General features: G+C 60.3%; 42 protein-coding genes and 2 pseudogenes (1 of these 44 running past the window's edge). 23 read left to right on the top strand and 21 right to left on the bottom strand.

Going from position 1 to position 57671, the window contains the following annotated elements; translation table 11 throughout:
• Nucleotides 1-537, bottom strand: the 5' portion of a protein-coding gene (locus tag ICA15_RS09750; RefSeq protein WP_150618302.1) for a hypothetical protein. 213 nt of this gene lie to the left of the window's left edge; 537 of the gene's 750 nt are visible here — the first part of the coding sequence; its start codon is at nt 535-537; its stop codon lies beyond the left edge, outside the window.
• 336 nt (nt 538-873) lie between these two features.
• Between ICA15_RS09750 and ICA15_RS09755 the strand changes: the two genes are divergently transcribed.
• From ICA15_RS09755 to ICA15_RS09765, 3 genes are all read left to right on the top strand, one after another.
• On the top strand, nt 874-2022 hold the full coding sequence (locus tag ICA15_RS09755; RefSeq protein ID WP_150605399.1) for an aldose epimerase family protein: 1149 nt from the start codon (nt 874-876) through the stop codon (nt 2020-2022).
• Between the two features lie 191 nt (nt 2023-2213).
• Nucleotides 2214-3035, top strand: coding sequence for an aldo/keto reductase (locus ICA15_RS09760; RefSeq protein ID WP_210553120.1), 822 nt, complete (start codon nt 2214-2216; stop codon nt 3033-3035).
• A 24-nt stretch (nt 3036-3059) separates the two neighbouring features.
• The gene (locus tag ICA15_RS09765; protein WP_210553121.1) at nt 3060-3530 is read left to right on the top strand and encodes a DUF1810 domain-containing protein; all 471 of its coding nucleotides are present in this window, start codon (nt 3060-3062) and stop codon (nt 3528-3530) included.
• On the opposite strand, the gene ICA15_RS09770 is transcribed toward ICA15_RS09765, so the two are convergent.
• Nucleotides 3495-5855 (bottom strand): DNA polymerase II, encoded by a 2361-nt coding sequence (locus ICA15_RS09770; protein ID WP_210553122.1) that lies wholly within the window; start codon nt 5853-5855, stop codon nt 3495-3497. The two genes, ICA15_RS09765 and ICA15_RS09770, sit on opposite strands and share 36 nt — an antisense overlap.
• 182 nt (nt 5856-6037) lie before the next feature.
• Between ICA15_RS09770 and ICA15_RS09775 the strand changes: the two genes are divergently transcribed.
• Nucleotides 6038-8791 carry an RHS repeat-associated core domain-containing protein gene (locus ICA15_RS09775; RefSeq protein WP_210553123.1) on the top strand — a complete coding sequence of 918 codons (2754 nt, stop codon included), beginning with the start codon at nt 6038-6040 and terminating at the stop codon, nt 8789-8791.
• A 45-nt stretch (nt 8792-8836) separates the two neighbouring features.
• On the opposite strand, the gene ICA15_RS09780 is transcribed toward ICA15_RS09775, so the two are convergent.
• On the bottom strand, nt 8837-10594 hold the full coding sequence (locus tag ICA15_RS09780) for a dermonecrotic toxin domain-containing protein (RefSeq protein WP_210553124.1): 1758 nt from the start codon (nt 10592-10594) through the stop codon (nt 8837-8839).
• A 223-nt stretch (nt 10595-10817) separates the two neighbouring features.
• On the opposite strand from ICA15_RS09780, the gene ICA15_RS09785 reads away from it, so the two are divergent.
• Nucleotides 10818-11258, top strand: coding sequence for a CBS domain-containing protein (locus ICA15_RS09785; RefSeq protein ID WP_210553125.1), 441 nt, complete (start codon nt 10818-10820; stop codon nt 11256-11258).
• A gap of 230 nt (nt 11259-11488) precedes the next feature.
• Here the strand turns inward: ICA15_RS09785 and ICA15_RS09790 are convergent, their stop codons facing one another.
• Nucleotides 11489-12112: a glutathione S-transferase gene (locus ICA15_RS09790; RefSeq protein ID WP_210553126.1), complete on the bottom strand. Its 624-nt coding sequence runs from the start codon at nt 12110-12112 to the stop codon at nt 11489-11491.
• Nucleotides 12113-12349: 237 nt separating this feature from the next.
• Between ICA15_RS09790 and ICA15_RS09795 the strand changes: the two genes are divergently transcribed.
• The 4 genes from ICA15_RS09795 (at nt 12350) to ICA15_RS09810 (ending at nt 15184) form a co-directional block, all read left to right on the top strand.
• A complete protein-coding gene (locus ICA15_RS09795; protein WP_150605405.1) occupies nt 12350-12871 on the top strand; it encodes a DUF3455 domain-containing protein in 522 nt (173 codons plus the stop codon).
• Between the two features lie 235 nt (nt 12872-13106).
• On the top strand, nt 13107-13634 hold the full coding sequence (locus ICA15_RS09800) for a sigma-70 family RNA polymerase sigma factor (protein WP_191626518.1): 528 nt from the start codon (nt 13107-13109) through the stop codon (nt 13632-13634).
• Complete coding sequence (locus ICA15_RS09805) at nt 13631-14323, top strand: anti-sigma factor domain-containing protein (protein WP_210553127.1); 693 nt, start codon at nt 13631-13633, stop codon at nt 14321-14323. The genes ICA15_RS09800 and ICA15_RS09805 overlap by 4 nt, the downstream gene beginning before the upstream one ends.
• A gap of 225 nt (nt 14324-14548) precedes the next feature.
• Nucleotides 14549-15184 carry a phage infection protein gene (locus tag ICA15_RS09810; protein WP_210553128.1) on the top strand — a complete coding sequence of 212 codons (636 nt, stop codon included), beginning with the start codon at nt 14549-14551 and terminating at the stop codon, nt 15182-15184.
• A gap of 85 nt (nt 15185-15269) precedes the next feature.
• Here ICA15_RS09810 and ICA15_RS09815 read toward each other — a convergent pair whose 3' ends face one another.
• Nucleotides 15270-16361, bottom strand: a complete 1092-nt coding sequence (locus tag ICA15_RS09815) for a DUF1615 domain-containing protein (RefSeq protein ID WP_150618292.1) — start codon at nt 16359-16361, stop codon at nt 15270-15272.
• 357 nt (nt 16362-16718) lie between these two features.
• Between ICA15_RS09815 and ICA15_RS09820 the strand changes: the two genes are divergently transcribed.
• Together ICA15_RS09820 and ICA15_RS09825 are read left to right on the top strand one after the other, a co-directional pair.
• The gene (locus ICA15_RS09820) at nt 16719-18923 is read left to right on the top strand and encodes a TonB-dependent receptor (RefSeq protein WP_210553129.1); all 2205 of its coding nucleotides are present in this window, start codon (nt 16719-16721) and stop codon (nt 18921-18923) included.
• 116 nt (nt 18924-19039) lie between these two features.
• Nucleotides 19040-20575, top strand: a complete 1536-nt coding sequence (locus ICA15_RS09825; protein ID WP_210553130.1) for an FAD-dependent oxidoreductase — start codon at nt 19040-19042, stop codon at nt 20573-20575.
• Between the two features lie 128 nt (nt 20576-20703).
• On the opposite strand, the gene hemB is transcribed toward ICA15_RS09825, so the two are convergent.
• Nucleotides 20704-21678, bottom strand: coding sequence for a porphobilinogen synthase (hemB, locus tag ICA15_RS09830; RefSeq protein WP_047300672.1), 975 nt, complete (start codon nt 21676-21678; stop codon nt 20704-20706).
• 243 nt (nt 21679-21921) lie between these two features.
• Nucleotides 21922-22620, bottom strand: a complete 699-nt coding sequence (locus ICA15_RS09835) for a glutathione binding-like protein (protein WP_210553131.1) — start codon at nt 22618-22620, stop codon at nt 21922-21924.
• A 341-nt stretch (nt 22621-22961) separates the two neighbouring features.
• Here ICA15_RS09835 and ICA15_RS09840 point away from each other — a divergent pair, with 341 nt between their 5' ends.
• Complete coding sequence (locus ICA15_RS09840; protein WP_150605307.1) at nt 22962-23636, top strand: histidine phosphatase family protein; 675 nt, start codon at nt 22962-22964, stop codon at nt 23634-23636.
• 277 nt (nt 23637-23913) lie between these two features.
• Here ICA15_RS09840 and mnmH read toward each other — a convergent pair whose 3' ends face one another.
• From mnmH to ICA15_RS09855, 3 genes are all read right to left on the bottom strand, one after another.
• Complete coding sequence (mnmH, locus tag ICA15_RS09845) at nt 23914-25017, bottom strand: tRNA 2-selenouridine(34) synthase MnmH (protein WP_210553132.1); 1104 nt, start codon at nt 25015-25017, stop codon at nt 23914-23916.
• Nucleotides 25017-26051: a selenide, water dikinase SelD gene (gene selD / locus ICA15_RS09850; protein WP_150605309.1), complete on the bottom strand. Its 1035-nt coding sequence runs from the start codon at nt 26049-26051 to the stop codon at nt 25017-25019. The genes mnmH and selD overlap by 1 nt, the downstream gene beginning before the upstream one ends.
• A gap of 325 nt (nt 26052-26376) precedes the next feature.
• Entirely contained in the window at nt 26377-36912 is a 10536-nt protein-coding gene (locus ICA15_RS09855) for an autotransporter-associated beta strand repeat-containing protein (RefSeq protein WP_210553133.1), read from the bottom strand.
• 438 nt (nt 36913-37350) lie between these two features.
• On the opposite strand from ICA15_RS09855, the gene ICA15_RS09860 reads away from it, so the two are divergent.
• The 3 genes from ICA15_RS09860 to ICA15_RS09870 all read left to right on the top strand — a co-directional run bounded on the left by ICA15_RS09860 (nt 37351) and on the right by ICA15_RS09870 (nt 38982).
• The gene (locus ICA15_RS09860) at nt 37351-38310 is read left to right on the top strand and encodes a nucleoside-specific channel-forming protein Tsx (protein WP_150605314.1); all 960 of its coding nucleotides are present in this window, start codon (nt 37351-37353) and stop codon (nt 38308-38310) included.
• A 132-nt stretch (nt 38311-38442) separates the two neighbouring features.
• The gene (locus ICA15_RS09865; RefSeq protein WP_034154602.1) at nt 38443-38670 is read left to right on the top strand and encodes a DUF6555 family protein; all 228 of its coding nucleotides are present in this window, start codon (nt 38443-38445) and stop codon (nt 38668-38670) included.
• A gap of 39 nt (nt 38671-38709) precedes the next feature.
• The gene (locus ICA15_RS09870) at nt 38710-38982 is read left to right on the top strand and encodes a hypothetical protein (RefSeq protein WP_210553134.1); all 273 of its coding nucleotides are present in this window, start codon (nt 38710-38712) and stop codon (nt 38980-38982) included.
• A gap of 23 nt (nt 38983-39005) precedes the next feature.
• Here ICA15_RS09870 and ICA15_RS09875 read toward each other — a convergent pair whose 3' ends face one another.
• From ICA15_RS09875 to ICA15_RS09885, 3 genes are all read right to left on the bottom strand, one after another.
• Entirely contained in the window at nt 39006-39173 is a 168-nt protein-coding gene (locus ICA15_RS09875; RefSeq protein WP_080896040.1) for a metallothionein, read from the bottom strand.
• 958 nt (nt 39174-40131) lie between these two features.
• A complete protein-coding gene (locus tag ICA15_RS09880; RefSeq protein WP_150618284.1) occupies nt 40132-40587 on the bottom strand; it encodes a DMT family transporter in 456 nt (151 codons plus the stop codon).
• Between the two features lie 3 nt (nt 40588-40590).
• Nucleotides 40591-41076 carry a DMT family transporter gene (locus ICA15_RS09885; RefSeq protein WP_150592418.1) on the bottom strand — a complete coding sequence of 162 codons (486 nt, stop codon included), beginning with the start codon at nt 41074-41076 and terminating at the stop codon, nt 40591-40593.
• Nucleotides 41077-41188: 112 nt separating this feature from the next.
• Here ICA15_RS09885 and ICA15_RS09890 point away from each other — a divergent pair, with 112 nt between their 5' ends.
• On the top strand, nt 41189-42124 hold the full coding sequence (locus ICA15_RS09890; protein ID WP_150605318.1) for a LysR family transcriptional regulator: 936 nt from the start codon (nt 41189-41191) through the stop codon (nt 42122-42124).
• Between the two features lie 114 nt (nt 42125-42238).
• Here ICA15_RS09890 and ICA15_RS28575 read toward each other — a convergent pair whose 3' ends face one another.
• The 3 genes and pseudogenes from ICA15_RS28575 to ICA15_RS09900 all read right to left on the bottom strand — a co-directional run bounded on the left by ICA15_RS28575 (nt 42239) and on the right by ICA15_RS09900 (nt 45431).
• Nucleotides 42239-43060, bottom strand: coding sequence for a methyl-accepting chemotaxis protein (locus ICA15_RS28575; RefSeq protein ID WP_411959652.1), 822 nt, complete (start codon nt 43058-43060; stop codon nt 42239-42241).
• Nucleotides 43061-43144: 84 nt separating this feature from the next.
• Nucleotides 43145-43921: pseudogene (locus ICA15_RS28580) on the bottom strand (cache domain-containing protein); the annotation flags it as partial.
• Between the two features lie 193 nt (nt 43922-44114).
• Nucleotides 44115-45431, bottom strand: a complete 1317-nt coding sequence (locus tag ICA15_RS09900) for a Na+/H+ antiporter family protein (RefSeq protein WP_150605320.1) — start codon at nt 45429-45431, stop codon at nt 44115-44117.
• A gap of 1567 nt (nt 45432-46998) precedes the next feature.
• On the opposite strand from ICA15_RS09900, the pseudogene ICA15_RS28585 reads away from it, so the two are divergent.
• Nucleotides 46999-47145, top strand: a pseudogene (locus tag ICA15_RS28585) (HAMP domain-containing protein); the annotation flags it as partial.
• 102 nt (nt 47146-47247) lie between these two features.
• Nucleotides 47248-48003: a methyl-accepting chemotaxis protein gene (locus ICA15_RS28590; RefSeq protein WP_390896377.1), complete on the top strand. Its 756-nt coding sequence runs from the start codon at nt 47248-47250 to the stop codon at nt 48001-48003.
• 172 nt (nt 48004-48175) lie between these two features.
• On the opposite strand, the gene ICA15_RS09910 is transcribed toward ICA15_RS28590, so the two are convergent.
• From ICA15_RS09910 to ICA15_RS09925, 4 genes are read right to left on the bottom strand one after another with little or no spacing between them, the layout of a single operon-like run.
• The gene (locus ICA15_RS09910; protein WP_210553137.1) at nt 48176-49489 is read right to left on the bottom strand and encodes a sensor histidine kinase; all 1314 of its coding nucleotides are present in this window, start codon (nt 49487-49489) and stop codon (nt 48176-48178) included.
• A complete protein-coding gene (locus ICA15_RS09915; RefSeq protein WP_042560088.1) occupies nt 49486-50154 on the bottom strand; it encodes a response regulator transcription factor in 669 nt (222 codons plus the stop codon). The genes ICA15_RS09910 and ICA15_RS09915 overlap by 4 nt, the downstream gene beginning before the upstream one ends.
• 3 nt (nt 50155-50157) lie before the next feature.
• Nucleotides 50158-50469, bottom strand: a complete 312-nt coding sequence (locus tag ICA15_RS09920) for a PepSY domain-containing protein (RefSeq protein ID WP_150605323.1) — start codon at nt 50467-50469, stop codon at nt 50158-50160.
• A complete protein-coding gene (locus ICA15_RS09925; protein ID WP_150605324.1) occupies nt 50469-50777 on the bottom strand; it encodes a PepSY domain-containing protein in 309 nt (102 codons plus the stop codon). Before ICA15_RS09925 ends, ICA15_RS09920 begins: the two co-directional genes overlap by 1 nt.
• Nucleotides 50778-51013: 236 nt before the next feature.
• On the opposite strand from ICA15_RS09925, the gene ICA15_RS09930 reads away from it, so the two are divergent.
• From ICA15_RS09930 to codA, 5 genes are all read left to right on the top strand, one after another.
• The gene (locus ICA15_RS09930; protein WP_210553138.1) at nt 51014-52093 is read left to right on the top strand and encodes a patatin-like phospholipase family protein; all 1080 of its coding nucleotides are present in this window, start codon (nt 51014-51016) and stop codon (nt 52091-52093) included.
• A gap of 85 nt (nt 52094-52178) precedes the next feature.
• On the top strand, nt 52179-52535 hold the full coding sequence (queD, locus tag ICA15_RS09935) for a 6-carboxytetrahydropterin synthase QueD (protein WP_007915588.1): 357 nt from the start codon (nt 52179-52181) through the stop codon (nt 52533-52535).
• 199 nt (nt 52536-52734) lie between these two features.
• Nucleotides 52735-53547, top strand: a complete 813-nt coding sequence (locus tag ICA15_RS09940; protein ID WP_210553139.1) for an alpha/beta fold hydrolase — start codon at nt 52735-52737, stop codon at nt 53545-53547.
• Nucleotides 53548-53783: 236 nt separating this feature from the next.
• Entirely contained in the window at nt 53784-55055 is a 1272-nt protein-coding gene (codB, locus tag ICA15_RS09945) for a cytosine permease (RefSeq protein WP_210553140.1), read from the top strand.
• 14 nt (nt 55056-55069) lie between these two features.
• Nucleotides 55070-56317, top strand: coding sequence for a cytosine deaminase (gene codA / locus ICA15_RS09950; RefSeq protein ID WP_210553141.1), 1248 nt, complete (start codon nt 55070-55072; stop codon nt 56315-56317).
• A gap of 156 nt (nt 56318-56473) precedes the next feature.
• Here the strand turns inward: codA and ICA15_RS09955 are convergent, their stop codons facing one another.
• Complete coding sequence (locus tag ICA15_RS09955; protein ID WP_210553142.1) at nt 56474-57454, bottom strand: diaminopimelate epimerase; 981 nt, start codon at nt 57452-57454, stop codon at nt 56474-56476.
• Nucleotides 57455-57671: the final 217 nt, after the last annotated feature.

A 57671-nucleotide genomic window follows, 5' to 3' on the forward strand; every position in this document is an offset into this window, starting at 1 on the left:
CCACGTGGCTTTTTCGATGTTGCGCGCCGCGTTATGCACGAACGTCGGGTTGATCGCGTCCGTCATGTAGAACTCGGTTCGATTGCCATGGGCCGTCACCAGCATGCTGCCGATGGCATAAATGAACGCGCCGACGCGGTCACCACGAAACTCGGGGCTCATCGCATAGCTGAGCGCCGCGAGGTCCTTTCTGCCGCCGAGCACCGGCAATGGTTGTTGCTGCTCGATGGCCAGTCGCACCTGTTTGACGGCGGCGTGAATGTTGAGGAAACCCGACTTGCGCAATTCGTCCGGGTTACGCAGGTACAGCTTGCCCATCAACCGATAAAGACTGCCGAGGTTGTCGCGCATCGCCAAAGTGGCCATACGGTCGACGCTGGTCTGCAGAAATTCCTGCGGCTGCCCTTCCCGGATCTGGTTGATGAAACCGTTACCGTCCTGATGGCTGCAACCGCTGAACAATAGCGACGACAAACACACCAACAACAGGCACGGGCGACGGACAAATCGGGTGATCAGCTTAAACACTCTCGGCATGAATTCTCGAACAGGCACATTCCTGTGCGGCGGGAGTCACCGCATCCTGGCCATGGATAGAGCCGCCGATTGCGGAAAAGTGCAGTGCTGGCGGTATTTCCCGACCTTCGGCGCGAACCATCAACCTATTTAGTCCGACTTTATTTTTGCAATAAACGTTTAATCCGCTATAAATTCTCACTCGAACACTAAATAGCATGACTATTACTCAACCTCTGTAGGAGCTGCCGAAGGCTGCGATCTTTTGACCTTAAAAAACAAAGCCAAAAGATCGCAGCCTTCGGCAGCTCCTACAGGGGGGGTTACTGAAAACAACAACAAAAAGGAAGGTCAACCATGCTTCAATCCCGTCACCTGCTCTCCGGCCTCGGACTGTCCCTGATGATCGCCACTCTCTCTGCCAACGCCGCCGGCCTGAGCGCCGAACACAAGGCCTTCGGCAAAACCAACGACGGCACGCCCGTCGAGCAATACATCCTGCGCAACAGCCATGGCATGCAAGCCACGGTCATCACGTACGGCGCAACCCTGCAATCGCTGCAAGTGGCGGACAAGCACGGCAAGTTCGACGACGTCGTGCTCGGCTTCGACGATGTGCAGGGCTATCAGAAAGGCACCGCGTACTTCGGCGCGACCATTGGCCGCTTCGGCAATCGTCTGGCAGAGGGCGCTTTCGAACTCGACGGCAAACGCTATCAAGTGCCGCAGAATGACAAGTCCAACGCCTTGCACGGCGGCACTCAGGGCTTTGATAAAAAGGTCTGGAAAGCCCAGGAAACCAAGGACAAGGATTCAGTCGGCGTGACCCTGACCTATCTGTCGGTGGACGGTGAAATGGGGTTCCCCGGCAACCTCACCACCGAGGTGACTTATCGCCTCACCGACAACAACGAATTGCGCATCGACTACAAGGCCAGCACCGATAAGCCGACGGTGCTGAACCTGACCAACCACAGCTACTTCAACCTCGCCGGTGCCGGTAATGGCGACATCCTCAAGCAGGTCGCGACCTTGCATGCCAGCCATTACACGCCGGTCACCGGCAAACTGATCCCGACCGGAGAGCTGGCGCCAGTGGCCGGCACACCGATGGATTTCAGCAAACCGACCGCCATCGGCACGCACATCAAGGCTGATCATCCGCAGTTGAAATTCGCCGAGCCGAAACAGGGTGGTTTCGATTTCAACTGGGCGCTGGATGCCAAGGGTGATGCGAGCAAACTGGCCGTCGAAGTCAGCGACCCGCAGTCCGGCCGGCATCTACAGCTGTTCACCAGCGAACCGGGCGTGCAGTTCTACACCAGCAACTTCCTCGACGGCACGGTCAAGGGCAAGGCTGGCAAGGTCTACCCGCACTGGGGCGCGTTTACCCTCGAGACCCAGCACTATCCTGACTCACCGAATCAGCCGAACTTCCCCAGCACACGACTGGATCCGGGGCAGGCTTATGCGCATAGCGTGGTGTTGAAGTTTTCTGCGAAGTAACAGCTGAAGATCAACAGATCGCAGCCTGCGGCAGCTCCTACAGTTTTTTGGGTACACCGTTTGAACGGCGGTGAATCCCCCCCCTGTAGGAGCTGCCGCAGGCTGCGATCTTTTGCTTTTTGAAGCTCATGGAACCCCTGCGCTATCCTGCTGCCCACTAAGGTATCGACCCTTTCAGATAGGAGGTTTGAATGCGTACCCTTGAATTGGCTGGCGTGCAGGTTCCGGTGATTGGCCAGGGCACCTGGCGCATGGGGGAAGACCGTTCCGCCCACAAACGCGAAGTCGCCGCCCTGCGCAGCGGCATCGAACTGGGCATGACCCTGATCGACAGCGCCGAAATGTATGCCGAGGGCGGCGCCGAAAGTATTGTCGGCGAAGCCATCGCCGGTCTGCGTGATCAGGTGTTTCTGGTCAGCAAGGTCTACCCGCACAACGCCAGCCGCAAAGGCATCCCGCAAGCTTGCGAACGCAGTCTGCGTCGGCTGGATACCGATTACATCGACCTCTATCTGCTGCATTGGCGCGGCCAGTATCCGCTGGATGAAACCGTCGAGGCTTTCGAGCGCCTACGCGAAGAGGGCAAGATCGGTCGCTGGGGTGTGTCGAATTTCGACGTCGATGATGTCGAAGAACTGGCGTCTCCCGCCTGCGCGACCAATCAGGTGCTCTACAACCTTGAAGAGCGTGGCGTCGAATTCGATCTGCTGCCGTGGTGCCAGCAACAACGCATGCCGCTGATGGCCTACTGTCCGATTGGTCAGGGCGGCGCGATGCTGGCCAACCCGGTGCTGAAACAGATTGCCGCTCGTCACGGCGTCACCCCGGCGCAGGTTTCGCTGGCGTGGATTCTGCGTCAGGATGGTGTCATTGCGATTCCCAAGGCTGTGCGGCCGGAACACGTGCAACTCAATGCACAAGCCGCGCAGCTGCAACTGGAGGCCGGGGATCTGGCGGCGCTGGACCAGGCGTTTCAAGCGCCACAACGCAAGCAGCGGCTGGCCATGGTCTGAGCTGACGACTGGCCGAGGTTCCGTATGAGAAGCACTGATCATAACGACCCGTTTGACCTGCAACGATTCGTCCAGGCTCAGGACCCGGTATTGGACCGGGTCCAGCGCGAACTCGAAGAGGGTCGTAAACGCAGCCACTGGATGTGGTTTGTCTTCCCACAGTTCGCAGGGCTTGGCGGCAGTGAAATGTCCCGACGCTTCGCCATCGGTTCAGCCGCAGAAACCCAGGCCTACCTGGAACATCCATTGCTCGGCGCGCGGCTGCGCACTTGTACGCAGCTTGTGCTGAATACCAATCAGCGTTCGATTGCAGAGATTTTTGGTCATCCCGATGACTTGAAGTTTCACTCCTCGATGACGCTGTTCAGCCAGTTCGCCGCTGGTGACAGCCTGTTCAATCAGGCCCTCGAGCGCTACTTCCACGGCATCCTCGACGAATGGACGCTGCAACTGCTGGACTCAAAAGAGGCCCAGTTGCCCCCCGATCAGGGTTGAGAAATCATCGTCGACGAATGGCAGGATGGCGTCCGCCACCGGTTGCAGCTGCCGGGTGATGTAGTGGTCGTAATCGATGGTAGAGCGACGCACTTCCAGCGGTTCCGGGCCGGCCAAAGTGATGACGTAGCTGATCCAGCCGCCATTCTGGTATTGCCGTGGACGGCCGTGCAGCGTGTTGTATTCGTCAGCGAGCCGCGCGGCGCGCACATGGGGCGGCACGTTGCGTTCGTAATCGTCGAGGGTGCGACGCAGGCGCTTGCGATAGACCAGCCGATCATCGAATTCCCCGGCCAGGGTTTTACGCACGTAATCGCGCACGTAATCCTGATACGGCTTGCGCTGGAAGATTCGTTCATACAATTCCTGCTGGAATTGCCGGGCCAGCAGCGACCAGTCGGTGCGCACGGTTTCCAGGCCTTTATAGACCATCTCATCTGTGCCGTCAGCGCGAGTTACCAGACCGGCATAGCGCTTCTTGCTGCCCTCCTCTGCGCCGCGAATGGTCGGCATCAGGAAGCGTTTGTAGTGAATTTCGTACTGCAATTCGAGGGCACTTTCCAGCCCGTATTCTTCGCGCACATGCTCGCGCCACCAGTCGTTGACGTGCTTGACCAACGTGTGGCCGATCGCCGCCGCCTCCTCCTGACCGTGGGCGCGACGCAGCCAGACAAAGGTAGAGTCGGTGTCGCCGTAGATCACCGCATGGCCCTGTTCTTCGATCAGCTTGCGCGTGCGCAGCATGATTTCGTGTCCGCGCAGGGTGATCGACGACGCCAGCCGCGTATCGAAGAAGCGGCAACCGCTGGAGCCGAGCACGCCGTAGAAGGCATTCATGATGATCTTCAAGGCTTGCGACAGCGGCGCGTTGTGCTCGCGTTTGGCGGTCTCGCGGCCCTCGGCGACTCGCGACACAATCGACGGCAGGCAATGCCGCGTGCGCGAGAACCGTGCGCCCCTAAAACCCGGCACCGAGTCCGCATCGTCCGGGTGCTGCAAGCCTTCGATCAGCCCCACCGGATCAATCAGGAACGTGCGGATGATCGACGGATAAAGACTCTTGTAGTCGAGGACCAGCACCGATTCATAGAGCCCCGGTTGCGAGTCCATGACAAACCCGCCGGGGCTGGCCTGCGGCGGATTGGTCCCGAGGTTCGGCGCGACGAAACCCTGACGGTGCATCAGCGGCATATACAGGTGGGTGAACGCCGCCACCGAGCCGCCGCTGCGATCCGCCGGCAGGCCGGTGACGCTGGCGCGCTCAAGCAAAAATGTCAGCAGTTCAGTCTTGGCGAAGATCCGCGTGACCAGTTCGCAGTCCTTCAGGTTGTACTTGGCCAGCGCCGGTTTGTCCTCGGCGAACATGCGGTTGATCTCGTCCATGCGCTGATACGGATTGTCGATGGCCTTGCCTTCACCGAGCAGGGTCTGGGCGACGTTTTCCAGGCTGAACGAGGGAAAGCTCCACGTCGCCGAGCGCAGGGATTCGATGCCATCGATGATCAACCGCCCCGCCGCCGAGGCGAAGTAATGATTGCGGCTGCCGTGTTCACGCCACTGCATCTCTTCACCGCCACGACCGATTTTCAGCGGCACACCGAGGCGCCGCGCGTGTTCGTGGAGGATGCGCAGATCGAATTGCACAACGTTCCAGCCGATGATCGCGTCAGGGTCGTGCAGCGCGAACCAGTCGTTGAGCTTCTTCAGGATGACCGTGCGTGAATCGCAATATTCAAGGTCGAAGTCGACGATGCTGTCATCGCCATTCGCCGTGCCGAGCATATAGACCTGACGCTCGCCGCAGCCTTCCAGAGCGATGGAATACAACTCGCCGGTTTCGGTGGTTTCGATGTCCAGCGAGACCAGCCGCAGCTTCGGTCGATACTTGGGGTCGGGTTTCAGTTGCGCGTTGAGCAATGTGCCGTTGGCATCGGCTGTACCGCTGAACAATACCGGGGCGGTGATGAAACGCTCCATCAGGTAGCGCTCGGGCGGGCGCACATCTGCCTCGAAGACGTCGACGCCGGCGCGGGTGAGCGCGGTTTCCAGGCGCATCAATTGGCCGTGTTGCTGGCAATACAGGCCCAGCACCGGGCGATGTTCGAAATCCAGCAGGGCCAATGGTCGCAGTTCGACGTTTTTTTCGTCGTGCAGCAGGCGTTCGGCCGCTTCACGCTGCTCGGCAGGAATAAACGCCACAGACGGCTGATGCGGCAAACGCACACGGCGCGGCCCGGCGTCGGTCGCCAGCCAGAACTCGACTTCGGTGCCGGCGGGGGTATCGCGCCAATGCCGGGTCAAGACGAAGCCCTGCTGTAAATCCACCACTGCGACCTCAGGAATTGAAACAGAGGGGCATTCTACGCGGCATTCGACCATTGGGTGGCGCGCAAAACATGGTCGGCAAAGGTGCGACACCTGTCAGAGTTGACAGGTTACACACCTTGCCAGAGTTGCTAGATTTGCCTTTGCCTCCATGCGATGCATTGCGTCGAAGGAAATGAGAAATGGATCTCTCCGTTCATCGCCGAACCCCGTCAGTCAGCGTGAACGACGGCCGGGGTCTTCCTGTTCGTCAGATCGCCTATTGGCGAAACGTGCCAGGGGCCGCCGTACAGTCGTTGATCAACCGGACACGTCACGACGACGCAGGCAGAGCGATAGAGCATTGGGATCCACGACTGTTCGCAACAGCGCCAAAAGCCAATTTGATGACCATTCATGACATGGCAGGCCAAGCGCTGCTGCTGGACAGCGTCGATTCTGGCTGGCGGCTGAGTTTGCATGGTTTGGCTGGGGAAGTTGTCCGGCGTTGGGATGCCCGCGGGAATCGGTGGAGCAACCGCTTCGACAATCGTTTGCGCTTGCTGGGCATCAAAGTGAACGACGGACCTGACATGGAGACCATGCGCTATGGCGCCGCCGATGCAGATGCCGGGAAGAACCTGCGTGGCCAATTGCTACGCAAGGTCGATGCCTCAGGTTCTCTGGACTACAGCTCGTTCAGCCTCAACGCTCTGCCTCTGGAGGAAACCCGCACGCTGCTCAATGCCGGTGTCTACACCACGCGTTGGCGCTACGGGGCCAGCGGCGCAGCACTGAGCCAGACGGATGCAAGTGGCCATCAGCAATTCTCACGCTATGACATCGGCGGGCAACTCCAGCAGGTGACTCTCAAGATCAGCGGCGACGATGCTGTAAAAGACATCCTCAAACACGCCCGATACAACGCCGAAGGCGAGAAAATCGAACAAGCCTTGGGCAACGGCGTGGTGTGCAATTGGGAATACGATGGCGCCAACGGTCGCTTGAATGGCATCAAGGCAGGTCTGCCCGGCGAGGCGTTGCGGCAAAATCTCGAATACAAATACGACAAGGTCGGCAATGTTGTCAGTCTTCTGGATCGCACTGTTGACCCAGTGTTCTTTGCCAACCAGCTTATCGACGGCCAGCGCGACTTTGGCTATGACTCGCTCTATCGCCTGATCCGCGCCACCGGATATGACGCCCTACCCCCGACCGGGATACCCGGCCGTCCATTACCGAGCGATCCCAAAAACCGCCTCAATTACACCCAGACCTACGAATACGACGCCGGTGGTAACCTGGTCAAACTGGTTCACGCACGAGCAATCGGTGGATACACCCAGCGCATGTTCATTGACCCGAACAGCAATCGTGGCGTGCGCTGGAAAGAAGGTGACTCACCGCCCGACTTCTCGACGCAGTTCGACGCTCATGGCAACCTGCAAGCCTTGCAACCCGGCCAGGGTTTGCACTGGAATGTTCTGGATGAACTGGCATCGGTCACGTTGATCGAACGCGAATCCGCGCTGCCCGACAAGGAAACCTATCGCTACAGCGGCGGCGCCCGAGTCTTCAAACACCACGAGACTCAAGGCTCAACCAAGACGCATTTTCGTCAGGTGCGCTACCTGCCGGGCATCGAGATCCGCACTCGCGAAACGGGTGAAGAGTTGCACGTCATTACGTTGCCGACGATGATCGGCAATGTCCGCTGCCTGCATTGGCTCAGTGGCCGCCCGGGCGAAATCGTCAACGATCAACTGCGTTATTGCCTTGAAGACAGTCAGAGTTCCAGCCTGATCGAGCTCGACCAGAACGCACGCCTGATCAGTCATGAACATTATTACCCGTTCGGCGGCACCGCCTCACTGGTAGCGCACTCGGAACTGGAAGTCAGCTACAAGACCATTCGTTACTCGGGCAAGGAACTGGATGACACAGGGCTCTATTATTACGGACGACGCTATTACGCACCGTGGTCGCAACGCTGGATCAGCGCCGATCCGGCGGGGGCAGTGGATGGCTGGAATTTGTATGTGATGGTGGGGAATAACCCGATGAGTTTTGTCGACATCGAGGGACTTGTGCGCGACAAACCCGGTGACAAAACTTACGAGACGGTGGCTGGGCGAACGACCACGATCCTCCGCACGCCTGATACGAGCGACCAGTACCAGTTTCACGCTGAGGCAAGAGACAAGATTCTTGTCGCTCATGCTGGAGCTGCACTTCACTCATCCGAGCCCGAAGGGGAAGTGGTTGCACTAACGACGGATTTTTTCAATATCCCCCGAGAGAGGGGAACATCACGGTCTGGCAAAACCTTCAATATCCCGCTTACCACTGCCGACCATGGTTTGAATGTCAGTAGACCCTACGACGCCCATCTTCATTCAGACAACCTGGTAGCCGGAGGCGTGCTCAAGGTTACGGACCCTGTTAAGTTTCTCGAGGAATTGGAGAAGCAATACATCCGACGATTGAATGATCCAGATTACCCCGTAATGCTGTGGGACGGAGACCGCCCCGTCCCCACAAGCCTGGCAGGTATGGAAAGGGAAGTACCACCTATTCACCCGATTATCCGACGAAAGATCGAACACCATATCGAGGCATCGGGTGGTTATTTGCCGCAGTCGGCCGGGTTGCCGGGTGCCCACGGTGAAGTCCAGGCAGGCAATTTCAAGCTTTATCTACAACATGAGTTAACAGGTTCAACCGATCCGCAACTCATCGAGTTGATGACTAATAAATTGCAGTACATGCACCGTGCGCAAGCCTTCCCCGCTTGTTACAACTGCCGCGGTATTCTGGTCGCAACTTACGACGACATCACAACGGCCTTTAACGTCCCGACACGCAGTACAAAAACGAACTCTTCGATTTGGCGAAAAGTCGAAGATGAAAAAGAAACACTGCCGGTAGATGCGTTCCTGAAAAGAGCTAGAACTTGAATGCCCGGACCGTATGCCTGTTCGCAAGATCAGGCCTACGGTCCTTTACCGAACACTCAGTGACATTTTCGTCAATGCCGCGAAAGTCAGCGATCTCAACAAATCCTGGCGCTCCTCCGCCAACTCGACAAGTTCGTGCTCGTATCCATGTTGCGCAACAGCACCCGCCAGATGCCGGTTCAACAACTCCTCTGACTTGGCGTTGTATATCCTCGCGTTTCGCTCGAATGCTGCTGCATGCTTGCCCTTCAGATACTTGCGCCAAAACCGCTGTTCGATCATTCGGTTGACCAACCCGTCCCCCGCCTCAAGCGACAACACCACTCCGAGGAAATGTTCGAACGCCTCAGTACGCAGACCTTGAGCCCACTCGACAATCCCTTCGAACGTCTCATCCAACAGTTGGTAGGCGGTATACGCAAGCATCAATTCACCCAGACCAGGTACAAACGGCGCGGCGACAAATGCCCCCACTTCCAGCACAGTCAGCGCGACTTTGAGGAAGCTGTCCCAGCGTGCCCAACGAGACTTGGCGTCCTCATCGCCGGTGGGTACTGCACGCGTTCGAGCGTCGGCGAACAACGTGTTCAACTGCTGCTGAAACTGATGAAACCAGAACTCACCTTTGATTCGCGCATAGCCGATCTGCAGATCAGGTTTCAGAACAGGCGCTGGGCGCCAGGCCGGCAGTTGCTGAAAAGGAACCGGTGCATGCCATTGCAGTTTTGATAGCCGATTGTTGAGCTGAAAAAAGAACTGACCTCGGTGCTGATGCGGCACGAACCGGCTGAAGAATCGCTGGTACTCAGGTGAGCGCAGCTGTCGTGTCAGCTCGACGACGAACTGGGTCGAAGACGCATACTGCTTGAGCGGATGCTCGGGATCATGGGGGACATAGGCAATGACCGGAACAGTCGTTGAACTGTGCTCAAGATCGGCGCAGACCAGCACAATCCCTGGCAACTCGACGCCCATCATCGTCAATGCATGGCAGTGGACTGCCCGCCCGTTCCAGATCAACCGTCGATCTCCCGCAGCCCACCTCTCTACCAGGCGATGAGCGTCGTGATCGATATCGCCTTTGAGCAACGCCAGCCCATTGCACAGGCGCAGGGTGTTCTTCTCGTTAGCCTCGACCTTCATGTTCAGTACGGTTGTGGCAACGGGATTGTCCAGGTCGAAAAACGCTTCGAGATAGGTCTGATAGGCAGCACCCACGTCCAGCTCCCGGCACAACGCGGTAAAAGCCGCGACGGACATTCTGGCCTTGATCGGTACGACGTCGAATGCTCCGGAGGACGAAGGTCGGGTAATAAAGTCGCTCGCCTGGTCGTAATATTCTGCTCGAGTCTCTTTCAATTCGAAATTGTGCAGACAGCACTCGAGCAGGGTCAGGGTGCGCACTTCGAAGCCCCCCGTCATCCCGGTCGAACGGTAAAGCCTTAGACACGTCGAGCTGACGTCTACGGTGACGTCATGGCGGTCTTTCAGCGCGGCGGTCAGTAACCCATGGGCAAATGCTTCGACTTCGGTCAGCCGCGCGAAAACCTTGTCCACCGCCTGCCGGGCAGTCCAACTCGCTGCAACGGCGTTTTTCATCTCATCGCGTTGCGCTGACGAGGCAGAGTGAAACCAAGGCTGGTCTGGCACTGCGGCCTGTTTTAACGCGCCTCTGTACTGTGCGGTAGCATTCAATAGCCAGTCTGGAACGTTCCCGGCAATGAAACTGAACGTGGGATTATCAGCCAGAGCATCGGGCAGTGAGGGCAATATATTTTTGTTGCTCAGATTCAAGCTGGGCATCGAGAGTTTTCATCCATGAAATTCAGATGCCCGAGTCTAGCGAAGCCTCAGAACCGCCATCGCGCACTTCTGTATCAAGACGTGCATAGGCAAAGAAGCGGCCATGTGTGGAAAAAAACAGCCAAATGACGTTTTTTGCGTGCTATCTGCCGCTTTGCCACCTTGCCCTGCGCGCCAGCGTCTACGATGCTTGCATTACAACGACAACACCTGAGTAACCGCCATGAAGACCGTCGCCCAACTGCTCAAGCTCAAAGATCAGAAAAACCAGGAAGTGCACCAGATCAAGCCTGATCACATGGTGCTCGAAGCGCTGATGAAGATGGCCGAGAAAAACGTCGGCGCCTTGCTGGTGGTGGAAGACGACACCGTGGTCGGCATCATCAGCGAACGCGATTACGCGCGCAAACTGGTGCTGCATGGCCGTTCGTCCGTGGGCACGCCGGTTCGCGACATCATGGTGGCGAACGTGATTACCGTCGACACCCACCAGACTGTCGACACCTGCCTGAGCATCATGTCGGACAAGCGCCTGCGCCACCTGCCGGTGGTGGAGAACGGCAAGCTGATTGGCTTGCTGTCGATTGGTGACTTGGTGAAAGAGGCGATTGCTGAGCAGGCCGAGCTGATCAAGCAACTGGAGCAGTACATCCGCGGGGAGTGATCACCCCGAAAACGCCACAATCCCCTGTAGAGATGAATCCTGCGGTGATGGGTCATGAGGATCATGTGGCGAGGGGATTTATCCCCGTTGGGTGGCGAAGCCGCCCCAAAACCTGCAATCGCGGCTAGTCAGACACACCGCGCGGGATGGTCTCAGGACTGCTACGCAGCCCAACGGGGATAAATCCCCTCGCCACAGGGATCACATTCACAAGTGGATTTACGGTGTGTTCACACTGGCCAGTGCCGGGCAAACACCGGCGCCAGCACCGGATGTCGATCAATGCGCTGCAACCACGCATAAAACCCCGGCCGTGTCTGACGCAGATGCTCGCGGCTGCCCGCCCAGCGCGTCACCACCGCGGCCAGCACGTCCAGCGCACCCGGTGTTTCGTCGTCCAGGTACAGCTCGGCGGAAAACTGGTCGGCAAACACTTCCCAACTCCTGTGCAATCGCTCGCGAGCGCCGGCGATCAGGTTCTGCCGCGACGCTTCGTCGGGCATCACCAGCCAGCGCTCGGGGTAGTCGACGACGCCGATGGCCGCGTAGCAATTGCTGACGATGTAGACCAGACCGCGAATCGCCTGATCGCGCTCGTCCGCCTTGGCCGGCAGCAAACCCGATTTGGGAAATGTCAGGCCCAGATGAATCAGAATCGCCGCGCTCTCGGTGAGCACGCTGCCATCGGGCAATTGCAGGGTCGGGATCTGCTTCAGGGGATTGAGCTTCGCCAGGTCCTCGGCGGCTTCGGTGCTGGCTTCGATATCAATGAAGCGATAAGCGATCTGGCACAACTCCAGCGCCGCTTCGATGGCGGCTGCGCCTGAGTTGCGATGTCCGTAGAGCTGATACATATCCCCTCCTCAATCCCCGACAGGCATCTGATGTAGCACTATTTATAGCTGTTGTATCCGATTTGGCCTGCTTTTCCCATTCACTCGCCCCCTGCGAATTCAAGCGTCGAAAGACAGCGCTGGCGGTGATTGAAAAATATTTGCCATGCGCTGCATCCAAACCCCTCCGCCACGGGTAGTCCCTGTAACAGCCCTCCTCGGCTGTCAGCGGTTTACCCTTTTCGGAGAAAGACACTGATGAACACCACACAGCTGATCTGCTTCACCGGTTTGCTCGCCGTCACCACGACGACCTTCGCCCAGAGCAACTATCCGGACGCCATCAAAGTTCCGGAAGGCCACAAGATCGCGATGGAAACCACCGGGGTGGGCGAGATCACTTACGAATGCCGCGACAAACCCAATGCTGCCGGCCAGACCGAGTGGACCTTCGTCGGCCCGAAAGCGGTGCTCAATGATCGCAGCGGCAAGCAGGTCGGCACCTATTTCGGCCCGCCCGCCACCTGGCAGGCCAAGGACGGTTCGAAAGTCACCGGTACGCAATTGGCCGTAGCGCCGTCGACCCCGGGCAACCTGCCCTATCAACTGGTCAAGGCCAACCCTGCTGAAGGTGAAGGCGCAATGAGCGGTGTCAGCTACATCCAGCGCGTTGCGCTAAAGGGCGGCGTGGCACCGGGCACAGCCTGCACGACCGCGAACAAGGGCAAACAGGAAGTGGTGAAATATCAGGCGGATTACATTTTCTGGGCTGCGAACTGATTTTCCTGACTACATAAATTCCCTGTGGGAACGAACTGTGGTGAGGGGATTTATCCCCGACGGGGAGCGAAGCTTCCCCAAAACCGGAAAATGCGCAGTGTCAGATTCATCGCATCCAACGGTTTTACGACTGTCATGCAGCCGATCGGGGATAAATCCCCTCGCCACAGGGCTGTCTCCTACAAAGGATTTATGCACTCTGGATGTTTGAGGAATGTCAGCTAGATTGCACAGCATGACCTTGCCCGAACCCGAATTCGATTATGAAGCCCGCCTCGCTGCCTGTGCCCGCGGCGAGCGTTCGGCCCTGCGCGATTTGTACGTGCAGGAAGGCCCACGCCTGCTCGGTGTGGCCAAACGGCTGGTGCGCGACACGGCGCTGGCGGAGGACATTGTCCATGATGCATTTATCAAGATCTGGAACGGTGCGGCGGGATTTGACGCTTCACGGGGTTCGGCGCGCGGCTGGATGTACAGCGTGACGCGGCATCTGGCGTTGAATCAACTGCGTGATCATCGGCGGGAAATGCCGTTCGACGAAGACCACGAAGTGCTCGACGAGACCTTCAACGCCCAGGACCACTCGGCGCGCATCCATCGCTGCCTGGAACAACTCGACCCACAGCGCCGGCGCTGCATTCTCCACGCTTACGTCGACGGCTATACCCACGCGCAGATTTCCACGCGCCTCGACACGCCGCTCGGCACGGTCAAGGCCTGGATCAAACGCAGCCTCAACGCCTTGCGGGAGTGCATGGGATGACCACTGAATCGGCGCAGGAACGCGATGAACTGGCGGGCGAATACGTGCTCGGCACACTCTCTGCCGAACAGCGGATCGAGGTGCAGAAACGTCTGCCGCATGAGCCTGATCTGCGTGCGGCGGTGGATGCCTGGGAGCGGCGGTTGCTGGAGCTGACGGATTTCGCCTCGCCGCAACAACCGTCAGCGCTGCTGTGGCCGCGGATCAATCGCAGCATTGATCGACTCCCGCAACAAACACCCGCGACCTCATGGTGGAACCTGCTGCCGCTGTGGCGCGGCCTGAGCGCTGCCGGCTTGGCCGCCACATTGGTGTTGGGCTCAATGCTGCTGACCCAGACCACTGCGAAACCGAGTTATCTGGTGGTGCTGGTCGCGCCACAGGACAAGGCTCCGGGCTGGGTGATCCAGGCGAGCAATTCGCGGGAGATTCAGCTGATTCCACTGGGTGTGATGGAAGTGCCGGCGGATAAGGCGTTGGAGTTCTGGACCAAGGCTGACGGCTGGCAGGGCCCGGTATCGCTGGGGTTGGTCAAACCGGGGCAGGCGCTGTCGGTGCCGCTGGATAAATTGCCGCCGCTGGAAGCGAATCAGCTATTCGAGTTGACGCTGGAGGGTACTAACGGCTCGCCAATCGGCAAGCCGACCGGGCCGATTCAGGCGATTGGCCGGGCAGTCAAAGTCCTCTGAAACTGCCTTTGCAGGAGCTGCGGCAGGCTGCGATCTTTTGATCTTCCCCTTAAAAACAAGATCAAAAGATCGCAGCCTCGTTTCACTCGAATGCTCCTACAGGGGGCCAGTTCCCCAATCATCATTGCCGTCGATGTTCACAATCACGGCAATGAAGTTCTCATAAAAAATCTGCGGCGTAACATCTGCTCCATACCAACCAATAACACCCCGGAGCACACCATCATGAAACGCCAAACTCTTCTCAGCATCGCTTTCTCGGTTTTCGCAGTTAACGCTTTTGCCGCTACCCCGGTTCACACGATGATCGCGGCCGATGGCTCGGATCGTCTGTACCAGAACGCCGTTGCCGCTGATGGCTCGGATCGCCTGCAAGGCAACACCGTCGCCGCTGATGGCTCGGATCGCTTGCAAGGCAACACCATCGCAGCTGATGGCTCGGATCGTCTGCAAGGCAACACCGTCGCCGCTGATGGCTCGGATCGTCTGCAAGGCAACACCATCGCCGCTGATGGCTCGGATCGCCTGCAAGGCAACACCGTCGCCGCTGATGGTTCGGATCGTCTGCAAGGCAACACCATCGCCGCTGATGGCTCGGATCGTCTGCAAGGCAACACCATCGCCGCTGATGGTTCGGATCGCCTGCAAGGCAACACCGTTGCCGCTGATGGCTCGGATCGCCTGCAAGGCAACACCGTTGCCGCTGATGGCTCGGATCGCTTGCAAGGCAACACCATCGCAGCTGATGGTTCGGATCGTCTGCAAGGCAACACCATCGCCGCTGATGGTTCGGATCGCCTGCAAGGCAACACCATCGCCGAAGGTGGTGCGGATCGTCTGAACGAACTTCGCAACGCTTGAATGAATGGCGTTAATCGCAACAACCCAGAGAAACCCGGCTCCCGCAGCCGGGTTTTTTATGTCTGGTTCTTTTATGTCTGGGAAGTTATCCGGCCTTGGCCATGCAGCGTTTGTAGCGCTCATCCACGCGCTTGGCGAACCACGCGGTGGTCAGTTTGCGGGTGATTTTCGGGCTCTGCAGGACGATCCCCGGCAATACTGCACGCGGCAGAGACTTGCCCTCGGCTTTCTCGGCCAATGCAAAAACCTCTCGGTACAGCTTGGTCTCTTCGAACTCCAGGGTTTTGCCCTTCTCCAATTGATCGCGAATGGTCGGATTGCGCATGCCCAATGACTTGCCGAGAGTCCGCACCGCCAGTTCAGTGCCGCCGGGCATGATCGAGTCATAGCGGATCAGGTCACCATCCAGCGCCAGCGGGATACCCGATGCGCGGCTGACGGCATTCTGGAACGCCGCATTGCGACTGGCGTACCAACCAGCATTGAAGTCAGCGAAGCGATAGAGCGGCTCGCGGTAGCTCACCGGGTAGCCGAGCAAATGCGCGATGCCGAAATACATGCCGCCGCGGCGGCTGAACACTTCGCGGCGGATCGTGCCGTCCACCGGGTACGGATAGTCCTTGGCGTGCTGCTCGGCGAATTCGATGCTGACCTGCATCGGCCCGCCGGTGTGCACCGGGTTGAAGCCACCGAACAGCGTGCGGCCCATCGGCACCATGCCGATGAACTCATCAAAAATGGCACTCAATTCCTTTTCACTGCGCGCCGCCTTCAAGCGTTCGCTGTAGGTTTTGCCATTGGAGGAGCGTACCTGCAAAGCACCGCTGACCAGCAGGCTGGGGATGTGGACTTTGCCGGCACGACGGTCGATTTCGTCGCGGGCGATCTTGCCCAGGCCCGGCACTGTCGGATCGGCTTGAAAGGTTGATTCCTGCTCGGCAACGGCCAGCACCGAACACAGGTTTTGCGTGGTCGGGCTGATGTCCTGTGTAGCGAATGCCACGTAAATATCAGTCGCCCAGCCTTGGCGGTCGGCGATTTTCGCCGGCATCAGGCGCACGATCTCAGCCTTCACTTCGGCCGCAGGACGCGGGGCAGGCTCGCCATTGCGCTGGCTGGCGCAACCGGCCAGCACCAACATTGCCGCGAGGGTGATCAGTAATCGAGGGGTGTGCATGTTGCTCCATCCAGTCCGTTGAGGCGGGTTCACCATACGTTCAATGGTATGGCGCAGGCTAGGACTGCGATGATCCGGGCCTGTTCCCTGACTGAACACATTCCCCTGTAGGAGCTGCCGAAGGCTCGGGCCGCGTTCGGACGATCTTTTGATTTGGGTTTTTAGAAGCAAGATCAAAAGATCGCAGCCTTCGGCAGCTCCTACAGGGGGCGGTGCGGGGTGATGCAGCGATGATGACAAACTGATTGCAAAACGTTACTGAGAAAACCTATCATTCGCGCCTGGAGTCGCATTTGCGCAAGGAGTTCACGCGCCGCCTCACTTTTCTGACTGGCCGTGCGCCTCCAGGTATGAAACATGTCCGCTCCTGCCCGACTCCGCGCTCCTTTTCGTCCGACGCTTCTTGCCCTGCTCTGCTCCCTGACCGTTACCGCCCACGCTGCTGAAGAAGACGGCAAAGAGCTGGTGCTGGACAACGTCAATATCAACGCTCAAGCGCCAGCGCCAAACGCCCTGCCCCCGGTCTATTCCGGTGGTCAGGTCGCGCGCGGAGGCCAGCTCGGCGTGTTGGGCAATCAGGACATGATGGACGTGCCGTTCAGCGCCGCGTCCTACACCGAACAACTGATTCAGGATCAGCAGGCCGAAAACGTCGCCGACGTGCTGCTCAACGATTCGTCAGTGCGTCAGGCTTCGGGGTTTTCCAACCAGTCGCAGGTGTTCATGATCCGTGGCCTGCCGCTGAACGGCGACGACATTTCCTATAACGGCCTGTATGGCGTGTTGCCGCGGCAGATCATTTCCACCGACGCCCTGGAGCGCGTGGAAGTGTTCAAGGGCCCGAACGCCTTTATCAACGGCGTGACCCCGACCGGCTCCGGAATCGGCGGCGGCGTCAACCTGCAGCCAAAACGCGCCGGCGATGTGCCGCTGCGCCGCTACACCACGGACATCAACAGCGAAGGTCGCATCGGTCATCACTTCGACATTGGCCAACGCTTCGGTGAAGACAACCGCTTCGGCGCGCGCATCAACCTGTCCCAGCGTGAGGGTGACACTGGCATCGATCACGAAAACCAGCGCTCGAAACTGTTCGCCATCGGCCTCGACTATCGCGGCGATGCGCTGCGGGTTTCCGGCGATTTCGCCTATCAGAAGGAGCGCGTCAACGGTGGCCGCAGTTCGGTCAACCTCGGCACCGCCACGCACATCCCGGACGCACCATCGGCCGACACCAACTACGCGCCGAAATGGGGCTACACCGATATTGAAGACACCTTCGGCATGCTCCGCGCCGAGTACGATCTCAACGACAACTGGACCGCCTACGCTGCCGGCGGCGCCAAGCACACCCGTGAAGTCGGGCGCTACAACTCGACGACGCTGGTGGGCAACACTGGCGCATCGTTCACCACCGGCTCTTTCGTTCCTCACGATGAAGACAACACCAGCGTCATGGCTGGCCTTAACGGCAAATTCAACACCGGCCCGGTCAGCCACAAGCTCAACTTCGGCCTGACCGGCATCTGGGCCGAACAGCGCAGCGCCTACGATTTTGACCTGACCCAATACGCCAACAACATCTACCACCCGGTGCAGACGCCAGCGCCGGTCGGCAACTTCTCCGGCGGCGACCTGAACGATCCGGGTATCGTCGGCAAAACCTTCAACCGCAGCCTGGCAATTTCCGACACCCTCGGTTTCTTCGATGATCGCCTGCTGGTGACTGCCGGCCTGCGTCGTCAGCAACTCGTAGTGCAAGGTTACGGATACGCCAGTTACGGCAGCGGCCCGCGTTCGTCGAGCTACGACGAATCGATCACCACGCCGGTCTATGGCATCGTGTTCAAACCGTGGGACCACGTGTCGTTCTACGCCAACCACATCGAAGGTCTGGCTCAAGGCCCGACTTCGCCGACCAGCGCCGGCGGATTCCGCGTGACCAACGGCAACGAAGTCTATGCCCCGGCGCGCTCCAAGCAGACCGAGGCCGGAGTGAAGATCGACATGGGCACCTACGGCGCGAGCCTGGGGGTTTATCGCATCGAGCAGCCGAGCGACGGTTACTGTGAAATCGACAGCGCCACCACGTGCACCTACGTGCGTGAAGGCGAGCAGGTCAACAAAGGCGTGGAAATGAACGTGTTCGGTGAGCCGATCCAAGGCCTGCGCCTGATCAGCGGCCTGACCCTGATGGACACCGAACTGAAAAACACCCTCAACGGCGCCAATGACGGCAACCGTGCTATCGGTGTGCCGACCTTCCAGTTCAACGCTGGCGCCGATTGGGACGTACCCGGCCTGCAAGGCGTAGCGCTGAACGCGCGGATGTTGCGCACCGGCGGCCAATACGCCGACGCGGCCAATAACCTCAGCCTGCCGACCTGGAACCGCTTTGACGCCGGCGCACGTTATGCCTTCAAGGTGTCGGAGAAAGACGTGACGGTGCGCCTGGGTGTGGAGAACCTGGCCAACAAGAAGTATTGGGAATCGGCGCAGGGTGGTTATCTGACTCAGGGTGAGCCGCGGGTGGCGAAGTTGTCGGGCACGATTGATTTCTAAGGCCTGAAAAGGCCCCGCAACTTCAACGCTGCGGGGCCTTTTTCCGTCTGGCCGACAAACTGGCCACCCTCTCCTTCTGATCCATACTTGCTCCACAGCAAACGGAGCACACACCCATGAACCGCAGCGACGTCCTGATCATCGGCGCCGGCCCCACCGGGCTGGTGCTGGCCCTGTGGCTGAGCAAACTGGGCGTGCAGGTGCGCATCATCGACAAGACCGCCGCCCCTGGCACCACTTCCCGGGCGCTGGCGGTGCAGGCGCGAACGCTGGAGCTGTATCGGCAACTGGATCTGGCCGAGACCATCGTGCGCAACGGTCATCAGGTCGCGGCGGCAAACTTCTGGGTCAATGGCAAACCGGTTGCGCAGTTGCCGCTGAACCGTATCGGCGAAGGTCTGACGCCCTACTCGTTCGTCGAAATATTCCCGCAGGACCAACATGAACAGCTGTTGATCGAGCGTCTCGAAGACTACGGCGTCAGCGTCGAGCGCAACACCACACTGGAGCATTTCGATGAGACTGGCGATGGCGTAACGGTCCATTTACGTCTGCCCGATGGCGAGCAGGAAATCTGCCAGGCCTGCTATCTGGCAGGTGCAGACGGGGCGCGGTCGGTGGTGCGCAAAAACCTCGACGCCGGGTTCCCCGGTGGCACTTATCAGCAGATTTTCTATGTGGCAGATGTCCAGGCCAGCGGCCCGGCGATGAATGGTGAGTTGCATCTTGATCTGGACGAAGCGGACTTTCTCGCGGTGTTTCCACTGGCCGGCGAAGGCCGCGCGCGATTGATCGGCACGGTGCGCGACGAACGTGCGGAGCGCGCCGAAACTCTGGAGTTTTCTGATGTCAGCAGCCGCGCCATCGAACACCTGAAAGTGCACATCGAGGACGTCCACTGGTTTTCCACCTACCGCGTGCACCACCGCGTGGCTGAGCATTTTCGCGGCGGGCGGGCGTTTCTGCTCGGCGACGCGGCCCATGTGCACAGCCCGGCGGGCGGTCAGGGCATGAACACCGGCATCGGCGATGCGATCAATCTGGCGTGGAAACTCGCTACAGTCCTCAGCGGCGGTGCCGAGGCCAAACTGCTCGACAGCTATGAAACCGAACGCATCGCCTTCGCCCGGCGGCTGGTCTCAACCACTGACAAAGTGTTCAGCTTCGTCACGGCCGAGGGACGCATGGCCGATCTGTTGCGCACGCGGCTGGCACCGTTTCTGATTCCGAAAATGGCGTCGTTCGAGGCGAGTCGCGAATTCCTCTTTCGCACCGTTTCCCAAGTCACCCTCAACTATCGTGGCATGCCGCTGAGTCAAGGCACGGCCGGCCATGTCCACGGCGGCGATCGCTTGCCGTGGGCGCATGACGGTGAGGGAGATAATTACGAACCGCTGCGCCAGCCGTGCTGGCAGGTGCATGTGTATGGCGACACCAGCGACGAAATGCTCGCCTGGTGTCTTGAACATCACTTGCCGCTGCATGTGTTCGACTGGCGACCGGCGTTTGAAACGGCAGGATTGGCGCGCAACGGCTTTTACCTGCTGCGTCCGGATACGTATGTGGCGATTGCCGATAGCAGCGCCGACCCAAAGGTGATCGAACGCTACTTCCGCGACCAAGGGATCCGGCCATTTTTCGCCTGCCCCTGACCCACGAACACCACAGAAACCTGTGGGAGCTGGCTTGCCAGCGATGAGGTCAGCACAGCCAAAATCAACCTCGACTGAACCACCGCTATCGCTGGCAAGCCAGCTCCCACAAGGTTTTGCCGTGTTGCTTAGATCCCGGCCAGCGCCAGATCCATCGCAAAGTACGTGAAGATCAGATCCGCCCCCGCACGCTTGATCGCGCCCAGGCTCTCACGTACCACGCGATCCTCATCAATCGCTCCGGCCTGCGCGCCGAACTTGATCATCGCGTACTCGCCGCTGACCTGATACGCCGCCAGCGGCAGGTTCGAGGCTTCACGGATGTCGCGGATGATGTCGAGGTACGCACCGGCTGGTTTGACCATCAGCGCATCGGCGCCTTCCTGCTCGTCGAGCAACGATTCGCGCAGGGCTTCGCGGCGGTTCATCGGGTTCATCTGATAGCTTTTGCGGTCGCCCTTCAACGCGCTGCCACCGGCCTCGCGGAACGGGCCGTACAGCGCCGAGGCGAATTTGGTCGAATAGGCCATGATCGGAATCTGCGTGAACCCGGCCGCATCCAGTGCCTGACGAATCGCCCGCACCTGACCGTCCATCGCCGCCGACGGCGCAATCACATCCGCACCCGCACGGGCAGCAGCAACGGCCTGTTTGCCGAGGTTGATCAGGGTCTGATCGTTGTCGACTTCATGGTTATGCATCACGCCGCAGTGGCCGTGATCGGTGTATTCGCAGAAACAGGTGTCGGACATCACGATCATTTCCGGCACGGCGTCCTTGGCGATGCGCGACATGCGCGAGACCAGGCCCTCTTCGCGCCAGGTGTCGCTGCCGTTGCTGTCCAGATGATGGGACACACCGAAGGTCATTACCGACTTGATGCCGGCGCGGGCATAGCGCTCGATTTCGCTGGCCAGTTTGCGCTCGGGGATGCGCATCACACCGGGCATGCTTTTGATCGGCACGAAATCATCGATCTCTTCCTCGACGAAAATCGGCAGCACCAGATCATTCAGGCTGAACTCGGTTTCCTGGAACAGACTGCGCAGGCTCGCATTGCGGCGCAGACGGCGGGGACGTGCTTCGGGGAACTGACTGGACATGGGGCTTTCCTGAAAACGGAAGATGAGACGAAAGTCGTAGGGGGCGAAGCTTATGCCTTGCGGGGGCTGGCGTACAAACCTGGATCAATCAAGACAGCATTACTGCAGATGCAACAATAACCTCACTCCCCTGTAGGAGCTGCCGAAGGCTCGGGCCGCGTTCGGACGATCTTTTGACTTTGACTCTAAAAACAAGATCAAAAGATCGCAGCCTTCGGCAGCTCCTACAGGGATTGGTATTGGTCAGGAAGGGATCGTTAAACCACGGATTACCGCAGGCCGTGCCAGAAAGCGCTCCAGCACCCGGGTGACATTCGGGAAGTTGCTGATGCCCACCAAGTCACCGGCCTCATAAAACCCGATCAAATTGCGCACCCATGGAAATGTCGCGATATCGGCAATGGTGTAACGCTCGCCCATGATCCAGTCGCGACCTTCCAGCCGACCGTCGAGCACCTTGAGCAGGCGTTTGCTTTCATCGACGTAACGATCACGCGGACGCTTGTCCTCGTAATCCTTGCCAGCGAATTTGTTGAAAAAACCAAGCTGACCGAACATCGGGCCGATACCGCCCATCTGGAACATCAACCACTGCAGGGTTTCGTAGCGCAAGGTGCCTTCCTGCGCGAGCAACTGACCGCTCTTGTCGGCGAGGTAAATCAGGATCGCGCCGGACTCGAACAACGGCAGCGGCTGATCTTCGGGGCCGTGGGGATCAAGAATTGCCGGGATCTTGTTGTTCGGGTTCAGCGATAGGAACTCCGGGGACAACTGATCATTGGTATCGAAACCCACGCGATGCGGCTCGTACGGCAGACCGATCTCTTCGAGCATGATCGAAACCTTGACGCCGTTGGGTGTCGGCAAGGAATAGAGCTGAATCCAGTCAGGGTACTGCGCCGGCCATTTATGGGTGATCGGGAACGCGGACAGATCGGTCATGGGAAGCATCCAGTCACAAATTAAAGCCCGATCATAATGTAGGCGCTGCCGAAGGCTGCGATCTTTTGATCTTGAGCGTTTCAACAGGATCAAAAGATCGCAGCCTTCGGCAGCTCCTACAGAACCGTAACATTCAGTGATTAATCTCTGCCGCATGCCCTGGGTGCTTGCCATTAGAGTGCCGCGCACGCTTGTGATCGAACCAAAAGGGCCTCGGGCACTCTGAGCTATGCCCTTGTTGCAGAGGAAACGCTTCATGACATGGAAAACACCCGGTGCTGGGAGCCTGCGGTGTAAAGGTTTGTCAGCCTTAACCGAACACGCTGAAGAATTTTTATTTCATGACGAATCTGATGAGTTTCGCCAAACGCTTCAAACATCGCGCCTATGTGGCCCTGCCCTCCCTGTTGGCGGTCAGCGCGTTGTTCCTGTCGCTGGAATCCAGCGAGAGTCGTGCGCAACCGGCGGACGGCACCCAGACCCTGGTGTTCCTGCGCCATGCGGAGAAGCCCGAGGGTGGTCTCGGCCAGCTCAATTGCCAGGGTTTGAACCGCGCCATCGACCTGTCGACGCTGCTGCCGGAGAAATTCGGCAAGGCCGACTACGTGTTCGCCGCCAACCCGACGCGCAATGTCGAGGAAGGCGAGCTCGACAACTCCTACAGCTACATTCGCCCGCTGATGACCATCAGCCCCGCCGCCATCAAGCTGGGCCTGCCGGTGAATATCGAGTTTTCGGCCAATGACACCAGCGATCTGGCCCGCGAACTGCTGGATGACAAGTATCACAACTCCACCATCTACACCGCGTGGTCCCACGGTTATCTGCCGGAACTGATCAACAAGGTGGCCGGTAATGCCGTCGGCGAAAAACAGTCCATCACCGAGGACTGGGCGGGCAGCGACTTCGATTCGCTGTACGTGCTGACCCTGACGTGGCACAACGGCAAGGCCAGTTTGCAGAGCCACAGCTACAAGCAAGGGCTGGATAACGGCAAGGCCACCTGCCCGACTTGAGTTTCGGGTGCCTATTCGGCCCTAATCGCTGGCAAGCCAGCTCCCACAGGGTTTGAATGCACAATGAATGCTGTGGAAGGCTGGATTATGGCTAGGACACTTGCCTGACTTGAGTCTTCTACTGTCAGTGATGGCCTCATCACTGGCAAGCCAGACTCGCACAGGGTTTGAATGCACAATGAATGCTGTGGAAGGCTGGATGATGGCTAGGACACTTGCCTGACTTGAGTCTTCTACGGGAGCTGGCTTGCCAGCGATCAGGCCGGCAAACACGCCATCAATCTTTCTGATTCACCCGCTCGCGCAGATATTCGATAACCGCGCCCTGCTCCCCGGCAAACTCGATACGCCCGCCCTTCTTCTCGCGCTGAAACACATACATCGGGTCGTAATATTCACGCAGCAACCCCTCGATCCAGCCGCGATGCAAATCCACCGCGCCACTGCGGGCCTGCTCTGCCAGCGCCGCTTCCATCAAATCGAACAGCCGCCGATGGCGCTCGCCACCCAGACGTTTCTGCACGTTGTTCAGGCTCTCCAGCAGCCGCTCTGCGAACAGCGCAAAACCTTCCTCGCCATGCACCGATGCAAACTCGGCAGACAGATCGACCACGTAATCACGCAGAATCCGCTCCACGCGATCTTCAAAACTGTCTTCCAGCCAGACCATCGGGTACTGCTGCATGCCCTGATACATCGCCAGCGGCAAGGCGCAACTGCCGACCACCCGACTCTCGTCCTCCAGCACAAACTGTTCGATACCGGCATTACGCTTCTTGAGAATGTCGATGGCCAAACGGTTCTCGAAATCGATGTTCGACGGCTGCCCGGTGGCGCGTTTACCGAAACTGGAACCGCGGTGATTGGCGTGTCCTTCCAGATCCAGCCCGTTGCGCAATTGCACCAGCACTTCGGTCTTGCCGGTGCCGGTCATCCCGCCCAGCAGTACGAAATCACACTGCGCGATGGCTTGTTCAGTGGTGTCGATAAGGAAGCTGCGCATCGCCTTGTAACCGCCGCCGACGCGCGGATAGTCAATGCCGGCTTCGTCACGCAGCCATTGTTGGGTGATCTGCGAACGCAGCCCGCCACGGAAGCAATAGAGGTAACCGTCGGGATGGGCCCGGGCGAAGTCCGCCCAGGCCTGAATACGCTCGGCCTTCACCGCACCGGACACCATTTGATGACCCAACTCAATGGCGGCCTGCTGGCCGTGCTGCTTGTAGCAGGTGCCGATTTTCTGCCGCTCGATGTCATTCATCAGCGGCAGATTGATCACGCCAGGGAACGCACCTTTGTGAAACTCGACCGGCGCGCGGGCGTCCATCAGCGGCCGATCGTTGAGGAAAATATCGCGGTAATCGGTGCAGTCGCGGAGCATCAAATCACCTCGACTGCGTTCGTCTGTCGCTCGACCAGTTCACCAATTGGCGCCAGATTCAGGCCCAATTCGGCGGCGACGGCGAGGAACTCGTCATTGCCTTCAGGCGTTACCGCGATCAACAGACCGCCGCTGGTTTGCGGGTCGCAGAGCACACGTTTGTGCAGTTCCTGCACGCGGCCAACCTTGCTCGAATAGCTGTCGAAGTTGCGCAACGTGCCGCCGGGAACACAGCCCTGTTCGAGGTAATACTCGACGCTGTCCAGACGCGGCACACGGTCGTAGGCAATGCGCGCCGTGAGCTGGCTGCCGTCGGCCATTTCCACCAGATGCCCGAGCAGACCGAAACCGGTAACGTCGGTCATCGCCGTCACGCCAGCGAGTTTGCCGAAACGGCTGCCGGGCTTGTTCAGCGTGCACATCCAGTCGCGAGCGACGCCGACGTCGGCCGGACGTAACTTGCCTTTCTTTTCGGCCGTGGTGAGGATGCCGATGCCCAGGGGTTTGGTCAGATACAGCAGGCAACCGGCGGTGGCGGTGTCGTTGCGCTTCATGTGGCGTTTTTCCACCAGACCGGTCACAGCGAGACCGAAAATCGGCTCTGGCGCATCAATCGAATGCCCGCCCGCCAACGCAATGCCGGCGGCGTCGCACACCGCTCGGCCGCCCCGAATCACTTCCCGCGCCACTTCCGGCGCCAGCACATTCACCGGCCAGCCGAGAATCGCAATCGCCATCAACGGATCACCGCCCATCGCATAGATATCGCTGATAGCGTTGGTCGCGGCAATACGGCCGAAGTCGAACGGATCATCAACGATCGGCATGAAGAAGTCCGTGGTCGACACCACACCGCGCTCGGCATCAATTTCATAGACCGCCGCATCATCGCGCGAGGCATTGCCGACCCACAGTTTCGGGTCAAGGTTCTGCGCGCCGCTGCCGGCCAGAATCACCTCCAGCACCTGCGGGGAAATCTTGCAGCCGCAACCGGCGCCGTGGCTGTATTGGGTGAGGCGAATCGGCTCGCTCATGGCAAAGGGTCTCTGGCAGGGAATGGGGCGCATTCTAGCAGAGCGCGGGGTGGCTGATTTTTGTGATGAATGACAGGGCCCCAATCGCCAGCAGGCTGGCTCCCACAATTGAACTCTGTCTGCCACAAATCCTGTATCCACAGCAGGTGAACTGTGGGCCCAACAATGCTTAATGACACATGGAGCAGATCAAAAGATCGCAGCCTGCGGCAGCTCCTACACATGCATTCGCGTTTCCCTGTAGGAGTTGCCGCAGGCTGCGATCTTTTGCTCTAACCCAAAAAAAACCGCCCTTGCGGGCGGTTAAAAGTGCTTCGACCCTAAATCAGAAGCCAAGGCTGAAGCTGACGGTCATCGCATGGTCGTTGTTGTCGTTCGACAGTTGCCCCGAATAACCAATGCCCAGTTTGCCGGTCGGGCTGATCTGGAAGTCCACACCCGCTTCGACAATCGCGCTGTCCTTGGCAATCGGTACGCCTTGGGTGCTGAACGAAGCGCCGCCGTCGATGAAGGTCAGGTCGGCATCTGGTTTGGTGTCGCCGAACGCATGTCGCCAGCCGATGGCAGCGCGCGGGGTGAATTGCCCGCCGTTGGCCAGGGTGATGACTTTGCCGGCGCGCAGGCCGAGGGTGGAGAAAGTGATGTCCTGATCGGCATCAGCCTTCAGGCGTCCCACGCCGCCTTTTTCCTTGGCCTTGTCGGTGTCGTAGTTGACGTAAGCCAGACCCGCGAACGGCTCCAGAGCAATGCCGGCGGCTTCCATTGTGTAACCGACTTCACCGAACACCTGAGCGCTGCGGGCGTCGTAATTGGCCTCCAGACGGTCGTTGTAGGTGCCGACGCTGACGTCGCGTTTGGTCTCGATGTCGTGCCAGCTGTAAGCCGCGCCGAGGCGCACTGCCAAAGCATCGAACTGCGAGTTGAGATATGCAGCCAGGTGGTAGCTCTCAACCGTGGCATCCGAGCGACGATCATGCGCATCAAGGTCGCTGCGGGTGTAACCGGCGGCCATGCCCACGCGCCACTGGTCATCGAGTTGCTTATCGGTGCCGAGCATGAAGCCGCTGAGGTTGCGGTCGAGGCTGGCGCTGTTGCTGTCGCCATCCGACTCACCCCACGCGCCAAGTGCGCGAGCCCAGCCGACCATTTCGCCATGGCAACCGTTGCTGCTCAGTTGGTTGTCACTTGGCGCCAGGGCTCGGCGTGGATCATCCGGCGCACTGCACGAAGGCTGGCGCATGCGGTCGTTGACGGCTTCGCGCACGTAACGCGAATCCTCGAGGATCGCACTGGCGGTGCTGGCATGAATCTCCCCGGACAGACTGTCGAAGGCATTACGCGCACCCGCGACACTGAGGTTGACGATCTCGTTCTGCAACGCAGCGCCGGCCGCACCGTTGCGCGACAACGCCGAAGCGGTGTTGCGCTGGTTACCCGTGGCGGCGACGTCGGCGAACGAGTTGCCGTTGCGGCTCACCACCAGGTTTACCGCGTTGGCGTCGTACACCAGGGCCGAATCGAGGAACGCGTATTGCGGTAGATCCGCAGCGCTGAAGGTACCGATCACCCCGCCGCCCGCCGTGATCAGCGAATACGTGGTGTTGCCGGTGAACGGCGCCAGAGCGTTGACTTGTAACCCGCCACCCAGCGTCGCAGTGCCGCCGACAGCCAAAGGCGTCGCGGTCGGCGAGCTGACTGTCAGGGCGAGCACGCCGTTGGCAGCATTGGTCAGGTTGCCGGCAACACTCAAAGTGCCCGCCTCGGCTCCGGATTGCACCAGACCATTGTTGACCAGCGAACCGACGCTGCCATTACCGCTGAGCGCGGCGCCGTTGGCGACAGTGACTTGCCCGCCGAACGAGGCCCGCGCAGCGCGGCTGCCGACTTGCAGCACGCCTTGATCGACCGCTACGGTGCCGCTGAACGGGTTGTCACCGGTCAATAGCAAGGTGCCGGTGCCGCGTTTGGCCATGTCGCCGAGGCCACTGAGCACACCATTGAACCGACCGTCGGTATTCTGCTGGAACACCAACGAAGCGTTGTTGAGAATGTTGCCTTGCAGACTGGTGCTATTACCGACCAGCGTACCGCCGCTGACTGTGGTGCCCCCGCTGTAAGTGTTAGCGCCGCTCAATACCAAGGTGCCGGAATCAAGCTTCTCAATACCGCCCGTGCCCACCAGCGGCACGGAGATTTCCGTGCTCGCCCCGGCATTCACCCGCACCGGTGCGAGGCTGCCGTCCGCACCATTGACCGGAGTCAGTGTGCCGCCAGCGTCAGGCACCAGGCTGTAACCGCCCGAGAGGAATTGCAGGCCGGTGAAGTTCTGATTGCCCTGCACCGTGACAGTGCCAGCCTGCCCGCCGAACACGGCGAATTGGCCGTTGGCACCGAGTGCCTGAGTACCGCTCGGATCAGTCCAGTTGGTACCCGGCCCCCACACACCACTGCCGCCACCGATGCTGCCATCAGGATTGGTGGTGCCGCCGTTCCAGAACTGCACTTCACCCGGCGAGCCTTGCACCAGCAAATTGATCTGATTGGCAATGGCGGTTTGCAGCGTCAGGTTGGCCGCCGATACCGGCAGGCTGCCGTAGACCAGACCGTTGTCGGTCAGGCTGCCGCCGTAGCTGAACAGCTGATAGACCCCGGTGCCGAAACCGCCGGCGTTGTTGATATTCAGCGTGCCGTCGAGGGTCAGGTTGCCGGCAACATTGACCACCGTGGTCGAGCTGGCGGCAGAGCCGAGGCTGAAGTCCAGATCAGTCCCCGAAGACAGCGCCAACGCACCGACCGACAGCGGCGTCGCCGTGCCGCCACCGGCCAGCGTCGCGCCGTCGGCCAGTTGCAGCGAACCGCCCAACTGACCGCCACCGCCAATCTGCGCGCCGCTGGCGACGTTAACGTTGGCGCTGTTGAGCACACCGTTGACGGTCAAGGTGCCGGCCTGGACTGAGGTGTTGCCAGTGAAGCTGTTGTTGCCGGTCAGCAGCAATTCGCCGCTGCCGGTTTTGTTCAGCGTGCCGGTACCGGTGAGGTTGCCGGTGTAGCTGCCGTCGGCGTTTTGCTCGAAAGTCAGCGCCGCGTTGTTGACGATTGCACCTTGCAGGCTGCTGGTGTCGCCAAGGGTGCTGCCGCCGTTCAGCGTGGTGCCACCGCTGTAGGTGTTGGCGCCGCTGAGCACGAGTTCGCCCGTACCGTTTTTCACCAGACTGCCGGTGCCCGTTACCGCGCCGATCAGCGTGGTGTTCTGATTGCCGGCCAGCGTCAGCTCGGCGCCAAGGTTGATGGCGTTGGCCAGTTGCAGCGCCGAGGTGCTGTCCAGAGTGCCGTTGCCAGTAACGTTGAGCGCACCGCTACTGATCGCGCTGTTGTTGCCGAGGATCAGCGACCCGCCGGCGAGCTGAGTGCCACCGCCGTAGGTATTGCTGCCGTTGAGGGTCAGGCTCGATGCGCCAGTCTTGATCAGACTGCCGCTGCCGGTGACGACTCCACCCAAGGTCAAGGCGTTGGAGCCGGCGACGTTCAATCCTCCATTGAGCACCACATCATTGCCGAGGCTGACAGCGGCGTTGCTGCCCAGCGCAGTGCCATCCGCTGCAGTCAACACGCCAGTGCCGAGCGCCGCGTTATTACCGACCACGATCGTGCCACCATTGAGCGCGGTGCCGCCGGTGTAGCCGTTGGCAGCGTTGAGCACCAGTGTGCCGGTGTCGTATTTGCCGAGGGTGCCTGCGCCGTTGAGCGCTACACCGACGGTTGCCGTGGCGTTCGGATCGACGCGCACCGAGGCGTTGCCGAGCGAACCGTTGACCAGATTGAGCGATCCCGCTGTGCCGTTTTGCAGGCTGTAGCCATCGGTGACGAACTGCATGCCAGTGATGGTTTGCGCGCCGTTGACCGTAACCGTGCCCGCCGCGCCCTGGAACACGGCGAAGTTGCTGGTCCAGCCCTGATTGGTAGTGCCGTTGACGTCGGTCCAGTTGGTGGTGCCGGTGCCCCAGGTACCGCTGCCACCGTCGACCGTGCCGTTGGCGATCAGTTGATTACCGTCCCAGAACTGCACGGTGGCGGCGGGCGCGGTGACCAGCAGGTTGAGCTGGTTGGCCACCGCGGTTTGCAGAGTCAGATCGCCCGGGGTGACGCTGCCCGGCACGGTGCCGATGAGCATGCCGTTGTCGGTCAGGCCGCCGGTGTAGTTGATCAGGCGATACACGCCGCTGCCAAAACCACCGATGTCGCTGACATTGAGTGTGCCATCGAGGGTCAGGTTGCCGCCGACGTTGACCAGCGCGTTACCGCCACCAGACACCGGCGTACCGAGGCCGACGTCGAAGTTGGAGTTGCCGTTGAACACCAGCGAATCCACCGACAAGGTGCTGCCGGTGACACCCGCCAGATGTCCGCCATCGGCCACGGTCACCGCACTGGTCAACGTGCCGCTGCCGCCGAGTGTGCCGCCGTTGTTGACCAATACATTGACGCTGGCCAGCGAACCGTTGACCTGCAAGGTGCCGGCGTTGACGTTGGTGTCACCCGTGAGGGTGTTGTTGCCGGTAAGGGTCAATGTACCGCTGCCCAGCTTGGTCAACCCACCCGGATCGATGCCGTCCATGAGGACGCCAGCGAATGTACTGCTCTGGTTGTTGCCTCCGATGCTCAGGGTGTCAAAGTCACCGATGCCAACCGTACCGTCACCGGTCAGGCTGCCGATGCTGGTCGAATCGCCGATGTTGAGCGTGGTACCGACGGCAAGATTGACGGCGGCGTTATCACCCAGCGCGGTGCTGCCGACAGTGTTCAGGCTGCCGGCCAGTACATCGATCAGGCCGTTAAAGGTGTTGTTGCCACTGAGCGTCAATACCGCCAGACCGTTCTTGGTCAACGTGCCAGCGCCGGCGATCACACCGCCCAGCGTCAGGCCGCTGTTGCCAATGAAGCTCAAATTGGCATTGACGTTGATATTGTTGGCCAGCACCAGCGGTGCGGCGTTGTCGAGGGTCGATGCACCTGCAACGGTCAGCGCGCCGGAACCCAGCGAGGAGCCAGTGCCGATGGTCAGCGTACCGGCGTTCAGCGTAGTGCCGCCGGTGAAGGTGTTGATGCCGTTAAGCGTCAGGTTCGACGCGCCGTCCTTGATCAGTCCGCCAGCGCCGCTGACCACACCCGCGAGGGTCAGGTTATTACTGCCGGTGTTGCTCAGGTTGGCGTTGAGCACGATGTTGTTGCCCAGGCTCAGCGCACTGTTGCTGTCCAGCGCTGAGGCGCCGGCCACGGTGAGGTTGCCCAGCCCTAGCGCCGAGTTACTGCCCGCGGTCAGGGTGCCGGCGCTCAGGTTGATGCCGCCGAGAAAGTTGTTATTGCCGCTCAGGGTCAGGTTGGACGCACCGTTTTTAGTCAGGCTGCCAGCACCATTGATCGTGCCGGCAAGCGTCAGATCCGCCGTGCCGCCAATACCGAGGTTACCCGCCAGGTTGACCGCGTTATTCACCGCCACCGCCGTGCTCGCATCCAGCGTGGTGCCGCCCGCCGCGTTCAGCGTGCCTGAACCCAGTGCCGAGTTCGACGCCAGAATCAGTCCGCCGGCATTCAGCGCCACCGGCCCGAGGAAGGCATTGTTGCCGCCGAGCGTCAGGTTGGCCGCGCCGGTTTTGATCAGGCCGCCAGTACCGCCGATCACGCCGTTGAGCGTCAGCGCATTGCTGCCGACTACGGTGAGGTTGCCATTAAGGGTCGCAGCGTTGCCGAGAGTCACCGCAGCGTTGCTGTCCAGTTGCGTGCCGGCGTTGGCGGTCAGTGTGCCGCTGCCCAGCGCGGTGTTGCTGCCAACGACGATCTTGCCGCCGTCGAGTTGCGTGCCGCCGCTGTAGGTGTTGGCGCCGTTGAGCACCAGGGTGCCGGTATCGAGTTTGTTGAGGATGCCGCTGCCATCGATATTGGCGCCGATGGTCGCGGTCACGCCCGGATCAACCCGCAACGCTGCGGTGCCGCCGGTGCCGTTGACGGCGGTCAGTTGCCCCGCCGTGCCATTCACTACGTTGTAGCCATCGGTGAGGAACTGCATGCCGGTGAACGCTTGCGTGCCGTTGACCGTCACCGTACCCGCCGTGCCCTGGAATACCGCGAAGTCGCCGGCCCACGGTTGATTGACCAGACCGTTGGCATCGGTCCAGTTGGTGCCGACCGCATTCCAGGTACCGCTGCCGCCATCGACGACGCCGTTGGCAATGGTCTGGCTGCCATCCCAATAACGGATGTTCACGTTCGGTGCCGACACTTGAATGTTGATCTGATTGGCCACACCGGTTTGCACGATCAAGTCGCCGAGGCCGTAGCCGACCGGCACACCTGCGACATCCAGCCCCAGATCGGTCAGGGCACCGGTGTAGTTGAACAGGCGATACACGCCAACGCCGAAACCGCCGGCGTCGGTGACGTTGAGATTGCCGTCGAGGGTGAGGTTGCCGCCGACATTCATCAACGACGCGGTCGACGGTGTCCCCAGTGCCACATCAACATTGCTGCCGGCCGCGAGGGTCAGCGCACCGGCGGACAGTTGATTGCCCGACGACAACGCCAGATGGCCGCCGCTGTTGACGTTGACGGCACCGAGCGCCGAACCGGTACCGGTCAGGGTACCGCCGGTATTGACGTTAATCAGCGCGCTGGCCAGCGAACCGCTGAGGTTCACGATGCCGCTGTTGATCGCGGTATCGCCGGTGATGCCGTTGATCCCGGTGAGGTTCAAGGTGCCGGTGCCGACTTTGACCAGGCCGCCGCTGCCGCTGAGGTCGCCGTCGAACGTGCTGGTGACGTTGCCACTGCCGACGGTCAGCGTGTTGCTGCCGGTGAGCTGCACACTGCCGCTACCGGTCAGCGCGCCGAGGCTGGCGTCGCTGCCCAGATTCAGCCCGGCGCCGGCGCTGACGTTGACGCCGGAGGTGTTGCCCAGCGCATTGGTGTTCAACGTCGTGACGCTACCGGACACAATGTTCAGCGCGCCGGTAAAGGTGTTGTTGCCGGCCAGGGTCAGGTCTGACAGACCGTTTTTGGTCAGGCTGCCGGCACCGTCGATAATGCCGTTGAGGCTCAAGTCGTTGTTACCCGCGACGGTCAACCCGGCGTTCAACGTGATCGCATTGCCGATCCCGAAGGAAGCGCTGTTATCCAGCGTCGCTGCGCCACCGACGATCAACCCACCGCTGCCCAAACCGTTGGCATTGCCCAGCGTCAGGGTGCCGGCATTGAGCGCGGTGCCGCCGCTGAAGGTGTTGTTGCCGTTGAGCGTCAGGTTGGCCGCGCCGCTCTTGATCAACTGCCCGGTGCCGCTAGTGATGCCGCCGAGGGTCAGGTTCTGCGTACCGCCGACGGTCAGTGCCGCATTGAGGACGACAGCGTTGCTGAGACTGACCAGCGGCGAATTGCTGTCCAGCGTCGCCGCGCCGCCAACGGACAAGGCACCAGTGCCCAGCGCCGAACTGTTGCCGACGGTCAATGTGCCGGCGTTCAAAGTCGTGCCGCCGATGAAGTTGTTGGCCGCGTTGAGAATCAGATTGGCGGCGCCGTCTTTCACCAGACTGCCAGCGCCGCTGACCAGACCGGTCAGGGTCAGATTCGCCGTGCCGCCGACGTTCAAGGCACCGGCCAATGCCACCGCGTTGTTCAGGCTGACGGCGGTGTTGGCGTCCAGCGTGGTGCCTGCCGCCGCGTTCAATGTGCCAGAGCCCAGCGCGGTGTTGCTGCCGACGATCAGTTTGCCGGTGTTCAGGGCGGTGTTGCCAAAATAGGTGTTGGCGCCGTTGAGGGTCAGGTCGGCGGCGCCGTTCTTGACCAGCCCACCGATACCGGCGACCACGCCGTCGAGGGTCAGCGCATTGGTGCCGCCCAGGGTCAGCGTGCCGCCGAGGTTGAGGTTGTTGGCCAGGGTCGCCGCAGCGTTGGCATCCAGTGTTGTGCCATTCGCCGCGTTTACGCTGCCCGTGCCCAATGCGGTGCTGGAACCGACGATCAGCGAACCGGCGTTCAGCGCCGTGGTACCGGTGTAGGTGTTGGCGCCGTTGAGGGTCAGGCTCGACGCGCCCGTCTTGATCAAACCGTTGGCGCCACTGATCACGCCGTCGAGGGTGAGCGCGTTGGCGCCGCCGGCGGTGAGGTTGGCGTTGAGGGTAATCGCGTTGTTCAGGGTCAGCGCCGAGCTGCTGTTGAGGGTGCCCGCCCCGGCCACGGTCAGTGCGCCAGTGCCGAGTGCTGCGCCATTGCCGACAGTCAGACTGCCGGCGTTCAACGTGGTGCCGCCAGTGAACGTGTTGGCGCCGCTCAGGGTCAGGTTGGCCGCGCCATTCTTGAGCAACTGACCGGCGCCGTTGATCACGCCGGAGAGGGTCAGGCCGCTGCTGCCGCCGATGGTCAGGGCACTGCTGTTGAGGTTGACGTTATTGCTCAGGTTGACGGCGGTGTTGCTGTCCAGTGCTGAAACATCGATGACGTTCAGCGCACCGCTGCCCAACGCAGTAGCATTGCCCACGGTGAGGGTACCGGCGGCCAGCGTGGTATCGCCAAGATAGGTGTTGGCGCCGTTAAGAGTCAGGTTAGTGAAGCCGCGCTTGGTCAGCCCGCCACTGCCACTGATAACGCCGCCGAGGGTCAGGTCAGCGCTGCCACGGACCTCCAGATCGCCACCCAGGGAAACGGCGTTGGTCAATGCAACCGCGCTGCTGGCATCAAGCTTGGTGCCCGCCGCGGTCGTCAAGGCACCCGTACCCAGCGCAGTGTTGGAGCCGACAATCAGCGTACCGGCGTTGAGCGCAGTGCCGCCGGAGAACGTATTGTTGCCGCTGAGGGTCAGGTCGGCGGTACCGTTCTTGATCAGGTTGCCGGCACCACTGATGACGCCGCTCAGACCCAACGCCTGCGTGCCGCCGATGGTCAGATCCGCCGCCAGCGCGACGGCGTTGGCGAGGGTCACGGCAGCGGTCGCATCCAGCGTGGTGCCGGCCGCCGCATTCAGTGCGCCCGTGCCGAGCGCGGTGTTGCTGCCGACGAACAGGCTGCCAGCGTTGAGCAAGGTGGTGCCGGCGTTGGTGTTATTGCCGGTCAGGGTCAGGCTGGCGGTGCCGCTTTTGGTGATGGCGCCGGTGCCGGACAAAATGCCGCCCAGGGTCAAGGCATTGCTGCCGAGCACGTTCAGCGCGCCAGTCATGGCGATGTTGTTGGCCAGCGTAACGTTGGCGGTGCTGTCGAGACTGGTGCCGGCAGCAGTGGTGAGCGCTCCGCTGCCCAGCGAATTGTTGTTGGTCACCAGCAAACTGCCGGCACTCAGGGTAGTGGTGCCGGTGTAACCGCTGTTGGCGCCGCTGAGGGTCAGGCTGCCGGTGCCGGTTTTGGTCAGCCCGCTTGCGCCGCTGATCAGGCCGCCAAGGGTCAGCGCTCCCGTGCCGCCAGCCGTCAATGTGCCGCCGAGGTTGATGGCGTTGTTCAGGCTGATCGTGCCGGGGGCGCTCACGGTAGTTGCGCCGGTCACATTGAGGGTGCCGGTACTAAAGGCCTGATTGTTGCTGACCTGTACCGTGCCACCGTTGAGCGCGGTGTTGCCCAGATAGGTATTGGCCGCGCTGAGGTTCAACTGGCCGGCACCGACCTTGGTCAGGCCACCGCTGCCGGAAATCACCCCGCTCAGGGTTGTTGCATTGGTGCCTTGCACTGTCACGCCGCCGGCGCCCAACGAGATCAGATTGCTGACGTTCAACCCGGCGTTGCTCGCCTGCAAAATCCCGCCGTTGGAGGTGATCACCCCGCTGCCAAACGTGGCGTTGTTGTTGAACTGGGCGACGCCGCCATTGAGCGTAGTCGCGCCACTGACCAGTGGCCCCTGCAGGGTCCAGGTGCCGCTGTTGATGGTCAGGTTGTTGAAGTTTATGTAGGTGGCGCTCGACGCCGTGCCGACCCCGGTGGTGCCGCCGCCGACGCCGATCGGGTTCTGCAGGATCAGACTGTTGGTGCCGCCTGCGCCGCCATCGACGGTGCCGGTCGGGGCGAAGGTCAGGTTGATGCCGATCAGGCCACCGAGCCCCACCGAAACCTGAATACCGTCACCGACCTGCACCGAAGAACCGGTAATCGCCGTGAACGTGTTGGTGCTGCTTGCGCCCATCGACACGCCGCCGGTAATCGCGCCGGCGTTGGTAAACGTATTGCCCGCCGCCGACGTTTCAAACGCGATCCGGCCGTTGATGACGCCGGTGCTGCTGTTGGTCATGTTGACTTGCGAGCCACCGTAGACCCCCACCACCGGGGTATCGGCCAGGGTGATGCCCCCAATTGATAATCCCGTGGAGGTGATGGTGCCGTTGTTGGTGATGCTGGTGGTACCGGCCGCCGCGTTGTTAACCGCAATGCCCAGGCCGTCGATGCTGGTCAGGTTGAGCCCGAGCAACATGCCGGTGCCGCGAATGATGCCGCTGGCGTTGTTGAGCACGCTGACCGTACTCGTCGCGCCGGTCCCAATGAATGCACCGCCACTCAATACCGAGACCAGACCCAGTAATGCCGGATCAAGTGTGCCGGAGTTGTTGAGGGTGATGTTCACCCCGGTCAGGTCCATCACGTGGCCGCCCAGGGTCGCGTTCATCTGCGCCCCACTGTTGACGTTGACCGTGAGGCCGCTGGTAGCGCTGTTGAAGTTGTTAAGAAACAGCGGCAGGCTCGGCACGCCGGTACAGGTCACCGTAGAACCTGCGGTGGAACAGGTGGCCAGCGCCGGCGTGCTCACTGCGCCGAACAACAGTCCGGCGACGCTCAGGTGCACAGCAAGGGAAAGAGGGGAAAAACGCGAAACGAGGGCGACACCGGACCTTACTCCCACGGGCTACTCCTTGTCGTGGCCAATTCTTCCTTGAAAGCGTGTGAGTCGTGCTAATTCCACACGCGCATCAAGACTGCGACGGTCATCACAAAACCGTTGATTGCTGACAACGCTAGTAGAGCCGCGCAAATGGGAGCGGATTAAATGGTGTTAATACTTTAATACTAGGCCCTCTAAATCAGGGCTTTCAGCCTGTGAATACGGGGAACTGGCCGTAACACATCCCTCTGTAGGAGATGCGGCACGCTGCGATCTTTTGATGTTGCTTGTGAACATCAAGATCAAGAGATCGCAGCGTGCCGCAGCTCCTACAGGGCCGCAGGAAGAAAACTGGTACGCCTTATGCAAACGTTTGCGAACCGTCAATCACGGCATTTTCGCCACACATCTGCCAGGCCCAAAAAATTCGGGCCTTGATCCGCAAAAAAAGGACTTTGCATGCACGTCGCTTCCCTTCTTCGCGCGCCCCTATCGCGCACGTTTGCTGTTTCCTTGCTACTGACTGGCGTTACCGGAGTTCTCAGTCAAAGCGCATTTGCGCAACCGGCTCTGCCCGACGACTCCGCCCAAGGCGAAACCCTCAGCCCTGAAGCCAGCCCGCCGAAAAAAGGCGCTTACCTGTCGGACTGGTACAACCAGGACCTGACCCTGATCGGCAGCAAAGACATCAGCTTCGGCCCGCAACCGGCCGACGACATCTACCTGGAATATGAATACTTCGGGCGCAAGGGCCCGTTCGAGCTGTACGGCTATATCGACGTGCCGAAAATCTTCAACATCGGCAACAGCCACGACAAAGGCGTTTGGGACCACGGCTCGCCGGTATTCATGGAGCACGAACCGCGGATCTCCATCGACTACCTCGCCGGCCGCAGCCTGGCTATCGGCCCGTTCAAGGAATGGTATGTTGCCTTCGACTGGATCTACGACCACGGCAGCCGCAAAGAAAATCGTGCCAACACCCTCTACAGCGGTTTCGGCACCGACATCGACACCCATTCGCGGGTCAACCTGTCGGCCAACCTGTACGGGCGTTACCAGTGGGAAAACTACGGCGCGAGCAACGAATATTCATGGGACGGCTACCGCGCGCAGCTCAAGTACATCATCCCCATCGACAAATTCAGCAACGGTGCCTCGCTGACCTACATCGGCTTCACCAACTTCGATTTCGGCTCCGACATCCACAAGGACAACCCGGCACGCACCGCCAACGCGACGGTGGCGACCAACGTGTTGCTCTACTCCTTCACCCATTTGCGCTTCACCCTGGTCGGGCGTTATTTCCACAACGGCGGCAACTGGGAGGACGGCAGCGAGCTGAATTTCGGCGACGGTAATTTCCGCGCGCGTTCGAATGGTTGGGGGTATTACGCGGGGATCGGGTATCAGTTCTGACCGGTAAGTGATCACTGGATCGCAGCCATCGGTAGCTCCCGTCAGATCGGGGTAGATACCGTCGGACAATCCGAGTGAATTTTCCCGGTGCGCCGCGATCCTTCTATTACCACAGGGAGGAATACGGGCTTTATGAACAACGCAAAACTTTATGTCATCGACTACACCCTTCACGGCACGCCCAAGTCCTTCATTATCCGCTCGGACAAGATGGACAACGCCGAGGCTTGGCATTGGGCGAGTTGCGACGCCGGCGTAGGCCGGATCCCGCGTTTCGGTCGGGAAAAGGTGCAGAAGACCAGTAAACCGATGGCGGAAAAATTCGGCGTGGAAAACGTCGTCTGGCGACCGACCAGCTAAGCTGCGCACAGTAATCGACATCATTCGGGGGAATGCACAATGACCCACCTCATTAGCCCGGCACATCTGGATTACGGCCTGGACAGTTTGTTCGGGCGTATCACCAAAAGTGTCGACTGCCCGGTAGGACTTGAACCCGTCGAAGATAATCCGTTTCGCTTCGCGCTGAGGGTGCCGGCACCGTTGCCTGAAGATCTTGAGCAGGCGAAAACCGTCGTGGTCAGGGTTGACGGTCGATTGCTACAAGGTACGGTGCGCCATACCGAGCGGCTGGAAGATGACAGCCTGAAACTGGAAGTGGAGCCTGATTAGGCTCCACTTTTTTATGGGTACGTTTACTTGGGATGCGCGCACTGGCAGCCCTTGCTTGAACATTCCTCGCCCCCCTTGTGGTGGTGGGCGCAGGCCTCGCAGCAGTAGTGCTTGCCGTGCACAGCGTACGCATGCTCGCCGTCTTTGATGGTGCATTTACATCCGGGACAATCGCATTTTCTATCAGGCATGGGACAGACTCCTTGGGTTGTGGTTGTCTGAGGCTTGAATGCAAGCCGTAAACAACAGTGTAGGAGCTGCCGAAGGCTGCGATCTTTTGATTTTGTTTGTGTTTGGTTTTTGGTTTTTGGTTTTTGGGAGTTGTGAGCATATCCGTTGCTACGGGTGTTGCGGCTGGCGGTTTCGCTCTTACAGCGAGTCCCTTTTTCAAACGCCAAAAAGGAACCAAAAGGCTTTGCCCCCGGCGTACGGCACTTCGCTGAGGCTCAGTGTTCCCTCGCTACGGCGTCCATCCGGGGGCATCGCCTACGGTTTGCTTCGCTGCACCTCCTCTCGATGTATGCGGCTTCGCCGCACGGCGCTGCGCGCCTGCCCCCCGGATGAACACCTCCGCTCGGCCTGCCGATGGGGGCTAAGAGCAAGAGCAACATCAAAAGCCAGATCAAGAGCCCCTCACCCTAGCCCTCTCCCGGAGGGAGAGGGCTAGGGTGAGGTGTTTGGCAGAGCTATGCCGACCTGGGATACCGAGTCGAACTCAGATTCTGAAAGCCTCACAAATCGGCTCCCTCTCCTCGGGGAGAGGGCTGGGGTGAGGGGTGAATCCAACACCGAACAAAAGCCGACCGCATGCTCTCCCACTACTCAACACAATGAGCGTTAGCTCGAGTGCAGCTCTTGATCTTGATCTGGAAGCCCGTCGGAAGGCTGAGTGAAGGGATTGATCCGGGGGTGGGAGCGCAGCGACCGTTTGGCGCAACCAAACACATCGAGAGGAGGTGCAGCGAAGCAAACCGGAGGCGATGCCCCCGGATCAATTCCGCAGCGAAGGAACCCGAGCCACAGCGAGGGCCGTACGTCAGGGTAAAGCCTTTTTGGTTACTTTTTCGGCGTCTGGAAAAAGTGACCCGCCGTAAGGGCGGAACCCTAAGCAGCCATCACCGCAGCAACGGATATGTACACCAAAAACAATCAGTCAGAAGACCGAACACTACTGCGATACATAAAAACCAAAGCCAACCCCAAACAACCCATCGCCAAAACCCGACTCGAAGAAAGCTCAATCGCCGGATTCCCCAACCAGCCAAAATTATCAATCAACATCCCCATCCCAAGCTGCCCGACAATGACAGCCACAGTCGCCACAGCCGTCCCCACCACAGGCACCGCGCCCACCATCACCATCATATAAACCACCCCAAACAGAGCCCCCATCAACTGCCACTTGGGCACATCCAGCAGACTCACCGCCTGCGCCGGCTCAAAAAACAAAATCAACAACCCGGTCACCACCGCACCCACCACAAACGTCAGCAAACTGCTGCGCAATACACCAACGGTTTCACCCAAACGCCCATTGATCGCCGCCTGCACACTCAACACCGCGCCGGCCAATACCACCACTGCCAACAAAATAATCAAACTCATCACTCACCCCCGCGCAATCAAAACCAGTGCCACCACAATCAACCCCAACGCCAGCCAACGCTCAGCGTTAACCTTCTTGCGCGTCGCCCCGAACCAGCCGAAATGATCGATCAAGACACTCTTGCCGACCTGCCCGGACAGAATCGCGATCATCGTCATCGCAATACCGATATGCGGCGTCGCCAACGTCAAAACCACCACATACATCGGCCCCAGAAACCCGCCGATCAACTGCCAGCGCGGCAGATCGGTGAACGCAGGGCCCTTTTGCGGGCCGGCGAACAACAGCAGCAAGAACAGAATCGCCGAGCCGACGCCAAAGATGCTCAAGGTCGCCCACAAATGTCCGACCTGCACCCCCAACGGCCCGAGCAAACCCGCCTCCACCGACAGCCCCATGCCCGCCAGAATCACCAGCGGCAGCAACAACAAACGCAACCACGGCCTGGCCACTGGCGCGCTAACACTCACCTCATCCAACGTCTGCATAACCAAAACCTGTGCAAGTAAACGATGGCGCGGATTATCGACTGGCTTCGCTGTGCGATAAATGGGAGCGTCCGGACAACACTTTTGCGCAACTCGCACAGCAGGATGACCCATGCACGGGCTCAATGAACTCGGTTTCAAGGCACTCAGACTGTTTGTCGCAGTGCTCGACCACGGCAGCTTCTCCGAAGTCGCCCGTCGCGAGGGCGTGGCGCCCTCCTCCATCTCGCGGCAGATCCAGTTGATGGAACAAGCGCTGAACCAGCAATTGCTCTATCGCCACACGCGCGCAGTCACGCCGACCGAAGCCGGGCGCATGCTCGGCCACCATGCGCGCCTGGTATTGGTGCAACTGGAAGAAGCCGAACAAGCCTTGCAGGAACAGCAAAGCGAACCCACCGGCCTTGTGCGGATCAACGCCCCGGTGGTGTTTGGTCAACGGCATCTGACGCCGTGGCTCGGTCAGTTGTGCGCCCGTTACCCGAAGCTGCAACTGGACATTCAGCAAACCGACCATTACGTCGACCCGTTGCAGGAGGGTGCAGACCTGCTGTTTCGCATCGGCCCGCTGCACGATTCAAGCATGCAGGCGCGGATAATTGCGCCGCACCGCTTTCAGGTCGCCGCCAGCCCGGCCTACCTGAAACGTCACGGCACACCGCAACATCCCGATGATCTCGCACGACATCAGTGTCTGGCCTACAAAGGCGCGACTGGCTTGCAGCGTTGGTTTTTCCGTCAGGATCAAGGCGACTGGACGCCCTATTCGGTGAGGGGGCCGATCACCGGCAACCACGCCGACACCCTCACCCAGGCTGCCGAACAGGGGCTGGGGTTGGTGATGTTTCCGTCATGGCTGATTGGCGAAGCGGTGCGCGAAGGCACGCTGGTGCCAGTGCTGGGCGAATATCAGGTGTCGAACAGTCTGGAACCGCAGCAGATCGCGGTGCTGTGGCCGGGGAGCCGGCGGTTGTCGGTGAAGGTGCGGACGGTGATTGATTTCTATGTCGAGTGTTTTGGCGAAGTGCCTTACTGGGACAGACCTTGAGGACTACACCATCCCTGTAGGAGCTGCCGCAGGCTGCGATCTTTTGATCTTCTGAAAAGCAAAATCAAAAGATCGCAGCCTTCGACAGCTCCTACAGGGGTTTGTGTACGGCTCCTAGATTCGGAACTGTCCAACAAGCTTGCCCAACCGCTGGCCGAGATCCGCCAGACTGCGCGAAGTCTGCGCCCCCAGCTGCGTTTCATCCGCCACGCTATCCACCGCCACCGCAATCTGATGCACGCTGCGGTTGATCTCTTCGGCCACCGCCGTCTGTTCTTCGGCAGCGCTGGCAATCTGCGCGTTCATCGAGTTGATGGTCGCAATCAATTCCGCCATCGCGTCCAGCGAAGCCCCGGCCTGATTGGCTTGCGCCGATGTACCGTCACCCGCCTCGCTGGAACGGCGCATCGCCTCGACCGCCGATTGCGTGCCCGCCTGCAAGCGATCGATCATCGCCTGAATTTCCTGGGTGCTGATCTGCGTACGACTGGCCAGCGCACGCACCTCATCCGCCACCACTGCAAACCCACGCCCGGCCTCACCGGCCCGCGCCGCTTCAATTGCCGCGTTCAGTGCCAGCAGGTTGGTTTGCTCGGCAATCGAACGGATCACCCCGAGCACGCCGACAATCGAACTGACGTCCTGTTGCAGGCTGTCCAGCGACACGCCACTGCTGCGGATGTCATCCACCAGCGCATGAATCTGTTTGATGCTGCCCGCGACCACGCGTTTGGCGCTCTGGCCTTCTTCGTCGGTCTGCTGTGCGGCCACGGCGGCGTTCTGCGCGCTCTTGGCGACTTCCTGGGCGGCGGCGGACATTTCGTTGATCGCCGTGGCGACCTGATCGGTCTCGTGGCGCTGACGCTCCATCGCCTGATCCGAACGCTGGGCCTGATCGGAGACCTGCGTCACCAACCCGGTCAGTTGCGTGGTCATCTCGGTGATCTGCCGCACCAGGCCATGAATCTTGTCGACGAAGCGATTGAACGAGCCGGCCAGTTCACCCAGTTCGTCCTGGCTGGTGATGTTCAGGCGGCGTGTCAGGTCACCCTCGCCTGCTGCGATGTCATCGAGGTTGGCTTTCATCTGGGTCAGCGGACGCAAAATGGTATTGGCCAGCAGCATCCCCACCGCCGCAATAACGAGCAGCACCACCACCGCCACGCCGACGATGCTCAGCACCACGCCTTGCATGCGTTCCTGCACCTGCGTTTCGACCAACGCCACTTGCGCTTCGATGCCGTCGAGGTTGACCGAGGTACCGACCGCCATGTCCCACTTCGCGAGGTATTCGGTGTAGCCGAGTTTCGGCACCAGCACCTTCGCGTTGCCCGGCAGCGGCGAGCTGTATTGCAGGTAATGCGTGCCGTCCTTCGCCACTTTCACCAGGCCGAGGTTGACGTAGACGCCATTCGGATCGCGGTTGTCCTTGAAGCTTTTGCCCACGCCTTCGGGATCGTTGGCCTTGAACAGGCGCACGGTTTCGGAGTCGTAGCCGAAGAAGTAGCCGTCCTTGCCGTAGCGAATCCCCGACAGCAATTTGATCGCCTGCGCGCGCGCCGCTTCATCGCCGGGGGCGGCAGCGTCGTACAGCGGTTTGATCGTGGTCATGGCCACGGCGACGTAACTTTGCAGAGTGGCTTTGGCGTCGCCGAGCAGGCGCTCGCGAGTCTGTTCGACCTCTTCGCGCGCCTGTTCCTGAAGAATGAACAGCGTGGTCAGGCTGATGACCAGCGCAAAGAGCAATACCGGGAGGACGGCGAGGGAGAGGACTTTAGCCTTGAGGCTCAGGCGCATTGGGGGTGCTCACTCTTTTGGTTTTATTGGCGTGGTTAAAGGCTTTAACGGCACGCCAGGTCAAAAGTTGAGTCAGCAGACACCTCATCACCCTGTGGGAGCGGGCTTGCCCGCGATAGCGGTGTGTCTGCCACATAATTGTTGAATGTGTCGACGCCATCGCGGGCAAGCCCGCTCCCACAGGGTTCAGCGGTTACAACACCATCGCGGCCACCCAGCCGAACGCCAGCAGCGGCAGGTTGTAGTGCAGGAAAGTTGGCACCACGGTGTCCCAGATATGGTGATGCTGACCGTCGATGTTCAGGCCGGAGGTCGGGCCCAGGGTCGAGTCCGAGGCCGGCGAACCGGCATCGCCCAGCGCACCGGCAGTGCCGACAATGCAGACGATGGCCAACGGGCTGAAGCCCAGTTGCACGCACAGCGGCACGAAAATCGCCGCCAGAATCGGCACCGTGGAAAACGACGAACCGATGCCCATGGTCACCAGCAATCCGACCAGCAACATCAACAGCGCACCCACGCCCTTGCTGTGATTGATCCACGACGCCGACGACTCGACCAGGGTTTGTACCTGCCCAGTGGCCTTCATCACTTCGGCGAAGCCTGAGGCGGCGATCATGATGAAACCGATCATCGCCATCATCTTCATGCCTTCGGTGAACAGATCATCGGTGTCGCGCCATTTGACGATGCCCGACACCGAGAAGATCAGGAAGCCCACCAGCGCCCCGATAATCATAGAGTCGAGCAGCAACTGCACGATGAACGCGGCGGCAATCGCCACGCCGGCAATCATCAGGCTCAGCGGGTTGTACTGCACCGCCACTTGCTCGACCTGCTCGATCTTCGCCAGGTCATATACGCGCCGCTTGCGGTAGCTGATGAAGGCCATCGCCAGACCGAACACCATGCCCAGCGCCGGAATGCCCATGGCATGGGTGACGTTGATGCCGCTGATGTCGACGCCGCTGCGTGCAACGTTGGCCAGCAGAATTTCATTGAGGAAGATGTTGCCGAAACCCACCGGCAGAAACATGTACGGCGTGATCAGACCGAAAGTCATGACGCAGGCGATCAAGCGGCGGTCGAGTTGCAGCTTGGTCAGTACATAAAGAAGCGGCGGAACCAGCAACGGAATGAACGCAATGTGGATCGGCAGAATGTTCTGCGAGGCAATCGCCACCACCCACAACAGGCCGATCAGCAGCCATTTGACGTTGCCGCCACCGGTACTGTGCTGGCGGTCGACCATCGCCAGCGCCTTGTCGGCCAGCGCATGGGCCAGGCCCGACTTGGCAATCGCCACGGCGAAAGCGCCGAGCAATGCGTAGGACAACGCCACCGTCGCCCCGCCGCCCAAGCCGCTGTTGAACGCCTTGAGCGTGGCATCGATGCCCAGACCACCGGTCAGGCCGCCAACCAGCGCGCCGACGATCAAAGCGATCACCACGTGCACGCGGGACAGGCTGAGAATCAGCATGATGCCAACCGCCGCTATGACTGCATTCATTTCATTACCTCAAAAAACACTGCGGTGGAAAACCGACCGCCAGACAGGATGAGTCCGCCAAAGGTCAACCGGCGGATTGCAAAGAGGGTCTTATTAGAAGGGCGCGCACTGTGCCGCAGAGTGGCGGTGGTGTCAAAGCAAGCGACCGAATCACGACGCAGCACCCGATGAAGAACCGTGTAGGAGCTGCCGAAGGCTGCGATCTTTTGACTTTGTTTTTTCGCATCGAAAGATAGATCGAAAGATCGCAGCCTTCGGCAGCTCCTACAGGGGATAAATCCCCTCGCCACAGAATCAGCCTCATCAACGGGTCGCAGCCATAACCTGCGGCAATCCGCCATATTGTGTTTGCGGGATAAAGAAAGCCGTTTTACGGCCGCTACAGTGCAAAGTCTCAGATACTTATCGAAATAAGGACGTCTCCATGTCGCTCAGACAACTTTCCATCCAATGGAAAATCACCCTGCTCGCCGGGCTTTGCCTGGCCGGTATCGTGACCCTGTTGGTGGGTCTTTCGCTGTATCGCATGGAGCACAGCTCCGCAATGGTGAAAGCCTCCAGCATGGAGATGCTCACCGAATCGGCCCAGGCGCGCATCGAATCCCAGGGCGAGGTGCAAGCCGCCGGCATTCGCCAGCAGTTCATGGACGCCTATCAATACGGCCATGGTTTCTCGCGTCAGGTTTTGTTCCTGCGCGAGCAGGCCGAAAAGCGCTTCCTCGATGCCTTCGACCTGCGTGAAGACATGACTCGTCAGGTCAAGTCCGCGCTGCAAGCCAACCCGGACTTGCTCGGCCTGTCGCTGGTGTTCGAAGCCAACGCGCTGGACGGCAAGGATGAACTGTTTGCAGGCCAGGCCGAGCTGGGCAGTAACGACAAGGGCCGCTTTGCCCTGTACTGGTCGCAGCCGACCCCGGGCAAGATCACCTCGATGGCCCTGCCGGAAAGTGACATGGCCGACACCAGCACCGGCCCCAGCGGTCAGGCTGCCAACGCCTGGTTCACCTGCCCGCGCACCAGGCTCAAACCCTGCGTGATCGAACCGTACTTCTATGTGATCGACGGCCAGAACGTGCTGATGACCAGCATCGTTTTCCCGCTGATGGTCAACGGTAAAGTCATCGCTTCGCTGTCGGTCGACATCAACCTCAACAGCCTGCAAGCGATCAGCCAGAGCGCCAGCAAAAAGCTCTATGACGGCCAGACCGCCGTGAGCATCATCAGCCCTGTCGGCCTGCTTGCCGGCTACAGCCCGGATGCCGGCAAACTCAGCCAGCGTCTGGACGCCGTGGATAAAACCAGCGGCGCCGAACTGCTGCGCCAACTGGCTTCCACTACCAACGTCAGCAGCCTGCACAGCAACGGCCAGTTGAAAGTGCTGTCGCCGTTCCAGCCGATTCCCGGCGGACCGTCGTGGGCGGTGCTGCTGGATGTTCCTGAAAAAGTGCTGGTGGAACGCGCCGAAGCGCTCAAGCAGCAACTCGATGCGAGCAACAACACCGGCACACTGATCGAGTTGGGCCTCGGCGTTCTGGCGGCGTTAATTGGCCTGCTGCTGGTGTGGCTGATGGCGCGCAGCGTGACCCGACCGATCCTTGGCGTGGCGCACATGCTCGAAGACATTGCCAGCGGTGAAGGCGATCTGACCCGGCGCCTGGTGTACGACAAGCAGGATGAACTCGGTCAACTGGCCGGTTGGTTCAACAAGTTCCTCGACAAGTTGCAGCCGATCATCGCCGAAGTGAAACGCTCGGTGCAGGACGCGCGAAACACCGCCGACCAGTCCTCGGCCATCGCCACGCAGACCAGCGCCGGCATGGAACAGCAATACCGTCAGGTCGATCAGGTCGCGACCGCGTCCCACGAAATGAGCGCCACCGCGCAGGACGTCGCCCGCAGCGCAGCGCAAGCGGCCGAAGCTGCCAAGGATGCTGATCGTGCCACGCGTCAGGGCCTGACCGTGATCGACCGCACCACCGCCAGCATCGACACCCTCGCCGCCGACATGAGCGCGGCAATGGTGCAAGTCGAAGGCCTGGCCGCCAACAGTGAGAAAATCGGCGCGGTGCTGGAAACCATCCGCGCCATTGCCGAGCAAACCAACCTGCTCGCCCTCAACGCCGCGATCGAAGCGGCCCGTGCCGGTGAAGCCGGACGCGGTTTTGCCGTTGTCGCCGACGAAGTCCGCAACCTCGCCCGCCGCACGCAGGAGTCGGTGGAGGAAACCCGTCAGGTCATCGAACAGTTGCAGAGCGGCACGCAGGATGTGGTCGGCTCGATGAGTAACAGCCATCGTCAGGCGCAGGGCAGTGTCGAGCAGGTGGGCCAAGCGGTGACGGCGCTGCGGCAGATTGGTGATGCGGTGACAGTGATCAGCGACATGAACCTGCAGATTGCCAGTGCCGCTGAAGAGCAGAGCGCGGTGGCAGAAGAGATCAACAACAACGTGGCGACGATTCGCGATGTGACTGAGTCGCTGTCTGGGCAAGCGAACGAGTCGGCGCGGGTGAGCCAGTCGCTGAACAGCCTGGCGAATCAGCAGCAGAGTTTGATGGATCAGTTTCGCGTCTGATTCGAAGAATCTGATGCGGCTTGCTTGTTCGAGCTACAGCGGTTCACCCAGAAACGCACTCCCCCTGTAGTAGCTGCCGAAGGCTGCGATCTTTTGATCTTGATCTCTTAAAAACAAGATCAAAAGATCGCAGCCTTCGGCAGCTCCTACAGGGTTTGTGCAAGGGTTCAGGTTATCGCCGAGGCAGCTGAATCTCCACCTTCAACCCTCCCCACTCGCTCTCGCCCAACACCAACGTCCCGCCCCACGTATCGACGATATCGCGCACAATCCCCAGCCCTAAACCATGCCCGTCAGTCTGCTCATCAAGCCGTGTCCCGCGACTGAACACCTGAGCGCGTTGTTCGGCAGGAATCCCCGGCCCATCATCCTCGACGCTCAAGGCAAACCCGTCAGCGCTCTCGACCACGCTCAAACGCACTTCGGCATCCGCCCATTTGCAGGCGTTATCCAGCAGGTTGCCCAGCAGCTCCAGCAAGTCCTCACGATCCCACGGCAATTGCAGCCCCGGCGGCGCCAAGTAGCTCAACGCCAGATGCTCGCCGTGGATCATGTTCAGCGTCGCCAGCAATCCCGGCAGTTCGGCATCGCAATCAAACAGCGCACCCGGCAACGCATCACCGGACAGTCGCGCGCGATTGAGTTCACGATTGAGCCGTTGCTGCACCTGTTCCAGTTGTTCCTTGAGGATCTTGCGCAGCTCGGGATGACCATCGAGTTTTTCGCTCGACGCCAGGCTCAGCAGCACCGCAAGCGGCGTTTTCAGCGCGTGGCCGAGATTGCCCAGCGCATTGCGCGAACGCTTGAGGCTGTCTTCGGTGTGCGCGAGCAAATGGTTGATCTGCGCCACCAGTGGTTCCAGCTCCACCGGCACCTGATCGTCCAGTTGCGAGCGCTGGCCCTGCTGCAACTGAGCGATTTGCTCACGCGCCTTTTCCAACGGACGCAGCGCGCGACGTACGGTGAGGCGTTGCAACAACAGAATCAGCAGCAAACCGGCCAGACCGAGACCGAGTCCGATCTGGCGCATGCGTTGGAAGCTGTCGTTCACCGGCGTGTAATCCTGCGCGACGCTGATGGAGATCGACTGGCCCAATCGGCGATAGTCCGAACGCAGCACCAGCAATTTCTGGCCGTCCGGGCCCAATTGCAGATTACTGTGCAGCCCCGGATGCTCGAGCAGCGGCAGGTCCTGATCCCACAACGAGCGCGAGCGCCAGTGGCTGTCGGCAAAATCGATGCGGAAATAATGCCCGGAGAACGGCCGTTGATAGGCTGGCGACAGGTGACGCTCATCCAGCTGCAAGCCCTGCGGGCCGCGCACCAGCGCCACCAAAAGGCTCTCGCTGTCGTTGCGCAATCCGGCTTCGAGGTAGCGTTGCAAGCCCATTTCGAACAACCACAGGCTGGTTTGCGCCAGCACCAGACCCACCACCACCATCACGCTGATCAAACCCAGGCTCAAGCGGCGCTGGATCGACCTCATGAAGCTTGCCCGCCGAACAGGTAACCCTGACCGCGACGGGTTTCGATGACGCTTTTGCCCAATTTGCGGCGCAGGTGATTGACGTGGACTTCGAGGACGTTGGAGTCACGCTCGGTCTCGCCGTCATAGAGGTGTTCGGCGAGGTGGCTTTTGGAAAGAATCTGCTCAGGGTGCAGCATGAAATAGCGCAGCAGACGGAATTCTGCGGCGGTCAGCTGGATATCGGCACCGTCGCGCGTCACGCACTGACGGCCCTCGTCCAGATGCAGGCCGGCAGCCTTGAGCGTGGTTTGATTGGCCTGGCCCTTGGAGCGGCGCAACAGCGACTGCACCCGCAGGTGCAGCTCTTCCGGGTGGAACGGTTTGGTCAGGTAATCGTCAGCGCCGGCCTTGAGGCCCTCGATGCGTTCAGCCCAGGAGTCGCGCGCGGTGAGGATCAACACCGGGATCGCCAACCCGCCCGCGCGCCACTGCGCCAGCACCTCAAGCCCCGGCACACCGGGCAAGCCGAGGTCGAGGATGATCAGGTCATAGGGCTCGCTGCTGCCCTGATACACCGCATCGCGGCCGTCCGCCAGCCAATCCACCGCGTAACCTTGACGTTGCAGACCGGCGATCAACTCGTCGGCCAGCGGTACGTGGTCTTCCACCAGAAGCAAGCGCATCGATCAATCTTCCTTGTCTTTCACGAGTTCACCGGTATCGGCCTTCAGGTGCAGCTCGCGCGCGACACCCTCGGCCGTCAGCAACTCGACTTCATAAATGTAGACGTCGTGTTTCTCTTCCAGCTCGACTTCCAGCAATTTTGCCCCGGGATAGCGATCCATGGCCTGCTGCAACACTTGCTCCAGCGGCAGGATCACCCCGCGCTGACGCAGCTTCAGTGCCTCGTCCTGATCGAGGTCGCGAGCCATCGCCGACGAACAGGAAATCACAAGCGCCAACGCAGCAAGGCTGGTGGCGCGAACATTAACCTTCATTACGTATCCTGATGATCCTTGAGAACCTGCCCACTGACCGCGTCTAATTCCAGATCCCAGTTCAGCCCCTGTGGATCACGCAGTTCGACCTGGTAGATGTACTTGCCGTACTCCTCTTCCAGCTCGGTTTCGGTGATGGTCGAACCCGGGTGTTTGGCCAGTGCCGTGGCATTGAGCTTCTCGAAGGAGACGATAGTACCAGCGTCGCGCAACCGCAGGGCTTCATCAGGGCCCAAATCGCGGGCATGGGCGAGGCTGGCGGTCAGGCCGAGGATCGAGACGAGGGACAGGGCAGTCAGGGTTTTCATGGGTATCTCCGTATTTTTATGTGTTGCCTACTGCCGGCACCTTAACGGGATGAACTTAACTGAAACTGAATGGCCATCATTGTGCCCACCAAACTCGTTTCCCCTGTAGGAGCTGCCGCAGGCTGCGATTTTTTGATCCTGCTTTTTTAAAGTCAAAAGATCGCAGCCTTCGGCAGCTCCTACAGGGATCGCAACATGTGTTTATAATTCTTCGCTTGCTAACGATCGAGACCGGTATGACTGCCATCCACATCAAGTTCCCTGCCCTCACCCTCAAGGCTGGCCCTCGGGCCATGGCGCGGATTCGTGCGCAAGGCCTGAACGCTGCCGACGTCGGCACCCTGCCCGGCGCGGCCGGTGGGCCGAAGGCGCTGGGGATTCAGGGGCTGGATCTGGCGTTGTTCGGTGAGTGGCTGCCGAGCGCGCCGCGCGAGCGTTCGCTGATCGGGGCTTCGGTCGGTTCCTGGCGCTTCGCCAGCACCTGTCTGCCGGACGCCGCCGAAGGCATCCGTCGCCTCGGCCAGCTCTACGCCGAGCAGAATTTCAACAAAGGCGTGACCATGGCCGAGATCAGCCAGAGTTCACAGCGCATGCTCAATGACCTGCTCGACGGCCGCGATGCGAGCATCCTCAACAACGCCGATTACCGCTTGAACATCATGGTGGTGAAGAGTCAGGGGCGTCTGGCCGATGATCATCGTGGTCGACTGGGGCTGGCGCTGGGCTCAGTAATTGCCGATAACCTGCGAGGCCGCGCACGGCTGTCGCGGCACTTCGAACGGTTGATCATCCACGATCCGCGCCTGGCGCCGCCGGTCAATGCGTTGAACGACTTTCCGTCACGCTTCGTCGCGCTCAATGCCGGCAATCTGCGTCAGGCGCTGCTGGCGTCGGGTTCGATACCGATGGTCATGGAAGGCGTGCGTGATCTGCCGGGCGCCGGTGCCGGGACGTTTCGCGACGGAGGCCTGCTCGACTATCACCTCGACTTGCCCTACAGCGGCGACGGTATCGTGCTCTATCCGCACTTTACCGACCGGGTGATTCCGGGCTGGTTCGACAAGACGTTGCCGTGGCGTCGTGCTTCGGTGGAGCGCTTGCAGGACGTGCTGTTGCTCGCGCCGTCGAAGGAATACCTGGCGCGCCTGCCCTACGGCAAACTGCCCGACCGCAACGACTTCAAGCGCTTCATGGGCGATGCGCCGAGCCGGCAGAAATACTGGCACGCGGCGATGGACGAGAGCCGCCGATTGGGCGACGAGTTTCTCGAACTGGCTGCCAATGGTCGCCTCGCCGAGCGCTTGCTGACCCTTTAGTCAGCACGGCCAAACACAAGCTGGTAAACTCGCCGCCTGCCCGAATCGCTGCGGCGAACGCCATCTGAACAGAGCTGAAAACACCGTGGAAATCTTCAAGGAATTTACATTCGAATCCGCCCACCGCCTGCCGCACGTCCCGGACGGCCACAAGTGCGGGCGTCTGCATGGCCACTCGTTCAAAGTGGCGCTTCACCTCAGCGGTGACCTCGATCCGCACACCGGCTGGATCCGCGACTTCTCCGAGATCAAGGCGATTTTCAAGCCTCTGTACGAGCGTCTGGATCACAACTACCTGAACGATATTCCCGGTCTGGAAAACCCGACCAGCGAAGTGTTGGCCAAATTCATCTGGAATGAAATGAAGCCACTGCTGCCGGAGCTCAGCGCGATCCGCATTCATGAAACGTGCACCAGCGGTTGCATCTATCGCGGCGAATGATCCAACACAGATCCCCCTGTAGGAGCTGCCGCAGGCTGCGATCTTTTGACTTTGATTGTTAGAACCAAGATCAAAAGATCGCAGCCTTCGGCAGCTCCTACAGGGGATTTGTGTTTATTCAGGGAAATAGAGAACAGCCGCCCCGGCTGTTTTTTTACGCCTATGCTTCTTGGCTCAAACCCGCCAAGAGGACAGGCCCATGACGGACTGGCTGCTCGATCAGGTCTTTGATTTCCATGGCCGACAGGTACGTCATGCCGTGCGCGGCGACGGCCCGCCGCTGGTGTTTGTGCATGGCACGCCCTTCTCTTCCTACGTGTGGCACCGCATTGCGCCGCATTTTTTCGCCACGCACCGGGTGCACTATTTCGATTTGCTCGGCTACGGGCGCTCCGAGCAACCTGATGCGGATGTGTCCCTCGGCATACAAAACCAACTCCTCGCGCAATTGCTTGAGCACTGGAATATCCAACGTCCCGACATGGTCGCCCATGACTTCGGCGGCGCCACCGCGTTGCGCACGCATCTGCTCGATGGCAAGGACTACCGCAGCCTGACGCTGATCGATCCGGTGGCGCTGGCGCCCTGGGGTTCGCCGTTTGTGCAGCATGTACGCCTGCATGAAGCAGCCTTCAGCGGACTGCCCGATTACATTCAGCGCGCCATCGTGCCGACCTATATTCGCGGGGCGATTCACCGCGAGATTCCCGATGATGAATTGGCGCCCTACGTGCAGCCCTGGCTCGGCGATCCGGGCCAAGCGGCGTTCTATCGGCAGATCGCGCAGATGGATGAGCGCTATACCCGTGAAGCTGAAAGTTTGTACTCGGCGATCCGTTGCCCGGTGCAGATTCTCTGGGGTGAAGAGGATCAGTGGATCCCGATAGAACGTGGGCTCGCGTTACACAACATGATCCCCGGCTCACAATTCCACCCAATCGCCAACGCCGGCCACCTCGTCCAGGAAGACGCCCCTGAAGCCATTATCGCCGCCCTGCTGCGATTTCTCTGAGCCCAGTAATTCCCCTGTAGGAGCTGCCGAAGGCTGCGATCTTTTGCCCTTGATCCCCAAAAACAAGATCAAAAGATCGCAGCCTTCGGCAGCTCCTACATAGGGCTTCGGTTTCGTCAGGTGCACTGCTTTCGAGCCGAAAATTCCTGACTCGTCTATACATAACCGCGCCAACCGCGATTGGCACGACCACTGCAACCCTCCCCGCGTCTTCCTCTTTCAGCAAGGACCGCCCCATGACGCAAAACGATTCCGGCAACGATTACCCCCTCAGCGAAGTCCCCCTGCATGCGCGCAAAGGCCTGGCCTCCACGGCGATGGTGTTGCTGGGTTTTACCTTCTTCACCGCGACCATGTTTGCCGGCGGCAAGCTCGGTGTGGCGTTCGGTTTCGCCGAATTGATGGCGGTGATCATCGTCGGCAATCTGCTGCTCGGTTTGTATGCGGCAGGCCTGGGTTACATCGCTTTCAAAAGCGGCCTCAACTCGGTATTGATGGGGCGCTTCTGCTTTGGTGAAGTCGGCAGCAAGCTCAGCGACCTGATCCTCGGTTTCACCCAGATCGGCTGGTGCGCCTGGGGCACGGCGACGGCGGCGGTGGTGATCGGCAAGTATTTCAACCTCGATGAGGCCACGGTCCTCGGGTTGATGGTGCTGTTCGGTCTGATGTTCTGCGCCACTGCCTACGTCGGTTATCGCGGGCTGGAGATTCTGTCGTACATCGCTGTGCCGGCAATGATGTTGCTGCTGATACTGTCGATGTGGGTGGCGACGGTGAAAGTCGGCGGTTTCGAGGGATTGCTGAGCGTTGTGCCCAGTGGTTCGCTGGACTGGTCGACCGCCATCACCCTGGTGTTCGGCACCTTCGTCAGCGGCGCGACGCAGGCGACCAATTGGACGCGCTTCTCGCGTTCGGCAAAAGTTGCAGTACTGGCGAGCCTGATCGGGTTCTTCATCGGCAACGGCCTGATGGTGCTGATCGGTGCCTACGGCGCCATCGTCTATCAGCAACCGGACGTGGTTGAAGTGTTGCTGTTGCAAGGTTTCGCCATGGCCGCGATGGCGATGTTGCTGCTGAACATCTGGAGCACCCAGGACAACACCATCTACAACTTCGCCGTCGCCGGTTGCAACCTGCTGCGCACCGGGCGGCGCAAGACCGTGACGTTGGCTGGCGCGGTGATCGGTACCCTGCTCGCCCTGCTGGGCATGTACGACATGCTGGTGCCGTACCTGATCCTGCTCGGCACGGTGATCCCACCGATTGGCGGCGTGATCATGGCCGACTTCTTCTACCGCTGGCGCGGGCGCTATCCGCGTCTGGCCGACGCACGGCTGCCGGCCTTCAACTGGCCGGGCCTCGGGGCCTACGGGGTCGGTACCGTCGCGGCGTTCAGCTCGCCATGGGTCGCGCCGCTGGTAGGGATCGCTGCTGCCGCGCTAACGTATGTCATCTTCACCGCAATACTCGGCGCCCGCAGCGCCAGCGCGCCACTTCAAGACTTATAAGAAGGATTTGCCTGATGCACATCATCAACGCCCGACTGCGCAACCAGGAAGGTTTGCACGAATTGCACCTTGAAGACGGGCTGATACGCAGCATCGCCCGCCAGACCGAAGCCCCGACCCTGGGCCCCGAAGACCTTGACGCCGGCGGCAATCTGGTAGTGCCGCCCTTCGTCGAGCCACACATACACCTCGACGCGACCCTCACCGCTGGCGAGCCGCGCTGGAACATGAGCGGCACGCTGTTCGAAGGCATCGAATGCTGGGGCGAACGCAAGGTCACCATCACCGAAGAAGACACCAAGATCCGCGCAAAAAAAACCATTCAGACGCTAGCGGCTCACGGCATCCAGCATGTGCGCACCCACGTCGACGTCACCGACCCGCAGCTCACCGCACTCAAAGCCATGCTCGAAGTGCGCGAAGAAAGTCGACACCTGATCGACCTGCAAATCGTCGCGTTTCCGCAGGAAGGCATCGAGTCGTTCCGCAATGGTCGAGAGCTGATGGAAGAAGCCATCCGCATGGGCGCGGACGTGGTCGGCGGGATCCCGCATTTCGAGTACACCCGCGATCAAGGTGTGAGTTCGGTGAAGTTCCTGATGGACCTGGCCGAGCGCACCGGATGCTTGGTCGACGTACACTGCGACGAAACCGATGACCCGCATTCACGCTTCCTCGAAGTGCTCGCCGAAGAAGCCCGCAGCCGTGACATGGGGTCGCTAGTCACCGCCAGCCACACCACGGCGATGGGCTCTTACGACAACGCCTACTGCGCAAAACTGTTCCGTCTGCTCGGCCATTCCGGGATCAGTTTTGTCTCGTGCCCGACCGAGAGCATTCACCTGCAAGGGCGATTCGACAACTTCCCGAAACGCCGTGGCGTGACCCGCGTGAATGAGCTGCTCGAAGCCGGAATGAACGTATGTTTCGGCCAGGATTCGATCGTCGACCCGTGGTATCCGCTGGGCAACGGCAACATCCTGCGCGTGCTTGAAGCCGGGCTGCACATCTGCCACATGCTCGGTTACCGCAACCTGCAAAGTGCGCTGGATCTGGTGACGGACAACAGCGCCAAAGCGATGAATCTGGGCGAGCGTTATGGCCTGGAACAGGGGCGACCGGCAAACCTGCTGATCCTCTCGGCGGACAGCGATTACGAAGTCATCCGCAGTCAGGGCTTGCCGCTGTATTCGATTCGCGGCGGTGAGGTGTTGATGAAGCGGCAGATGCCGGTGGTGGAGTTCAGCAGCAATCTGAGCTGACAACGCTCCCTGTAGGAGCTGCCGCAGGCTGCGATCTTTTGAGGTTGATTGTAAAAAACAAGATCAAAAGATCGCAGCCTTCGGCAGCTCCTACAGGGGTTTGCGCTGAACACGCCAATGTGGGGTTCTGGCTTGCCAGCGATGGCAATTTCGGATTCAGCGTATCAATCGCGCCGTACCAAACAATCTGACGCCGACCAATTCCCCGTGCTCTTCTTCAAGCAAAATCGGCGCCGTGCCACCGGGCATCACCACGTGAACTTGCCCAGCAGCGACCCAACCAACTCGCCACGCCGCGCAGGCCACCGCACTGGCGCTGGTACCCGAGGAAGCGGTCGGCCCTTCGCCGCGTTCGAACACCCGGGCGACGATCCGCTGCCCGGACTCGCGCACCGCCCATTGCAGGTTTACACCCGCCGGGCACGGAACTCCCGCGCCGGTCGGCATGGCGTAGGCGATTCGGGTCAAGCCTTCGCTCAGCGGTGATTCGCGCATTTGCTCGTTACTCGGCAATGCGCCAGCGTCTGTCAGCAACGTCACACAATGCGGATTGCCGATGCGCACGAACTGGCTGTGGTGCCACGCCGGATCGAGTTGCGCCAAGGGCTGCACATGGCTTACGGCACGCCCATAGAACTCGCCGCTTCCAACGTTGAGCGCTCCGACCGCACCCGCGCCGAATCCGGGTTGGCCGAGATCGAGCCAGAAACCTTTCACACCTTCGACTTCCGCCGGTTTTACCGAAGTCTCCAGCGCATCACCCTTGTCGTGATGGACGCTTAATAGCGCCCCTTGTTCCGGCATCAACCCTTGTTCGGTCAGGGCTTGCGAGAAGATCGTCAAGCCATTGCCACTGCGCTCGGCGAGGGTGCCGTCGGTGTTGACGATCAGCACGTCAAACGGCGGCGAGTTCTGGAACGGGCCGATCAGCAAGCCGTCGCTGCGGTGGGATTTACTGTTCGGCGGGCGCTGACCTTCGGGCCAGTCACAGCACAGCGCGATGGCCGCCTCACTCCATGCCTTGCGCGATGACGCACATTCGGTCGCATTCGCTGGCAAATCGATCCCCGCTTCACGCAACACTTCAGGCGCGACCACCCCATAGATATTGCCCCGCGCATCGTAGAACTGCGTCATCACCTGTCCTTGTATTCCCGTTATCGAGAAACTCACTCTAAACCACGATCCCCTGTAGGAGCATTCGAGTGAAACGAGGCTGCGATCTTTTGATTCTGGTCTTCAAAATCAAGATCAGAAGATCGCAGCGTGCCGCAGCTCCTACATGGGTAAGGTGCTGGGTCGAACAAATCGCGATGTGTGGTGTTCGGCACAGGTTAGGATGTCGACTAAACGG

It is taken from the genome of Pseudomonas sp. P116 (genome assembly GCF_020149425.1).
Taxonomy (GTDB): Bacteria; Pseudomonadota; Gammaproteobacteria; order Pseudomonadales; family Pseudomonadaceae; genus Aquipseudomonas; species Aquipseudomonas anatoliensis.

Excerpts from the sequence above, each read along its gene's own strand:
- ICA15_RS09860 (WP_150605314.1), top strand. The coding sequence starts at position 37,351 with ATGCACGTCGCTTCCCTTCTTCGCGCGCCCCTATCGCGCACGTTTGCT.
- hemB (WP_047300672.1), bottom strand. The coding sequence starts at position 21,678 with ATGTCCAGTCAGTTCCCCGAAGCACGTCCCCGCCGTCTGCGCCGCAAT.
- ICA15_RS09920 (WP_150605323.1), bottom strand. The coding sequence starts at position 50,469 with ATGAAGGTTAATGTTCGCGCCACCAGCCTTGCTGCGTTGGCGCTTGTG.
- ICA15_RS09765 (WP_210553121.1), top strand. The coding sequence starts at position 3,060 with ATGAGAAGCACTGATCATAACGACCCGTTTGACCTGCAACGATTCGTC.
- ICA15_RS09875 (WP_080896040.1), bottom strand. The coding sequence starts at position 39,173 with ATGCCTGATAGAAAATGCGATTGTCCCGGATGTAAATGCACCATCAAA.
- ICA15_RS09915 (WP_042560088.1), bottom strand. The coding sequence starts at position 50,154 with ATGCGCTTGCTTCTGGTGGAAGACCACGTACCGCTGGCCGACGAGTTG.
- ICA15_RS09775 (WP_210553123.1), top strand. The coding sequence starts at position 6,038 with ATGGATCTCTCCGTTCATCGCCGAACCCCGTCAGTCAGCGTGAACGAC.
- ICA15_RS09910 (WP_210553137.1), bottom strand. The coding sequence starts at position 49,489 with ATGAGGTCGATCCAGCGCCGCTTGAGCCTGGGTTTGATCAGCGTGATG.
- codB (WP_210553140.1), top strand. The coding sequence starts at position 53,784 with ATGACGCAAAACGATTCCGGCAACGATTACCCCCTCAGCGAAGTCCCC.
- ICA15_RS09870 (WP_210553134.1), top strand. The coding sequence starts at position 38,710 with ATGACCCACCTCATTAGCCCGGCACATCTGGATTACGGCCTGGACAGT.
- ICA15_RS09820 (WP_210553129.1), top strand. The coding sequence starts at position 16,719 with ATGTCCGCTCCTGCCCGACTCCGCGCTCCTTTTCGTCCGACGCTTCTT.
- ICA15_RS09815 (WP_150618292.1), bottom strand. The coding sequence starts at position 16,361 with ATGCACACCCCTCGATTACTGATCACCCTCGCGGCAATGTTGGTGCTG.
- ICA15_RS28590 (WP_390896377.1), top strand. The coding sequence starts at position 47,248 with ATGGAACAGCAATACCGTCAGGTCGATCAGGTCGCGACCGCGTCCCAC.
- ICA15_RS09760 (WP_210553120.1), top strand. The coding sequence starts at position 2,214 with ATGCGTACCCTTGAATTGGCTGGCGTGCAGGTTCCGGTGATTGGCCAG.
- ICA15_RS09785 (WP_210553125.1), top strand. The coding sequence starts at position 10,818 with ATGAAGACCGTCGCCCAACTGCTCAAGCTCAAAGATCAGAAAAACCAG.
- ICA15_RS09755 (WP_150605399.1), top strand. The coding sequence starts at position 874 with ATGCTTCAATCCCGTCACCTGCTCTCCGGCCTCGGACTGTCCCTGATG.
- ICA15_RS09825 (WP_210553130.1), top strand. The coding sequence starts at position 19,040 with ATGAACCGCAGCGACGTCCTGATCATCGGCGCCGGCCCCACCGGGCTG.
- ICA15_RS09925 (WP_150605324.1), bottom strand. The coding sequence starts at position 50,777 with ATGAAAACCCTGACTGCCCTGTCCCTCGTCTCGATCCTCGGCCTGACC.
- ICA15_RS09865 (WP_034154602.1), top strand. The coding sequence starts at position 38,443 with ATGAACAACGCAAAACTTTATGTCATCGACTACACCCTTCACGGCACG.
- ICA15_RS28575 (WP_411959652.1), bottom strand. The coding sequence starts at position 43,060 with ATGACCACGCAACTGACCGGGTTGGTGACGCAGGTCTCCGATCAGGCC.
- ICA15_RS09800 (WP_191626518.1), top strand. The coding sequence starts at position 13,107 with ATGACCTTGCCCGAACCCGAATTCGATTATGAAGCCCGCCTCGCTGCC.
- ICA15_RS09890 (WP_150605318.1), top strand. The coding sequence starts at position 41,189 with ATGCACGGGCTCAATGAACTCGGTTTCAAGGCACTCAGACTGTTTGTC.
- ICA15_RS09805 (WP_210553127.1), top strand. The coding sequence starts at position 13,631 with ATGACCACTGAATCGGCGCAGGAACGCGATGAACTGGCGGGCGAATAC.
- ICA15_RS09955 (WP_210553142.1), bottom strand. The coding sequence starts at position 57,454 with ATGACGCAGTTCTACGATGCGCGGGGCAATATCTATGGGGTGGTCGCG.
- ICA15_RS09930 (WP_210553138.1), top strand. The coding sequence starts at position 51,014 with ATGACTGCCATCCACATCAAGTTCCCTGCCCTCACCCTCAAGGCTGGC.
- ICA15_RS09880 (WP_150618284.1), bottom strand. The coding sequence starts at position 40,587 with ATGAGTTTGATTATTTTGTTGGCAGTGGTGGTATTGGCCGGCGCGGTG.
- ICA15_RS09790 (WP_210553126.1), bottom strand. The coding sequence starts at position 12,112 with ATGTATCAGCTCTACGGACATCGCAACTCAGGCGCAGCCGCCATCGAA.
- ICA15_RS09795 (WP_150605405.1), top strand. The coding sequence starts at position 12,350 with ATGAACACCACACAGCTGATCTGCTTCACCGGTTTGCTCGCCGTCACC.
- mnmH (WP_210553132.1), bottom strand. The coding sequence starts at position 25,017 with ATGCTCCGCGACTGCACCGATTACCGCGATATTTTCCTCAACGATCGG.
- ICA15_RS09835 (WP_210553131.1), bottom strand. The coding sequence starts at position 22,620 with ATGACCGATCTGTCCGCGTTCCCGATCACCCATAAATGGCCGGCGCAG.
- selD (WP_150605309.1), bottom strand. The coding sequence starts at position 26,051 with ATGAGCGAGCCGATTCGCCTCACCCAATACAGCCACGGCGCCGGTTGC.
- ICA15_RS09780 (WP_210553124.1), bottom strand. The coding sequence starts at position 10,594 with ATGCCCAGCTTGAATCTGAGCAACAAAAATATATTGCCCTCACTGCCC.
- ICA15_RS09840 (WP_150605307.1), top strand. The coding sequence starts at position 22,962 with ATGACGAATCTGATGAGTTTCGCCAAACGCTTCAAACATCGCGCCTAT.
- ICA15_RS09810 (WP_210553128.1), top strand. The coding sequence starts at position 14,549 with ATGAAACGCCAAACTCTTCTCAGCATCGCTTTCTCGGTTTTCGCAGTT.
- ICA15_RS09900 (WP_150605320.1), bottom strand. The coding sequence starts at position 45,431 with ATGAATGCAGTCATAGCGGCGGTTGGCATCATGCTGATTCTCAGCCTG.
- ICA15_RS09885 (WP_150592418.1), bottom strand. The coding sequence starts at position 41,076 with ATGCAGACGTTGGATGAGGTGAGTGTTAGCGCGCCAGTGGCCAGGCCG.
- codA (WP_210553141.1), top strand. The coding sequence starts at position 55,070 with ATGCACATCATCAACGCCCGACTGCGCAACCAGGAAGGTTTGCACGAA.
- ICA15_RS09940 (WP_210553139.1), top strand. The coding sequence starts at position 52,735 with ATGACGGACTGGCTGCTCGATCAGGTCTTTGATTTCCATGGCCGACAG.